Source organism: Mycobacterium sp. SMC-18 (assembly GCF_045310895.1).
Lineage (GTDB): Bacteria > Actinomycetota > Actinomycetes > Mycobacteriales > Mycobacteriaceae > Mycobacterium.
Map to the genome: position 1 here is coordinate 1 of NZ_JBJIAL010000045.1, position 45,321 is coordinate 45,321.

Genomic DNA, 45,321 nt, shown 5'->3' on the forward strand with positions numbered 1-45,321 from the left:
CACACCCAGCCAACCAGACACCCCAATCACAGGCCGACAGCAGCTGACCGTTCTACACCCTCAATCATGAAGAGCCAAATAACCCCAAGTGACGGGCGTACTAGGCCAGCGCTGAACCGTGCGACACCGTGTGTGTTCCAGTCCCGACATAGATTTCGAGTGGGCAGCTTGTGTCGACGCATAAGGATTTCAATCGAAATAGATAGGCCGTCAGGCTCGTCCTTGATGCTAAATGCCGCAGGTGTTGGCCGCTTTTCTCCTGTTACAGGATCGATCACCTTCAAATAATCGGGTTTGTCCGGCACTCTCCGATAAAGTCGCGCTTCGTCAGAGAATTGATCATCATCGTAGCCGCCAATTGGCCCTGTTTTTATCACAAGCGGTCAGCGAATGATGTCGCGCCAGCGCGGATTTCGGCGCTCCACTTCCTTCGAGAAATGGTTCAGGCGATTTCCAAGTTCGTTCAATGGCAGTTCGGACCCTTCGCCTGACAATGGATATCCCGAGATATTGCTTGCGCACCACCAATAGCCAGCAGATGGATAAATCTCGATTGTTAACGACATTTCCTGTGCTGCCCAGTAGAAGATCAACCCACCGTCTTCGGGCGCGATCGACGCATCGACAGTGTTTGCTTTGAAGAGAAACTTGATGAGTTGCTGTGCGCGTGCTGCGACTGACGCTTCGATCAGTCTGCCGGCCACCAGCTTACTAATTGCCGCGTAGGCACGTTGGGCTGCGTCGGTTGCTGAATTACGGGCCGAACAGTGTTCGGCCCATGTGTCAGCGCTGGTTTTGCAGGCAATTTGAGCAGTGCGGAATTTCACCCTCGGTGCATCAAGGGTTCTCGGACGCCAGCCGATGTCTACAACGGTCATTGTTGGCTCCTCCAATCCCGTTTCATCGCGTCGCTGAAACTAGCTTCAAATGTTTTGTTCTCTAGGCGGTGCGCCGAATCCATAAGATGTTGCGCAGCCGAGTTGGGATCGTCCGGGATTTGATGAGAATCGGACTTGGGCACTGCAACCACTGAGATCGTTACTTCGGAACGTTCAGCCTTTCGGCGGGTCATTTGCAACCACACGCGACGTTGCACGTCGTCTTCGTCGTCGACTCGATGTACACGGAAACCAACGTGCTCAGCGTCGTCCAAGTGATTGTTGTCGAGGTGAGTCGTTGTCGATCTCGTGAGGTAGTCGGTGAGCCAAGCTGCGCCGTCGATGTTGTCGAGGACGTTGGTGTAGTGGCACTGACAGCCTTGAACCTTCACGGAGTCGTCTGACATCTCGTCCACCGTGTCGACGAACTCAGCGAACCGATCGTTTAGCTCCGAAGCTAATGACAGGTAGCCGGGGTATTGGTTTCCATCGCCATCTGAATCGAATGTCCACGTCAATGAGAAGTGATCAAACTGGAACGCAATAGTTCGGGACAGCGAGCTGTTGGCTAGTTGCACTGCGGGCATCGGCCATGGCAGTGAAAACAGGTCGACCTCGGGAAGCAAGTCGCTGGGGCGCATCTGGGGTGACGACTGTGTGAAGCCGGGGTACTGCGTGGCCCACTTGCTCCTCAACTCAGTGAGGAGGTTGATGTCCAACTTGAGCGGGTCGATGTAGACGGTAAAGACTGCAGCTCGAACGGGAGGGCTTGTGTATTGCGCGTTGTCCACCGAGCCCACCATGCCGATCATAATTACATAAACGTGATACCTGGATGGTTTGTGCCCCCAAATCCGCTCATGCGTGTTTGTATTTTGCTTCGGTCAGAGCGCTGCGGTTGTTCGACTGACAGATCGAAGGTTGAGCCGGTGCGCTGTCCAGGCTCAGCCCTCTAGCCCGATTCGGTTGGCGACGACGTGTGACTCCAAGATCCTAGGCTGGTCACTATGGAGCGTGGAGCCGATGACGGGAATCGAACCCGCGTATTCAGCTTGGGAAGCTGATGTTCTGCCATTGAACTACATCGGCATGGTGCCGCTGCAGGATATCAACTCGGCCCGATAGGCTCCCCACGTGCTCCTCTCCGATCGCGATCTTCGTGCTGAAATCGCTGCTGGACGTCTCGGCATCGACCCGTTCGATGACTCGATGGTGCAGCCCTCCAGCGTCGACGTCCGGCTGGACAGCCTGTTCCGGGTCTTCAACAACACCCGCTACACGCACATCGACCCGGCGCAGCAGCAGGACGAGCTGACCACGCTGGTCGAGCCCGCCGAAGGCGAGCCCTTCGTCCTCCACCCGGGCGAGTTCGTGCTGGGCTCGACACTCGAAACCTGCACGCTGCCACACGATCTGGCGGGCCGTCTCGAGGGCAAGAGCTCACTGGGCCGGCTCGGCCTGCTGACGCACTCCACGGCGGGCTTCATCGACCCGGGCTTCTCCGGGCACATCACGCTCGAGCTCTCGAACGTCGCCAACCTGCCGATCACCCTGTGGCCCGGCATGAAAATCGGCCAGCTCTGCCTGCTCCGCCTGACCAGCCCGGCGGAGCACCCCTACGGCAGTGACAAGGTGGGCTCCAAGTACCAGGGACAGCGCGGCCCCACGCCCTCGCGGTCGTACCTGAACTTCGTCAAGCCCTAGCCCCGTTGACTGCGAACTGACGCAGAACTTCTGCGAGTCGCGGGCTACGTAGATTCGCAGTCAACGCCACCTGAGTGCTGAGTCCGCGGTGGAGGGGTGCGCTACTCGGCGTTTCTCGCCGTGGCCGCAGGATCAACGCACACGGGCTGCTCGCCGCCGTTGACCCTGTAACCAGGGCACCACTTACTCGACCTTTTGCGCCCTCGATACAGGGTCAACGCCTAGACCAAACTCAGCCACCCGGCATCGGGTTCACCGGCGCGACCGGGCTGGTGGGAATCGTCGTGCTCGTGGTCGGCACCGTCGTGGAAGTAGTGGTCGTGGTCGACGGAGTAGTAGATGTCGGGGAAGTGGACGTCGAAGTCGCGCTCGAAGACGTCACCGGCGGCGCCACCGGCACGCCCGTCGTCTCGGTGACCGTCGCGGTCGACGTCGAAGTAGACGGAGACGAAGACGAAGTAGAACCCGCAGGGGCGAGCACTGCACACGCCACCCGCCCACCGGCATCACCGGTCGCCAACGTCTCGGCGTCCGGCCCAGGTGTGCCGTTGTGGGTGTAGCGCGGCGGGATGTTGGCGAAGTTGTCCGGCCCCTGGTGGATGATCAGCGCACTGCCTTCGGGCCCCTTCAGACCCGCTTCGGTGAATGCGTCGGTCGTCGCGACGACCTTCCCGGTGCCATCGCCGCGGATGTTCAGCGGCGTCAGGTCACCGCTCGACGGATGCCCGGTGTGCCCAGCGACCTGCAGATGGCCGCCGGCTGAGGTGAAGTCGCCCTCGCACTTGCCGACGGAGTGAATGTGCATGCCGTGGCTACCCGGGGCGAGGATGCCGCCGCCAGTGGTCTCCACGGTCACGGTGGCGTAGCCGTCGGTGAAGTCGATCGAGGCATTGGCGACGGGCCTGCCGTCGGACGTCTTCAGCACGACGTTCAGCGCGGACGGATTGGCCTGGGTCCAGGTCGTGGGCGGCGCTGAGGTCGATGATTTCGACGTGTTCTGGTTGGAGGAGTTGCAGGCGGCCAGCACAAAAACGGGTGCAGTGAGCAGGGCGGCAGCTGCAGTTGTGCGCTTCAACATGAACACCCTGATACCCGGAACCACCGGCGTCTAACCGCCACTTGTTTCACGGGGAACCACGCCCCAAATACCCATGTGAGGCTGGTGTAACACGTCGGAAACGCAGTCGCCGCGCGCCGGAAACGCCGCCGATACATCCTCGTCAAGATTGTCGAAGGAGTCTCACGTGCAAGGCATCGATCCCGCCGCCACCGCTTGGCTGCTCGCCAGCACCGCTCTCGTCCTGCTGATGACGCCGGGCCTGGCCATCTTCTACGGCGGCATGGTCCGCACGACCGGCGTGCTCAACATGATCATGATGAGCTTCATCTCGATTCCGCTGGTCACGGTCGCGTGGCTGGTGCTCGGGTACACGCTGGCCTTCTCGGATGGTGACGGCTTCCTCGGCAACCTCGAACACTTCGGCATGCTCGGCATCGGCCCCAGTACCACGCACGGCGCCGTCCCCGAGCTGCTGTTCGCCACCTTCCAGCTGACGTTCGCCATCATCACCGCCGCCCTGATCAGCGGCGCCATCGCCGACCGCGCCAAGTTCTCGGCATGGATGGTCTTCGTGCCGATCTGGGCGATCGTCGTCTACAGCGTGATCGCGCACTGGGTCTGGGGTCCGGACGGCTGGCTCGCCAAGATGGGCGCGCTGGACTACGCGGGCGGCCTGGTCGTCGAGATCGCGTCGGGCGCCTCGGCGCTGGCGCTCGCCATCGTGCTGGGCCCGCGCATCGGCTTCAAGCAGGACGCCATGCGCCCGCACAACCTGCCGTTCGTTCTGCTCGGTGTCGGTCTGCTGTGGTTCGGCTGGTTCGGCTTCAACGCGGGCTCGGCGCTGGCCGCCAACGGCACGGCCGCCGCGATCTTCTTGAACACCTTGGTCGCGGGCTGTCTCGGCATGCTGGGCTGGCTCACCGTCGAGCAGGTGCGTGACGGTAAGCCGACGACGTTCGGCGCGGCGTCCGGCGTCGTCGCCGGCCTGGTCGCGATCACCCCGTCGTGCGGCACGGTCAACACGCTGGGCGCGCTCGTCGTCGGGCTGCTGGCCGGTGTCATCTGCTCGTTCGCGGTCGGTCTGAAGTTCAAGCTCAACTACGACGACTCGCTCGACGTCGTCGGCGTGCACTTCGTCGGCGGTGTCGTCGGCGTCGTGCTGATCGGCCTGCTCGCGACGGACGTCATGACGGGCGGCGCGCGCGGCCTGTTCTACGGCGGCGGATTCGCCCAGCTCGGCAAGCAGCTGCTGGCCATGGCCGTCGTCGCGGTGTACGCCTTCACCGCGACGTTCGTGCTCGGCAAGATCATCGACAAGGTGATGGGCTTCCGGCTCAGCGCCGAGGACGAGACTGCCGGCGTCGACTTCACGCAGCACGCCGAAACTGCCTACGCGGAGGGCGTGCACGGTCACCTGGGCACCCGCCGGCCGTCGGGTTCGACCTCACTGACCGACCTGTTGAAGCAGCCCCGCCCGGACGCCGAGGACGCCTGAAACTGCTTAGGTCATCTACGCCGAACGCGGGTAGGGTTGAACCACCGGCATTGGCGGGACTGTGTCAGCCAGCGCCGCGGCAAGAACTGCATCGCGGCTCGATGAGCTGGGGGAATCGGTAACGACTCCACCGTTCGCTGCGATGAAGTATCTGGTTGTGGCCTGCTCGGCAGGGGTTTCCCGGTGGCGGCCTAGATAGCGTAGCGAACACTATTGGAGGGTCAGTGGACATCGTTCTGGGTGTGTCTATGACGCCAACCACGGTGCGTATGGCGCTGGTTGAGGGTGACAAGGCCGACGGCGAAATCGTCGACCACGATATTTTCGAAACGCAGACGGCGGACGATTCAGCAACGCCGGTCGAGCAGGTCGTCAGCGCCATCCTGGGCACCCGGGAGAGCGCCGAGGAAGGCGGCCACCACCTGAAATCGGTGGGCGTCGCCTGGAGTGACCACGACGCTGCCGCGCGGTTGCGCGACGCGCTGGACGCCGCCGGCGTCAAAGACGTCATGATGGTCTCCGAGCTGCACGCCGCGGGATCGCTGGCGCAGGCCGCCGGCCAGGCGGTCGGCTACTCGAGCACCGGTCTGCTGTTCGTCGACCGCGACACCGCCACCATGTCCGTCGTCGATTCCGACGGCGCCATCTCGAAGGTCCTGAGCCGCAGCCTGCACAGCACCGACGCCATGGCCGTGCTCGGCGACATGGCTGCCGCCGTCGCCAGTGCCGACACGTCGCCGCAGGGCATGTTCGTCGTCGGCTCCGGTGTCGACGTCACGGCCGTGCAGGCCCACCTGGCCGAACTGCTCGACATCCCCGTGAACGCCCCGGGCGATGCCGAGCTGGCGCTGGCCCGTGGTGCCGCCCTCGCGTCCGCGACTGCACCGATGTTCGACGCCGCCACCGCCGGCCTGGCGTACTCGGCCGCGCCGGGTGGTGCCGTTGCCGCGGCGCCGCTGGCGGCCCCGCTGCTGACGGCCGACGAGTTCGGTTTCGACGAGCTGGGCGACGCCCCCGTGGTCGCCGATCAGGGCCGCAAGCCCTTCCTGCTGGTCGGTAGCGCGCTCACCTCGATCTTCGTCGTCGGTGTTGTGGCCCTTGCCATTTCGCTTGCCGTCAGCATCCGGCCGACGGTCGATCAACGGCCGGCGCCCGCGCAGGCCGCCATCGTGCCCAGCGCCCCGGTCGTCGCCCCCGCGCCGCCGCCGGCTGCCGTCCCGCCGCCCGCCGCACCGGCCGCCGCCCCGGAACCGGCGCCCGAAGCTGTCGCCCCGGCGCCGCGTCACGTCGAAGCGCCGCAGGTCGTCAAGGAATCCGCACCGCAGGTGCACGTTCCCGCGCCCGCCCCGGAGGCCCCCGCGCCGGCTCCGGCACCCGTCCCGGTATCGATGCCCGACGTGCCGGCCGCACCGGTCGAGCCCCCGCCCGCGGCGGTACCGGCCCCGGCGCCGGTGGTGCTGCCGCCGCCGGTCATCGCGATCCCCGGCCCGCAGCCGCCCGCCTGGAATCCCTGGGTGCCGCGTCCGCAGCAGCCGCAGTGGAACCCGGGCAACAACTACCCGGACTACCCGAGTCGCGGCGGCCGCGGTCACGACGACGATGGCTATCCGGGCAACTACCCCGGCAACGGCTACCCCGGAAACCAGTACCCCGGCAACGGATACCCGGGCAGCCAGTACCCGGGCGGCTCGAACGGGTACCCGGGCGACTACCCCGGTGACTCCGGCAAGAAGCCGAAGCAGCCCAAGCAGACCTGCTTCCTGATCTTCTGCCAGAAGAACTGACGCCCGTCAGGCCGGCGGCTGTTTGTCATCTGCCGTTGGCCTGACGCTCAGTGTCGCGTAGCACCGCGCTCATCGGGGCTGCCTATCAAGGCAGTATGAGATGCACCGTGTTTGGAACCGGCTATCTTGGGGCGACGCACGCCGCCGGTATGGCAGAGCTCGGCCACGAGGTGGTCGGCGTCGACATCGACCCCGGCAAGATCGCGAAGCTGGCATCCGGCGACATCCCGTTCTACGAGCCCGGGCTGCGAAAGATGCTGCGCGACAACATCGAGGCCGGGCGGCTGCACTTCACCACCGACTACGACGAGGCCGCCGAATTCGGCGACGTGCACTTCCTGGGTGTCGGTACCCCGCAGAAGAAGGGCGAATACGGCGCTGACCTGCGGCACGTGCATTCAGTCATCGACGCGCTGGTGCCGCGGCTGCGCCGGTCCGCGGTGATCATCGGCAAGTCCACGGTGCCCGTCGGCACGGCAGCCGAACTCGGCGCTCGGGCCCGTGAGCTGGCGCCGGCCGGCGTCGATGTCGAGGTGGCCTGGAACCCTGAATTTCTGCGCGAGGGTTTCGCGGTCAACGACACCCTGCACCCCGACCGCATCGTGCTTGGCGTGCAAGCGGATTCGCAGCGGGCCGAAGGTGCGGTCCGCGAACTGTACGCGCCGATCCTGAACGAGGGCGTACCGTTCCTGCTCACCGACCTGCAGACCGCGGAACTGGTCAAGGTCTCCGCGAATGCCTTTCTGGCCACCAAAATTTCGTTCATCAATGCGATCTCTGAGGTGTGCGAAGCGGCCAACGCCGACGTCACGCTGCTGGCTGATGCGCTGGGCTACGACCCGCGCATCGGTCGCCGATTCCTTAACGCCGGCTTGGGTTTTGGCGGCGGTTGCCTGCCCAAGGACATCCGGGCCTTCATGGCCCGCGCCGGCGAGCTGGGCGCCAACCCGGCGCTGACCTTCCTGCGTGAAGTCGACAGCATCAACATGCGCCGCCGGACCCGCATGGTCGAGCTGACCACCAAGGCGTGCGGCGGCTCACTGCTCGGCGTCAACATCGCGGTCCTGGGCGCGGCGTTCAAGCCCGAGTCCGACGACGTGCGTGACTCGCCGGCGCTGAACGTGGCCGGCCTGCTGCAGCTCAACGGCGCGGCCGTCAACGTCTACGACCCGAAGGCCATGGAGAACTCGCGCCGGCTCTTCCCGACGCTGAACTACTCCACGTCTGTCATCGAGGCCTGCGAGCGCGCCGACGCGGTGCTGGTCCTGACCGAATGGCAGGAGTTCCTGGACCTGGACCCCGACCAGCTGGCGGCCACCGTGCACGCGAAAGTGATTGTCGACGGCCGTAATTGCCTCGATGTCGACAAGTGGCAGGGTGCGGGCTGGCGGATGCACGCACTGGGCCGCAATCTGGCGGCGTGATTTCCGACTGCAGTATGTAGCCCGACACCGGCGAGCGTGCCTAAGCTCGGTTTCATGACGCTGAGGCAACGTCTCAACTGGTTTGCGCTGCATGCTGTCATCCGTCAGCTCGCCGGCTACGGCGCGCGGCACGGAGACCTCCAGGGGCGCATCATCGCCGACCCCTCGGTGCGCGCCGACCCGGGGGCGTTCGCCGACGAACTGCGCAGCCGCGGCCGGATGTACCGCGGCCGCGCGGCCTGGATCACCGCGGATCATGCTCTCGTGCACCAGATTCTGCGATCGGACGATTTCACCGTTACGCAGATCGGCGGCACCCTGCCCGGTGTCCTCGGCTGGCTGGAAGGCAAGACCACCGTCAAAGGCAGGTTGCACCCACTGTTGCCGCCGTCGCTGTTGTCGGTCGACGGGGAGCAGCACACCCGCTACCGCAAGACCGTGTCCGCGGTGTTCACGACGCGCGCGGTCGCGGCGTTGCGAGAACGCGTGCAGCAGGCCGCAACCGGACTCATCGATGACTTGGCTGCCGCACCGTCGGGCGCCGCAGTCGACGTCGTGGAGAGCTATTGCTCGCAGCTGCCAGTGACGGTCATCGCGGACATCCTGGGAGTGCCCGAGCACGAGCGGTCGCACATCCTCGAATTCGGCGAGCTGGCCGCGCCCAGCCTGGACATCGGCCTGTCGTGGCAGCAGTACCTCAGCGTCGAAGGCGGTTTGGACGGGTTCAACACCTGGCTCAGCGACCACCTCCGCGAGCTGCGGGCCAACCCCGGCGACAACCTCATGAGCCAGCTGATCGCCGCCAGTGAGGGTGGCGCCCGGCTCAACGACGAAGAGCTCCGCGCCACCGCCGGACTGGTCCTGGCAGCCGGCTTCGAAACCACGGTGAATTTGCTGGGCAACGGAATTCGCATGCTGCTGCAGCACCCCGACCAGCTGGCCCTGCTGATGGAGCAGCCCGACCTGTGGCCGGGCGCCGTCGAAGAGATTCTGCGGCTGGAGTCGCCCGTCCAGCTGTCGGCCCGCATCGCCAAGGTCAGCGTCAACATCGCCGGCTACTACGTGCTGGCCGGCGAGCCCGTCATCGTCTACCTGGCCGGCGCCAACCGCGACCCCGCCGTCTTCCCCGATCCGCACCGCTTTGACGTCACCCGCGCCAACGCCGGTAAGCACCATTCCTTCTCTGGCGGACGGCATTTCTGCCTCGGCGCGGCGCTGGCCCGGTCCGAAGGCGAAGTGGGACTTCGGACGTTCTTCGAGCGGTTCCCCGATGCGCAACTCGCCGGACCCGGCACCCGGCGGGACACCCGGGTGCTCCGCGGATGGGCGGCATTGCCGATCGCACTCGGGCAGGCGCGGGCAGCGGTACCGTCGTGAAATGGCCTTCCGCTCAGCCCTGATCGAGGAAACCGCCGCCTTCGGCGAAATCATTCGCACTGCCGACCTGGATACCGAGGTACCCACCTGTCCGGGGTGGACCATGAAGCAGTTGTTCAAACATGTCGGCCGCGGCAACCGCTGGTGCGCCCAGATCGTCGCCGACCACATGAAGGAACCACTCGATCCCCGCGAGGTACGTGACGGGAAACCGCCAGAGGATCTCGACGGCGCCATCGACTGGCTGAACGCCGGGGCGCAGGCGCTGATCGACGCCGTCGAGCACGTCGGATCGGACGCGAAGGTGTGGACGTTCATCGGGCCCAAACCCGCCGGGTGGTGGATTCGCCGCCGGCTCCATGAGCAGACCGTGCACCGCGCCGATGCCGTTCTGGCGCTGGGACTTCCGTTCGTGCTCGATCCCGAGCTTGCCGCCGACGGCGTCACCGAGACGCTGGAGCGCGTGGCCATGATGGCCCCCGCAGCGGACCCGCCGCTGGAGCGCGGGCGGTCGCTGCACCTGCATGCGTTTGAGTCCGAACTGGGCCCGACCGGCGAGTGGCTGGTGATCAACGACGAGGACGGCCTGGGCTGGTCGCACCAGCACGCCAAAGGTGATGTGGCAGTGCGTGGTCCGGCTTCCGGGCTGCTGCTGGCCGTCAACCGTCGGCAGACGGTCGAGGAGGCCGGCCTGGAGGTGATCGGCGACGCGGCCGTGTGGCAGCGCTGGGTTGATCACTCGGCTTTCTGAGTGGCGCCGGGGTAGCGTCTGCTCATGACGACATCCGAGATCGCGACGGTCCTGGCCTGGATCGACGCCCTCAACGACCGGGACCTGGACACCCTGGACAAGCTGTCCAGCGGCGACATCGAGATCGGTGACGCGAACGGGGCCACCCAGGGGCGGAATGCCTTGCGGGCCTGGGCAACCGACCTCGATGAGAGGGCCACGGTCGGCCGGCTGTTTGTGCACGACGGCGTGGTGGTCGCCGAGCAGACCATCACCGGCGGCGGCGCCGACCGTGAGGCGGCGACGGCGTTCCGCGTGGTCCACGACCACGTGACGTCGGCGTTCCGGCACGACGACCTGGCGTCGGCGCTGGCGGCGACCGAACTTATTGAGTCGGACGCGGTGTAGCCAGCACCGCCGCGATGGCGGTGGTTAGCGGCACCGATAGCGCCAGCGCGATACCACCGACCGCGGACCGGGCGATCTCGATGGCCACGCTCTCACTGGTCAGCACATCGCCCAGGGAGCGGTTGGCGACACTGAACAACAGCAACAGCGGCAGCGCGCTGCCGGCGTAGGCCAGCACCAGCGTGTAGACGGTGCTGGCGATATGGTCGCGTCCCACCCGCATGGCGCCCGTGAAGATGGCCCGCCGGGCTGCGCCGTGCTCGGCCAGTTCGAAGGCCGTCGACGCCTGCGTGACAGTGACGTCATTGAGCACGCCCAGCGAGCCGATGATGAACCCGGCGAGCAACAGTCCGGTGATCGACACCGATCCCATGTAGGCAGCGATCTCGTTGTTCTGGTCTTCGGACAGACCGGTGAGATGCGCCAATTCGATTGCGCCCCAGGACAACACCGCTGACAGCAGCAGTGCACTCAGGGTGCCGAGCAGGGCGGCGCTGGTCCGCAGGCTGACGCCGTGCGCCAGGTAGATCACCGCGTAGAGGATCACTGACGACGCGACCAGGGCAACCGGGATGGCCGGGCCGCCGTCGCGCAGTGCGGGTAGTAGGAACACCGTCAGCACCACGAACGCGACGGCAATGCCGACGAGGGCACGCAGTCCACGCCAGCGGGCCACCGCGACGACCACCACCGCGAAGACGGCCGCCAGCGCGGTGAGCGGCCAGGTGCGCTCGAAGTCGAAGAAGGCATAGGTGGTGGTGCCGGAGTCGTCGACCTGGCGGGTCACCCGGATGTGATCGCCGGCCGCCAGGTGCGGTTGGCCGGGGCCGGTGCTGAACTCCAGCAGGGTGTTGGCGCCGGAGTTCGGCCCGGAGTCGATACCGATCACCGACTGCACGCAGCTGCCCGCGCCGGGAGGTGCGGTGACCGGCGCCGACGTCAGCACTGCTCCGACCGACGGGCTGCCGCAGTTGTTCATGCCGGTCGAAACCACGTGCCCGGCCTCGGTGCTGACGGCGCCGCCGTGGGCGTTCTGGAACGGCAACGGGATGTCGACGGCCTTGCCGTGCGGCCACAGGATCACGGCGCCGACTACGGTGGCCAGCCCGATCACCGCCAGGAGTCCGACGACGATCTTCGCGGCCAGCGGGCTCAACGGAGCCGGGCCGGAACTGTGCGAGTGGGTATGCGAATGCGCCACCCGGGTCAGCGTAAGGGGTCACGCTGAGGGCGGGTACAGGGTGCGCTGCGGCTATCCCAGATCGACCGGAACCGCGCCGGTGATGCGCTGCAGATCATGCGGGGCTAGTTCGACTTCAACGCGGGTGGCGCCTCCGCCGACCAGAACGGTGTCGTAGGTGAACGACTGTCGGGCGATGGCCACCGTGATGCTGTCGTCGAGGCCCAGCGGGGACACGCCCAGCCGGGGGTATCCGGTGGCCGTCTCCAATTGTTCGGTGCTGGCGACTTCTATTCTGCCGCAATCCAGTTCACTGGCCACGCGCTTGAAGTCCACCCTGATGTCCACCGGGCAGGTCACCGCGACCAGCTCGCCGGTCGAGCGCACGCGGCAGATCAGGGTCTTCATGATTCGATCCACCGGATAGCCCAGCATCGCCGCGAAGTCGGCGGGTGACGACACGGGTGCCGGCAGTGCGGCGTGATCGTGCGCCGTGTACACGACCGCTGCGGTCTCGAGGTGACGGCGCACCCGCTCATGTAGTTCGTTCATCGGTGTCCTGTCTATGCGCCGCCGGCTTCAGTCGCTGATCAGCAACCCGTTGAGCTGCCGATAGGTTTCTAACAGGACGTCATGGTTGTCTGCGACCCCGCCTGCCATCAGCAGGTAGCCATACGAACCGTCGCGCGGGCCGGCTTCCGCCGTGGTCGACCGCAACGAGGCGTCAGCGATGCCGGGGATGGTGCGCAACCGCGCCGACCAATCCGGCCGCAGGCGCACGCGCTGCCCCAGCGGTGGTTGCAGCGCGAGCCGATGGTGGACACCGGCAGTGTGGCTCGGCGTGCGAGAGACCGGCTGCCCCGCCGCGGAGCGCAGCGCGCACTCGAAGAGGTCGATGCCGACCTGTGCGGCGACCAAGTCGGCGATGCCGCCTCCCGGGATGCGCCCGTTGACCTCGATGATCAAGGGCCCGGCCGTTGTCAGCTTGATCTCGATGTGCAGGCAGCCCCACTGCACGTCGAGTGCCTGGATGGCCTGCACTGCTGCCTCTGCCACTTCGGCGCGTTCAACGGGGCGGAGTGTGGACGGAAGGAATGCGCCGGTTTCCCGAAAAGGTTCGGCCAGCGGCATGCGTCCCGTTACCGTCAGGACCGAGGCCACTCCGTCCTCGACCACGACTTCGACGGAGACGTAGTCGCCGAACCCACCACGGTCGGTGGCCGGGTAATCGCCGAGGAGCTCCTCTACGATGACCGGCCGCCACGGGTCGGCTCGGCAACGGTGGGCCAGTTCCGCGGCCGCCGCCTGGAAATCGGGGAGGCAGACGGTGTCGCGACCACCCCAACCGAATGCCGGTTTGACGACGACGGGATAGGCCAGCCGTTGGAGCAGCCCTTGGGCGGTAGGGACGTCAGCCGGGCTTTCGATGCCGACGAACCCGGGGCAGGGTAGTCCGGCATCCGCGAGAGCCTGCCGTTGCGCGATCTTGTCAACTAATTGCCGAGATGCATGAGGCGGGTTTGTTGGCAAACCTAGCTTTGCGGCGATCGCGGCTGTCTGTTCGATCCTCGAATCGCAGAATGTGGTGACGCCGACGACGTCGAATTGTTCGAGTTGTGCGGCGATGTCGTCGGCCGACAGCCCGTCGGCCACGACAACGGTGCCGAGCCGTCCCAGTACCCGCTCGTCGGCGCGGCCAGCCACCCAGATGAGGTGGAACCCGTTTCTCGCGGCTGACGTCGCGAGCTTGAGCAGCGGAACCGATTCGGGCTCATATACGATCGCGATTCCACGCTCGGTGGTGAAGGACATGGGCTTTTCACCTTCCGGTGGATGTTGCGACGGAAGCACTGGCGACCTGAGGGGAGGGAGGCGTACAGCATGGCGGACACCTTGGTTCAGGGTCTCTGGAAATTATCGGACAACCACAGTTCGAGTGGCGAAACATCAGGAATTGCTCAATTGCTTGGCAGTTGGATCCGCGAGTACTTGACGGAACCGCACCCCGAACTGGGGCGCGCCGGGCCGGTGTGTCCGTTTGCGCGACCGGCACTGGACCGCGACATGTTGTGGATCGCCACGGTTTCTGGCGAACAACCGGAGTTCACCAAACTTGTTGCTGAATTGCGTACCTTCCGCGACACCTTCTTGGCGCTGGCATCGGCGGATGGCCCAGACGGCCTGCTCAAGGCGGTCTTCATCGCATTTCCGGACCTGGTGGACTTCGCCTTCATCGATGCGCTGCAGCAAGAACTGAAACCCGACTTCGTCGACGTCGGCCTCATGGTGGGACAGTTCTACGATGGCTGCGCCGAGCGCGGGCTGTGGAACGCCGACTTTCGTCCCTTGCAATCACCTGTCCCGCTCCTCGCGATACGGCACATGGTGGGCAGCGACTTCGCGTTTCTCAATACCTCAGCCCCGTGGATCGAGGCCTACCTACGCCGCTTCGCGCCCACGGTGCCGTCGCCGGTGCGGGCCGCGCTGGCAGACAAGTTCGGCAACACCAGTCGACCCGACTAGCCGCTCGCCGTGCCGATCAGGCCCGGCTCATCGTGTCTCGCCGCTCGCCTTCGATCACCAACTTGGCGGACAACGTCGTCAAGACGTGTTTCACCACCGCCCGATAGCCCAGACCGGTAACACGCCAACGGCTTTCGATGGTTCCGTGCCAGTCGATCCGGGTGCCGTCCTGCTCGGGGGTGAAACTCACCTGCGCGTGGTAGTCCTGTACCGGGGTCCACGAGAGGATGGTGTACCCGTGCCGCTGCCCTGGCTCGTGGATGGTGGTCTGCTCGCGGGCGGGGAACTGGCGTGCGCCGACCGCACGGATGGCCCCGACGCCACCGTCGTCGGCGGGCCCGCGCGTCTCCCACGCTGAGTAGTTGATCAGTGGTTTCGCCCACTCGGACCAGCGGGACCCGTCCGCCACTACATCGAACAGCGTGCTCGGCGTGGCACGGGCATGCCGGGTGACCAGGACTTCGTAGCGGTGTGTCATGTTGACCAAGTTAACGGAACAGTGTTCCATTAAGCAATGGATTTGCCCGATTCCCCAGCGGCGCTGTCTTTTGCGCGGGCCCGCAGCCCCGAGCAACGGGAGGATCGCGTGCGTCATCTGACCGAGGTGACCCGCGCGCTGCTGGACGACACCCGGGCCAGTGAGTTGACGCTGGGGGAGATCGCCGCCGCGGCGGGCCTGGCCAAATCGGGCGTGCTGCGGTACGCCGGTTCGCGCGAGGCCCTGCTTCTCCTGGTGATGTACCACGAACACCTGGGCTGGCTGGCGGACCTGCGGACCCAGCTGCACGACGAACGGCGCACGCCGGCAAAGGCTTTGGCGCACACCCTCGCACAGCGCCCGGTGCTCTGCGACCTGATCAGTGCCGCGCCGGTGCTGATGAATCGGCTGACCCCCGAAGCCGCCGAGACTGTGCGTACTCAGGCACGCGACGTCGAGGACCGGCTACGCGAGACCCTCAAACCCCGGCTGGCGCTGGACCGTCAGCACCTGGTGCTGCTGACCGCCGCGATCCACGCCTTCGCCGGCGCGGTATGGGGTTGGGCGGCAATCGATTCCGCCAAGCAGCCCGAACCCGGCACCGAGCTCGAGAACACCCTCGCCGCGCTGCTGCGGACCTTCATCGCGGGCCTGAAAGAGTGATTCGTGCACGATTTTCCGCGGTAGCCGCGGAAAATCGTGCACAAATCCCGAGGGATTACTGGCGGTAACTCGCCAGGAAGTTACCGAGGCGCTCGATGGCGGCGGCCAGGTCGCGGGCCCACGGCAGCGTCACGATGCGCAGGTGATCCGGTGTGGGCCAATTGAATCCGGTGCCCTGCGTGAGCAGGATCTTCTCCTGCAGCAGCAGGTCGAGCACCAGCTGTTCGTCGTCCCGGATTTCGTGCACCTCGGGGTCCAGCCGCGGGAACGCGTACAGCGCACCCTCGGGCTTGACGCAGGAGACACCGGGAATCTCGTTGAGCTTGTTCCACGCGACGTCGCGCTGCTCGAGCAGGCGGCCGCCGGGCAGGATCAGGTCCTCGATGCTCTGGTGTCCGCCGAGCGCCACCTGAATGGCATGCTGCGCAGGCACATTCGGGCACAGGCGCATGTTCGACAGCAGGCTGATGCCCTCCAGGAAGCTGGACGCGTGCTCCTTGGGACCGGTGATGGCGAGCCAGCCGGACCGGTAGCCCGCCACGCGGTACGCCTTGGACAGGCCGTTGAACGTCAGGCACAGCATGTCCGGCGCCACCGAGGCCATCGGGATGTGCTTGGCCTCGTCGTAGAGGATCTTGTCGTAGATCTCGTCGGCCAGCAGCAGCAGCTGGTGCTTGCGCGCCAGGTTCGCGATGGACTCCAGCGTCTCGCGGCTGTACACCGCGCCGGTGGGGTTGTTCGGGTTGATCACGACGATCGCCTTGGTGCGGTCGGTGATCTTCGACTCGAGGTCGGCGATATCAGGGTTCCAGCCCTGCGTCTCGTCGCACAGGTAGTGCACCGGGGTACCGCCGGCCAGCGCCGTCGACGCCGTCCACAGCGGGTAGTCCGGGGCCGGGATCAGCACCTGGTCGCCGTTGTCGAGCAGCGCCTGCAGGGTCATGGTGATGAGCTCGGAGACGCCGTTGCCGAGGAAGACATCGTCGACGTCGAACCGGGGGAAGCCCTCGACCAGCTCGTAGCGCGTGACCACCGCGCGGCGCGCGGACACGATGCCCTTGGAATCGGAGTAGCCCTGGGCGTGGGGGAGAGCGGCGATCATGTCGCGCATGATCACGTCGGGCGCCTCGAAGCCGAACGGCGCGGGGTTGCCGATGTTCAGCTTGAGGATGCGGTGGCCCTCGGCCTCGAGCCGGGAGGCCTGCTCGTGTACCGGGCCACGGATCTCGTACAGGACGTCCTGCAGCTTGGTCGACTGCGCAAACGTCCGCTGGTTACGAGGGTGGCCGCTATGCCATGTGCGGTCAGCGGGTACCTGGTGGGTGGTCACGGGTTCCATGCTCTCATCGGTGTCGAATTCTTTTGCCGATCTGCGATCGGCGCCACATATAGCAATGGCCAGCTACGACGCTCCTGGCGGTGGGTCGTAGCTGGCCATTGCGGTGTCCTTCGGGTTACCGCTTACCGGGGCGCCGTGCGCCTGGCTTCATGCCCAGTCCGACGACCGGTGGTTCGGGCTTGGCCTCTTCCGCCGGAGCCGCAGGAGCGGCCGGGGCGGCAGGAGCCTCTGCGGCGGGTGCCTCGGCGGCCGGCTCAGCAGCTTCAGCAGCGGGGGCCGGGGCAGCTGCTGCCGGAGCAGCGGCCTTCTTGGCGCCCGGGCGACGCGCGCCCGCAGCCATCCCGAGCCCGACGACCGGAGCCGCGGGAGCGGCCGGTGCGGCGGGAGCCTCAGCGGCAGGAGCAGCTTCAGCAGCCGGAGCCGGTGCAGCGGCGGCGGCCTTCTTGGCACCCGGACGCTTGGCGCCCGCGGCCAGACCCAGACCCTTCGCCGGTGCGGCCGGAGCAGCATCGGCAGGTGCCTCGGCTGCAGGAGCGGCAGCGGCGGCCGGCGCGGCGGCCTTCTTGGCACCCGGACGCTTGGCGCCCGCGGCCAGGCCCAGGCCTGCGGCAGGTGCCGCGGCCGCAGCCGGCGCTTCGGCTGCCGGAGCGGCAGCCTTCTTCGCGCCCGGACGCTTGGCGGCCATGCCCAGACCGGTGACCGGCTTGGCGGCCGCGCCACCGGCGGCCGGGGCCGCGGGTGCCTCGGCCGCGGGAGCGGCTTCAGCGACAGGTTCCGGTGCCGGAGCAGGCTTCGGTGCTTCCTTGGCCTTCTTCTCTGCCAGTGCCGCCGATGCCTTTGCCGCCGTGCCCTTTTCGGGCAGCGTGATCTTGCTGCTGTCCAGCGAGTTCAGCAGCAGCTGAGCGACGTCCAAGACCTCGGTCTTCTCGATGCTGCGGGTCGCGGCGACGTCGTCGACGCCGTCGCTCATCATCACGCGGCAGAACGGGCAGCCGGTCGCGATCGCCGAGGCGCCGGTGTCGACGGCCTCTTCGGCGCGCTCGGTGTTGATGCGTTTGCCGATGTGCTCTTCCATCCACATGCGGGCACCACCGGCACCACAGCACAGGCCGCGGTCGGCGTGGCGCGGCATCTCGGTGAGCTTCGCGCCGGCAGCGCCGACCAGCTCACGCGGGGCCTCGTACTCCTTGTTGTGGCGGCCGAGGAAGCAGGGGTCGTGGTAGGTGACCTCTTGGCTCGTCGACGACACGGGGATCAGCTTCTTGTCCCGCACCAGGCGGTTCAGCAGCTGCGTGTGGTGCACGACGGTGTAGTTGGCGCCCAGCTGCGGGTACTCGCGACCGATGGTGTTGAAGCAGTGCGGGCAGGTGACGACGATCTTGCGCTTGGCCGGGTCGACGCCCTCGAACAGCTCGTTGATGGTCTCGACGTTCTGCGCGGCGAGCTGCTGGAACAGGAACTCGTTGCCGGCGCGGCGGGCCGAGTCACCGGTACAGGTCTCGCCGGTGCCCAGCACCAGGAACTTCACGCCGGCGGCGGCAAGCAGTTCGGCGACGGCCTTGGTGGTCTTCTTGGCGCGGTCCTCGTAGGCGCCGGCGCAGCCGACCCAGAACAGGTACTCGAAGCCGTCGAAGCTCTCCACGTCCTGGCCGTAGACCGGGATGTCGAAGTCCAGCTCGTCGATCCAGTTGGTGCGTTCCTTGGAGTTCTGGCCCCAGGGGTTGCCCTTGAGTTCCAGGTTCTTGAACAGCACGCCGAGCTCGCCGGGGAACTCGGACTCGACCATGACCTGGTAGCGGCGCATGTCGACGATGTGGTCGATGTGCTCGATGTCCACCGGGCACTGCTCGACGCAGGCGCCACAGTTGGTGCAGGACCACAGCACGTCGGGGTCGATGACGCCGCCCTGCTCAGCGGTGCCGACCAGCGGGCGCAGCGCCTGCTCGGGGCCGGAACCTTCGATGCGGGCGAAGCCGTCCTCGGGCACGCCGTGGCCGTGGAGGCTGTCGCCCAGCTTGGCGAAGTCGACCGAACCCTCTTCGGGCATCGGCTTGCCCTCGATGATGTAGGGCGCCTTGGCGAACAGGTGGTCGCGCAGGTTCATCATGACGAGCTTGGGGGACAACGGCTTTCCGGTGTTCCACGCCGGACACTGCGACTGGCACCGACCGCACTCGGTGCAGGTCGACATGTCGAGGTTGGCCTTCCAGGTGAAGTCCTCGATGCGGCCGCGGCCGAACACCGCGTCCTCGGCGGGGTCGTCGAAGTCGATCGGCTCGCCCTTGTATTCCATCGGCAGCAGCGGGCCGAGGCCGTCGGGCAGCCGCTTGAAGGTGACGTTGATGGGGGCCAGGCCGATGTGCAGGTGCTTGGAGTGCAGCACGATCAGCAGGAAGACCAGCATGATGCCGATGTGCGCCAGCAGCGCGATGGTCTCGATCCAGAGGTTGGCCTCGTAGGGCAGGTGGTTCAGCAGTGCGGCCATGCCGTCGGAGAAGAACGCGCCGTTCTGGTACGGGAAGGCGCCGCGACCGTCGTGGTTGAGGACGTTGACGGCGGCACCGCGGAAGACCGCGTAGGACGCGATGACCAGGAAGATCATGATGAGGATCTCCCACGCGCCACCGTTGTGCGAGCCGTAGAACCGGGACTCACGGCCGATGTTCTCGGGGTTCCGGACCAGACGGATGATCGCGAAGACGATGATGCCGGCCAGCACGGCCAGCGCGAAGAAGTCCTGCAGGAAGCCCAGGATGGCCCAGTGTCCGACGAACGGGATGGCGAACTCCGGGTCGAACAGGACGCCATAGGCTTCCAGGTAGACCGACGCGAGGACGAAGAAGCCCCACATGGTGAAGAAGTGCGCAATGCCGGGGATCGACCACTTCAGGAGCTTCGACTGAGCGAAGACTTCCTTGTTCTGGTTGAGGAAGCGGCGGACCAGATCGTCCTTGCGGCCGCGTTCGTCGCCCAGCTTCTGCCCGGAGCTGATCAGCTTGGTCAGCCACAGGACGCGCTTGGCGGCGAACCCCAGGACGATGACCGTTGCCAACAGCCCGATGACCAGTCTGGCCACGTCGAGCGTGTGTTCGAGATTCTCCACCGCGCCTCTCCCAGTTATGTAGCTACCGGCTGGTAACTTATTGAGGTTACCAACGGGTAACTTAAGCTAGATGCCTGCTCATAGTCGCATCCTGGGCAGAACGCACGCTAGCAAGGCTGTCCTAACTTGAGCTGCGACTACGCGCTCGCTTCCGTACCCGGAATCGGCCTGGTTCAAGCACCGGCCACGCGCTTCCTTATATAAGGACGGCGTCAGGCTTTCTCGACGAGCAGCGCCCGCAGCATCGACAACATCTCCGACCGGGATTCGGCCCCCAACCTGCGGCGAATGCGGGCGACGTGGTGTTCGACGGTCTTCGCTGAGATGAGCAGCCGGGCCCCGATATCGCGGTACGGCATGCCCTGCAGCACCAGTTCGGCGACCTCGCGTTCGCGGTCGGACAGCCGCGTCCAGGCGGGCGTTGCGGCAGCTGTGGTCCGAGCGTCACCCGAGGCAGGAGGGGGTGTGGTGTTGCGCACATCCGCGCCCGAAACGGGCTCACGCGGAATAGCTGGGGCCGCGGGCGCGATGGGATCGGCCGCGGCCTCGAGGGCCGCGTCCTGCTTGAGGTCGCGTGCCAGCTGCAGCATCGCACCCGAGATCCGGCCGTCCGCCGAATGCAACGCGGCCTGACTGGCCAGGCGCGTGGCATCCCACGTCAGCCCGAAGCGGGCCAGCCCGCGGGCGGCCGCCGTGACCTCCGCCGCGTCGACGCCGTCGGCCAGGACCCGCAACCAGGCGCGGCCGGCGGCGGCGAGTGCGGTGGCGTAGGCGCCGTGTGCGCCCTCGGCCCGGCTGGCGGCGGATAGGGCCTGCCCGTGCGGGGCGACGGCCTCGGGCGCGTTGGCCAGGATGCCGGCGTGCACGCCCGCCCAGTGCAGCGGCACCGCCCAGAGCGTCGGATTGCCTGCGGCCCGCAGCAGCCCGAACGCCTCGGCCAGCGGTTGGCGCAGCTGGTCGAGCTGCTGCAACCGCGCCGCCGCGACCCACAGCTCACCGAGCGGCAGCAGTGCGAACAGGTCCAGGGAGTATTCGGCCAGCACCTCCATGGCCGCGTACCAGTGTTTCTGCAGGGCGCCGGTGTCGCCGCTGCGCCGGGCGACCGCGGTCTGCAGCGCGGTGAACCACAGCGCGTCGCGCCGGTGCAGGTCGGCGACCTCCGGGGCGCCCAAAGCCGGCACCGCGGAATCGAGTTGGCCGTCGAGCATGCGGATCCAGCCGAGCAGCAGCCGGTGGCGCAGACCGGTGAAACCCGCGTCGCCGCCACCGGTGCGGATGGCCCGGCCGATGACACTGCGCGCGCGGACGGCGTCGCCGCCGTGCAGGGCGACGAGGCTCAGCAGGGCGGCGGGGCTGTCCGGTGCGACCGAGTGAACACCGTTGGTGGACCCGAGAGCCTGCGTGAGGCGTGCCATCGCGACGGCGAACGGCTGGTCGAGCGTCAGCAGCATGCCTTCTGACATACCGCGCGCCGCACGCGCGGAAGACGTTGGCGGCATGGATTTCTCGGCCTGCAGACAGGACCGGGCCAGGTCCGCGTCGGCGGTGGCGACACCGACCACGGCGCCCGCGGCGGCGACGAACGGATCGGCATCGGGGCCGAGCCACCGGAACAGGTCCGCGGCGTGCGCGGCGGCGCCGTCGTGCATGGCGACGCTGGCCGCGATACGCACGGCCTGCGCGCGGACGGCGGCGTCGTCGGCCGTGAGCAGTTCGTCGGCCAGGGTTCCGGCGGTGGTGCAGTCGCCGGTGACGGCGAGGGCGTCGGCGAGGTGGACGTCGGCCGGGGCGGTGCCGGCGCGGGCCGCGGCGCGGTACAGGCGCGCTGCCTGACGCGGCGCGGCGGAACCGGCCCGGCGGATCAGGTCGGCCGCCAGCAGATCGTCGACGGTGCCGTGCTCGGCCAGCTTCAGCGCCAATTCGGTTGACAGCGTGGCGGATTCGATCTGCGAGCGCAGCAGCCGGCATTCGGTCTCGCGGTGCCGCGCGGCCCCGACCAGTCGGGTGAGGCTGCGGTGCAGCGTGTCGATGAACCGCGGATGCAGTGAAGCGGACAGCAGGCCACTCGCGCGGGCCCGGTCCATCAGCACGGCGGCGTCGTCGCCGGGCAGTTGCAAGGCGGCGGCGATGTCGTCGGGCCCCAGTTCCGGGCTGAGCGAACACAGCAACAACGTGTCGAGCAGGTGCTCATCGAGCCGGCGGAGCCGTTCACTCAACGCGACGGACGCGGCCCGGACCGGATCGGCGCCCGACGCCAGGGCCGACAGCGCCGAGTACACCAGCAGTGGGATGCCGCCGGTGGCGGCGATCAGTGCGGGGACCTGCGTGCCGGGGACGCCGGCGCGGGCCAGCGCCTCGTTGATCTCGCGGGGCGTCATCGGCGCCAGCTGAATCGGCGGATGCTGCCGGCTCAGAGTGGTGGTGAGAGCATTGAGTGCGCGGTCGTGCGCCAACGGCTCGGCGCTGACCACCACGGTGCGGGCCGGGTCGCCGGCCAGCTCGGTCAGCGCGTCCAGCTCTGCCGGGGACAGCAGTTGGGCATCGTCGATGACGATGGCCGCGTCCGGTGCCTCACCGGGCTTCGGTACCCGCGCGAGCATCGTCGTGCCGTTGGCCCGCAACGTCTTTCGCACCGCTTCCAGCGCGGTGGTCTTGCCGCTGCCGATTCCGCCGAGCACCAGCGACGTGCCGGCCGCTGCGGTCATTGGCTGGTCGATGCCGAGGGTTGCGCGGTGATGGGCGCCGACGCGGTGGCCACCGATGCCGATGGTGCGGACGCGGTTTCCGCCGACACCGACGCCGTCTTGGGGGGCTGCTCCACCGTGGGCTGCGAACTGGGCGCCTGGGTCGACGGCGCAGCCGTCGGAGTCTGCGTGCTGGGCGGCTGCGTCGTCGGCGGCTTCGTCGTGGTCGGCGGCGGCTGCGTGGTGGTGGGCGGTTGCGTCGTCGTCGGCGGTTGCGTCGTCGTCGTGGGCGGCTGCGTGGTGGTCGTGGTGGGCGGTGGCGTCGTGGTCGTGGTGGTCGTCGTCGACGGGGTCGTCGTCGTGGTGGTCGTGGAGGTGGTGGTCGTGGTGGTCGTCGTCGAGCTGGTGGTCGACGGATCGGTGGTGGTCGTGGTGACCGGCGCGTCGGTGGTGGTGACCGGGTTGGTCACCGTCGAGGTCTCCACCTGCCCGTTCGGATTCGTCTGTGTCACAACGGACTTGGTGGCCTTGTAGGTGCTTGTGGTGATGGAGCCGTCGGGGCCGGTGATGGTGGTGGTGACGTCGACGGTCACCGGGCCGGACGGGGTGTCGTTGCTGGTGAGCCCGACCGCGGCCCAGCTGCCGCCGGCAACCAGGAACGCCGCGGCGGCCGCGCCGAAGATCAGCGGTGGGCGCCGGTACCAGGGGACCGGCGCCACGTCGGGCAGGTTGTCCTCTTCTTCGTGGGCGAAGTCCATCGCCGGCCGGGCGGTGGTCTCGCCGAAGGGCGCTGCCTCGGCGTAGCCGGTGGAGAAGTCGGTGGGATAGTCGCCGCCGACCGCCGCGCCGGGTTCCTCGTCGTCAGACCAGGCCAGCGACGGCCCGACGGTCGAAGACGGGTTCGCGTCCACGGGCGGCACCGGAGCCGCCATGGTCTCGGGGCCGCCTGCCCAGCCTGCCGGGCCGGCGGCCCAGCCCATGGTGGGGGCCATGCCTGTCGGGGCGTCGGCGCTCATGGTGCGTTGATCGACCAGCGGGGCGCCGCCGGCTGCGGTGAGCGCCGGCTGCGGCGAGGTCACCACCGGAACCCGGAAGTGCTCCGAAAGGCGTTGGGTGACAATCGGAATCGACGCGCCGCCGCCGGCGGTGGCCACAGCGGTCAGGACGCCGGCCGGAATCTGGTTGCGCTGCAAAGTTTCCTGCAGGACGGCGAGCAGCCCGGCCAGGGCCGGCTCGAGCAGCCGTTCCAGCTCGGGCCGCGTGATGCGCAGCGCCGACGCGAAGCCGGGCAGGTTGGCGTTCACCGACGTCGCCGTCTCCGATGAGAGGCGCTCCTTGGCCTGCCGGCACTGGTCGCGCAGCTGCGACAGCGAGCCGACGGCCGCGGTGCCGGCCGGATCGGCATCGGACGACTCGGTGATGCCGGCGACGACGTGGTTGAGCAGCGCCTGGTCCACGAGGTCGCCGGAGAACTCCGGGTAGCGCACCGTCTCGCCGATCTGGCTCAGCGTCGCGGCGTCGGCGATGGTCACGCTGGTGCCGCTGCCACCGAAATCGCACAGCGCCACGACGCCGTGATCCGGCAGCCCGGACCCGGCCTTGAGGCCGGCCAGGGCCGCGGCCGCGTCGGAGACCACCGGTGCGGCGGCCAGACCCGGCTTGCCGCGCAGCGCCGCGGAGAGCGCGCCGATGGTGGACATGCCCCAGTGCGCCGGCGCGGCGATGACGATCGGGGCGCCGCCGCCCGCGGTGCGGGCCATGGAGTCGAGGGCCTCGGCCAGGACGGCTTCACCACGATGCGCCGAGCCGTCGGGAGCGATCAGGGGAATCGGGTCGCCGACCCGCTCGACGAACCCGGTCAGGACCAGGCCGCCCGGTTGTGTGGGGATGCCGACTTCGGCGGGCCGGTCGGGGTACAGGGCCAGGATGGCGCGACGGCTCAGCGGCGGTCGCCCGGCCGGCACGGCCACCAGATTGGTCTGGCCGATCGACAAACCGAGGCTCATAAACGTCCACTCCTTTGATGCGCTACCGGGCTCAGGCCACCCTATGCGCTGGCAGCCCGGGGTTGGGACACAATCCCCTAACGATTGGTGAATCCCTAACGGGAGTGCCCCTAACGGAAGGTGTCGGGTGCTGGGGTCAGCACCGATCTCTGGGAGCTATATCGGCGATAGCATCGAAATAGTTATCAAGCGGACCCCAGGAAGGAGTAGGTGCCGTGGCTAATCCGCTACTGGATTTCGTCATGTCGGTGGTACGTGACCCCGACGTGGCTGCGCACTACGCCGCCGACCCTGCCGGTGCCATCGCCGACGCCAATCTCACCGGCGTCACCACGGCGGACGTCGCGCACCTGATCCCGGTGGTGTCCGAGTCCCTCGGCACAGTGTCCTCCGTGGCGGGTGGTGTGCCGACCGCCGGATTCGACGATCCCGGCGTCAACGTCTGGACCAGTGGCGCCGCCACCGCGGCGTTCGATGCGTTCGACGCCTTCGACACACATGTGCCGACGGTGGTGTCTCCGCAGGTGATTTCCGACCCTGACCTCGGCGGATTCGACAGCGGACCGGCCTTGCCGGCGCATGCCGCCGTGCCGGACCTGGCGGTGTCCGACGATCTGGGCCTGCACAGCGACGTCCCGGTCGTCGATGCCGGGCAGCTCTCGGATCCGGGTGCGCTCGACTGGCACCCCGTCGATACCGCAGACCCGTCGGCCGGTGTCGAGCATCATCAGGACTTCGACTTCTTCAGCTGACCAGCTCATCCCCGAAACGCCGGTGGCCGCCATGGCCACCGGCGTTTTGTGTTCTCGCACCGCATATTCAGCAAACGCCCTAGCCATCCCCTAATCCCCTAATAGGGGGAGCGTGGATACCCCACTACGTTTCGTTGGGGGTAGGGGTGGTTGCCCCGTTTGCACGGCTCTCGACGGCCCCTAACGTTGTTCTCAGTTCGCCGGACAGCGGCGAGAGAACTTCCCCAGAGCAACACCCAACGAAAGGGACTCCAATGACCAGCCTGATCGAATTCATCATCGACCTGTTCCGCTTCCCGACCGTCGCGAGCTCGTTCGTCGCGAACCCCGAGCAGACCATGCGCGACGCCGGCCTCGCCGGTGTCACCTCCGCGCAGCTCGCCTCGGTCGCCGCGAGTGCCGTCCCCGCCGGCGTCGTGCTCGGTGGCGGCGACCCGGTCGTCGGCCTGCAGAACGCGGTCTCGGACTACTACAGCATGTCCTCGCCGTTCTCCCCGCAGACCGCCTTCGCCCCGAACACCGAGTTCGCCAGCCGCAACCAGACCGACTTCGCCAGCCACAACAACGTGCCGATCGCCAGCGGCAACGACATCCCGGTGCTGAGCCCCGACCAGCACGCCGGCGCCAACGCCCAGCAGGGTGCCTTCAACCTGGGCTTCGGTGACATCACCCTCGGTGGCAGCCACGTCCAGCAGGGCGACGGCGGCGTCAACATCGCGGGCAACAACCACGGTGACATCGCCAGCGGCAAGGGCGCCGTGCAGGGTGACGGCAACACCGTCACCAACGGCGACATCCTGACCGGCAGCCACTCCCCGGTGATCGTCGGGACCGGCAACCACGCGACCGACAACTCGCAGACCGCGGGCGGCCACATCATCCAGGGCAACTCGGGTCCGGTGGTCAACGACGTCAACACCGGTGGCGGCAACGGCGGCGGCGCCAGCGCCGGCGGCGGCCTGATCGGTGGCGGCCACGCCAGCGGCGGCAGCGGTGGCAGTGGCGGCAACATCGTCATCAACGACGGCAACACCTCGTCGACGCACGTCGGTGGCAACCAGACCACCGTCGGTGGCGACCTGGGCAGCGGCAACAAGAGCGTCATCGACGACTCGTCGCACTCCTCGACGGTGAACACCAGCCTGAACAGCGGGAACACGGCCAACACCAGCATCGGTAGCGGCAACAGCACCCACACCAACATCGGCAGCGGGAACACCACCCACACCGACCTGAGCGCCGACAACTCGGTGCACAGCACGGTTGCCGACAGCTCGGTGCACGAGGCCAGCATGAACACCTACGCACCGACCGAAACCCACACCACCACCGACATGAGCCACACCACCCACATCGATCCGCACATGCACTGATCGATCGCGACAAACTCCTCCGGCGGGGCCACCTACAGGCCCCGCCGGATGTTTGCGCATACCGTTAGACAGTGACAATGCAGTCGAGGAGAGCCCAGTGACGCAGCCGAACGAGGCGAACCCGCGCCCGGTCGCGGTGATCGTCGAGTTGATCGACCACACCAGCCGGATCGCAGGCCTCAACGACCGCGAAGACCTGGCGCAGCGGTTGCTGGCGGCCAAGAACCGGATCAGCGATCCGCAGATCCGGGTGGTGATCGCCGGGCAGCTCAAGCAGGGCAAGAGTCAGTTGCTGAACTCGTTGCTGAACATGCCGGTCGCGCGCGTCGGCGATGACGAGAGCACGGTGCTCACCACCGTCGTCCACTACGGCGACGCGGCGGCTGCCGAGCTCGTGCTGGCTCCCGATCAGGAAGGGGCCGATCCGTCCGTCGTCGCCATTCCGCCCAACCAGCTGTCGACCGATCTGCGCCACGCCCCGCAGGCCCAGGGTCGTCAGGTGCTGCGTGTCGAGGTGGCGGCGCCGAGCCCGATGCTCAAAGGCGGCCTCACCTTTGTCGATACCCCCGGGGTGGGTGGGCTGGGGCAGCCGCACCTGTCGGCCACCCTCGGCCTGCTGCCCGACGCCGACGCCCTCCTGATGATCAGTGACACCAGCCAGGAGTTCACCGAGCCGGAGCTCACGTTCATCCGGCAGGCCCTCGAAATCTGCCCGGTGGCAACGATTGTCGCCACCAAGACCGACCTGTATCCGCACTGGCGCGAGATCGTCGCGGCCAATGGCGCGCATCTGCAGCGCGCCCGGCTGAACGTCCCCGTGGTTCCGGTCTCTTCGGCACTGCGGACCCATGCGCTGGCGCTGAACGACAAGGAACTGAACGACGAGTCGAACTTCCCGGCGATCATCAAGTTCCTCACCGACAAGGTGCTCAGTCGCGAGAACGACCGCATCAAGGATCAGGTGGTCACCGAGATCCACGCGGCCGCAGAACATCTCACCCTGGCGGTGTCCACCGAACTGGCCGCGATCAACGACCCCGCCAAGATCGAGCGCATCAAGGCCGAGTTGGAGCAGAAGAAGGAAGACGCCCAGAATGCGTTGCAGCAGACCGCATTGTGGCAACAGGTGCTCAACGACGGCATCGCCGACCTGACCGCCGACGTCGACCACGACCTGCGTAACCGGTTCCGCAACATCACCGCACACACCGAGCGCGTCATCGACGGCTGCGATCCCACGCAGCACTGGGCCGAGATCGGCGCCGAGTTGGAGAACGTCGTCGCGACCGCGGTGGGCGACAACTTCGTCTGGGCGCATCAGCGCGCCGAGGCGCTCGCCGCGGAGGTGGCCCGTACGTTCGTCGAGGCCGGGCTGGATTCGGTCGAACTGGCCGAGGTCAGGGCCCGCGACATGGGTGCGGGCCTGGGCGAGTTCAACCCTGTGGCGCGACTGGAGTCCGAGCCGATCCGGGCCGGGCACAAGGTGATCACCGGGATGCGCGGGTCCTACGGCGGTGTGCTGATGTTCGGCATGCTGACCTCGTTCGCCGGGCTCGGCATGTTCAACCCGCTGTCGCTGGGCGCCGGACTTGTGCTGGGCCGCAAGGCCTACAAGGAAGACATGGAGAACCGCATGCTGCGGGTGCGCGGCGAGGCGAAGATGAACGTCCGCCGGTTCGTCGACGACGTGTCGTTCGCCGTCGGCAAGGAATCGCGTGACCGGCTGCGAAACATCCAGCGCCACTTGCGCGATCACTACCGGGGCATCGCCAACCAGACCACCCGCTCGCTCAACGAGTCGCTGCAGGCCACCCTCGCCGCAGCGCAGATCGAAGCGGGCGAGCGCGACAACCGCGTGCGGGAACTGGAGCGGCAGTTGAACATCCTGCGCCAGGTCATCGACAACGCGGTGAAACTCACTCCGGCCCTGGCGCAGTGAGCACAAGCGCACGCGTCCGCGCCATCCTGGGCGGCGTCATCTCGGCCTACCGGTCAGACCCCGTTTACCAGCACCGGCCGCAGGCCCTGGCCGAACTGGACTGGATCGGCCGCCGGCTCGATCAGCCGATCCGCATCGCCCTGGCCGGCACCCTCAAGGCCGGCAAGTCGACGCTCGTGAATGCGCTTGTGGGCGAAGAGATTGCGCCCACCGACGCCACAGAGGCCACCCGGCTGGTCACCTGGTTCCGGCATGGCATGACGCCCCGCGTCACCGCCAACCATCGGGACGGTCGCCGCACCGACGTGCCGATCACCCGCGGTGACGGCCTCACCTTCGACCTCGCACGATATTCCGGGGCGCAGGGTGCCGCCAACATCGGAGACATCGTCGACCTCGACGTGCAGTGGCCCGCAGCGGAATTGGAACAGACGACCATCATCGACACCCCGGGCACGTCGTCGCTGTCACGTGACGTCTCCGACCGCACGCTGCAACTGCTGGTGCCGCGCGACGGCGTACCGCGGGTGGACGCCGTCGTTTTCCTGCTGCGCACCCTCAACGCGCCAGACATCGCGCTGCTCAAGCAGATCGGGGAACTCGTCGGCAGCGGCTCGGGCGCTCTCGGTGTCATCGGGGTCGCGTCGCGCGCCGACGAGATCGGGGCGGGGCGCATCGACGCCATGATGTCGGCCCGCGAGGTGGCCACCCGATTCACCGCGGAACTGGACCGCACCGGCGTGTGCCAGGCCGTCGTCCCGGTGTCGGGACTGCTGGCGCTGACCGCGCGCACATTGCAGCAGAGTGAGTTCACGGCGCTGCAGAAGCTGGCCGCCCTGGACGGCGACGGCGCGACGGCGCTGACCAAGGCCATGCTGTCGGCGGATCGCTTTGCCCGACACGATGATTCGCTGCCCGTGGACGCCATCACCCGGGCCGCGCTGCTGGACAGGTTCGGCATGTTCGGCATCCGGATCGCGATCGCGGTGCTGCGTGCCGGCGTCACCGACTCCCAGGGGCTGGCCGACGAACTGCTCGAGCGTAGCGGGCTGGTGGCCCTGCGGGACGTCATCGATCAGCAGTTCGCGCAACGCGCCGACATGCTCAAGGCACACACCGCGTTGCGTTCGCTGCGGCGCTTCGTGGAAGCCAATCCCATCTACGCGACGCCGTTCATCCTGGCGGACATCGATCCACTGCTGGCCGATACGCACGCCTTCGAAGAATTGCGACTGCTCGGTCAGTTACGCTCCCGGCCAACCACTTTGAACGACGACGAGATGGCCTCACTGCGCCGCATCATCGGTGGCTCGGGGACCGATGCGGCGAGCCGGCTCGGGCTGAGCAACGACGCGCCGTACGACGGCCCGCGGGCGGCGTTCGCGGCGGTGCAGCGGTGGCGCCGCCGGGCCGATCACCCGCTCAACGACCCCTTCACCGCACGCGCCTGCCGGGCCGCCGTGCGCAGCGCCGAGGCCCTGGTCGCCGACTATGCGGCGCAGGGAAGGTGAGATATTCGAGATCGTTGGCAATTTGGTACCCCGCGCGGCTACCGTTTGCGGGTGGCTCAATCGTTTGATCCCTTCGGCCTGGTAGGACGCGCGGTGGACGCCGCTCGACTCGGTCTGGACGTCTACAGCTGGACCGAGCAGCAGATCGTCGGCGCGCTGCGCAAAGGCCTCAACGAACTGGAACCGGAAGACGATGCCGACGACGTCGTCGCGGCGGCCGATACGGCCAAATCGGCGCCCGCCGAAGAGTCGCTCAACTCCAAGATGAGCCAGCTGCTCAACAGGGCGCTCGACCAGAACACCGCCGGCAGCCAGACCGAGCTCTACCACCATCTCCTCGATCAGCTGGTCGCCGACGAGGCCCGCATCGTCGGCGCCCTGTCCGACGGCTCCGTATCCCCCTTGGTCAACGTCTACGACCGCACCCGCAAGCCCGTGCTGGAGAACGCGGCACTCGTCGGCCGGACCGCGAACGTCGCCCTCCCACAGATGACGCCGCAGTACGTCGGGCATTTGCTGGCGCTGCGCCTCGTGGAGATCGGTCCGGAGGATTCTGCGCTGAAAACCGAGTACGAGGTGTTGATGGCTGAGACCATCGTCCTCAACGCGATCAAGGCCGCGTCGAAGGGTCCGCTGCCCGCCAAGGTGGAGAAGCTGACGCTGACGCTGTCGCCGCTGGGCCGATCGCTGTGGGCCGCCGCCACCGCGGAGGACGACCAGAACGGGTGGCGCTGATGTCCCTGACCGAGATCCTCCTCGACTTCCGCGAGCACTGGATCATCTACTTCTCGATGCCATTGGTGGCCGCCTTCGTCGGGTGGAGCACCAAGATCGTCGCGATGGAGATGATCTACCGGCCGCTGGAGTTCAAGGGCATCGGTCCCATCGGCTGGCAGGGCATCATCCCGCGGCGGGCCGGCAAGGTCGGCTCGACCACGATCGAGCTGCTCACCGCGAATCTGCTCAAACCCGAGGAACTGCTGTCGCGGATCGACGCCAAAGAGGCAGTCGAGGTGCTGCGCGAACCGCTGTCGGCATCGATCAACGACATCGCCCGCGACGTCGCCGAGGAGATCCGTCCGGGGCTGTGGGATTCCCTGCCCGAGGCGGGCCGCCAGGCGATCCTCAACCGCATCCACGCCCAGGCGCCGCGCATCACCGAGAAGATGCTGAACGAGATGCAGTCGGACCTCAGCCGGTTCGTCGACCTGCAGTTCCTCGCGGTCACCACGCTGGTGCGCAACAAGGAGAAGCTCAACAAGCTGATGCGCGGCCTGTCCGACGACGCCATGGCGTTCGTCCGGCGCAGCGGCATCTACTTCGGCCTGATCATCGGTACCGCGCAGATGTTCGTCTGGGCCATCTTCAAGCTGCCGTGGATCATGCCGGCCTTCGGCTTCGGTATCGGTCTGATCAGCGACTACATCGCGCTCAACATGCTGTTCCGGCCCATCAAGCCGACCAAGTACCTGGGCTTCATCAAGTTCCAGGGACTGCTGCACGCCCAGCGCGAGAAGATCACCGCCGACTACGCGCGCATCCTCTCCGAGGACCTGTTCGCGCCCGACATCCTCTTCGACGGCATCCTCAAAGGTCCCGGCGCCGACAAGCTGTTCGCCATGATCGCGCGGGAGGTCGAGGCCGCCATCGACAACGAGATCGGCGGGTGGACCGGCACCGTCGTGAAGTTCGCCGTGGGCACGTCGAAGTACAACGCGCTGAAAGACCGCGTCGTCGATCTCGTCGTCGAGAGGCTGCCGGCCACGCTGCTGGACGCGCAGGACTACGCCATGAGCAAGATCGATCTGGAAAAGACGATCATCGAGAAGATGAATCAGCTCACCAACGAGGAGTACGAGTCGATTCTGCGGCCGGTGTTCAAGGACGACGAACCGTTGATGATCGCCATCGGCGCCATCCTCGGTGGCTGCGTCGGTGAACTCCAGGTGCTGATGATCGAGTTCTTCACGCACTAGTGCGGTCGCGGCCCCGGCGGGTGGGTGCGCCTCGACTGCGTGATCGACGTCGACGTCGGCGGGGTACGGCTGGTCGTCGTGCTGTCGCCCCGCGGGGTGGATGTCTCGGACGTGGTGTCCGTCGTCTGCGTCGGGGGCGACACGTCGATGTCGGTCGTCGACGGGGTCACCGACGTGTAGCTGGTCGACGTCGTGGTGGTCGTGACCGCCGTGGTCGACGAGTGGACCGGGTCATTCACGATGACGGGCACCGGCGGCGGCTGTGGCTGGTTGTAGTGCCGCACCAGCCAGGACCCCGCGAAATACAGCAGCGCGATCGCGGCGAGCGCGGCGAGGCTGGCGCCGACGACATGCGGGGTGCGCTCGTGCCACGGCCGCTCGGTCATGGCCGGTCAGCGTAGCTGGGGAATGACTTCCGTGCTGAAGAACTCGATGTGGTCGAGATCGGCCATGTCCAGCACCTGCAGGTAGATGCGCTCGACGCCGGCCGCGATGAACGGCGCCAGCTTGTCGACGATCTCGGCCGGGGTGCCGACGGTGGGGGAGTTGCCGCGCATCTCGTCGACCTCGCGGCCGATGGCGGCGGCCCGGCGCGCGATCTCCGCCTCGTCCCTGCCCGCACACAGCACGAAAGCCGCCGAGTACGTGATGCTTTCGGGCGCCCGGCCGGCCGCTTCGACAGCCGCCCGGACCCGGCCGAACTGGGTGGTCAGGGTGTCGATGTCGACGAACGGGATGTTGAACTCGGCGGCGAACTTGGCGGCCAGCGCCGGGGTCCGCTTGGCGCCGCCACCACCGATGATGACCGGCGGATGGGCCTGTGCCGGCTTGGGCAGCGCCGGGGAGTTCTTGACGGTGTAGTGCTTGCCGGTGAAGTCGAAGTGCTCGCCGACCGGGGTGTCCCAGAAGCCGGTGATGATCTGCAGCTGTTCTTCCAGCCGCTCGAAGCGTTCGCCCAGCCCCGGGAACGGGATGGCGTAGGCCTCGTGCTCTTCGGCGAACCACCCGGCGCCGAGGCCCAATTCGACACGGCCCCCGCTCATTTCGTCGACCTGCGCGACGGCGATGGCGAGCGGGCCCGGGTAGCGGAACGTGGCGGAGGTGACCATGGTGCCCAGCCGGATGGTGCTGGTCTCACGGGCGATGCCGCCGAGCGTCACCCAGGAGTCGGTGGGGCCGGGCAGCCCGTCGCCGGCCATGGCCAGGTAGTGGTCGGAGCGGAAAAACGCTGAGTAACCGAGCCTTTCGGCGGCCTGAGCGACGGCGAGCTGGTCGGCGTAGGTGGCACCCTGCTGTGGTTCGACGAATACCCGGAAGTCCATGCCGCCCAGCCTAATGAATCAGAACGACTTCACACCCGCCGTCGAGACGAACATCCCATGGCCCGTCGCCGCATTGGTGAAGCGGGTGCCTTCGGCTCCGGCGAGGATGGTCCAGCCCACCGCCGAGTAGGTCTGGTAATCCAGCGTCACGGTTGGAATGGCGCCGAGATTGCCCACCACCCAAGACAATTTGCCGTCGGCGGTGACCCGGACGCCATTGGCGCTCTCTCCGCTGACCTTGGGTGGGTTGGTGAAGGCCGACTCACAGTCGACTTCGGTCTTGCTGAGTTGGCACCGGGTCTGGCCGGATTTGGTCGCGATGAAGACATAGCCGTTCTGCGGAGCGAGCGCCTGGGCCGTCGGTGGCGCGGCGCTCGGTGCGGGGAGGGGGCTCACCGGCACCGGGCGGATCGCCTTCTCACTCGGGGTCGGCGTGCTGGTGGCAGACGTTTCTCCGCTGGGCAGCCCCGTCTTCGGGCTTCCGGGGGTGGTGCTGTCGCAGCCGGCAAGCAGCGCGGCCGTCAGCGCAGCGGTGGCAGACATGGTGAGCCGTGTGTGGTTCATCGGCCATCAGGCTACGGGAGATCTGATCGCGCTGATCCAGACCGCTGCCCCGGCGCGTCCTGCTGCCTAACGTCGATCTTCCGTAGTGAACAGAGGTGGCGATGAGCAGACAACACATATCCCCGCTCGGTGTGGTCGGCGTCGTCGCCATCGCGGTGGCCGGAGTTCTGATCGGGTTCAAGAACATTCACGGCTCGTCACCGGACGCGCTGCTGAACGTGTCGTACGACCCGACGCGTGAGCTGTACGCGGCGCTGGACCCGCAGTTCGTCGCGCAGTACCGCAAGCAGTCCGGCGTCACCGTCGACATCGCACAGTCGCACGGCGGATCCGGCCGGCAGGCGCGCAACGTCATCGACGGTACGTCGAAAGCCGGTGTGGTCTCACTGGCGTTGGTCAGTGACGTCGACAAACTGGCCAAGCGCGGGCTGATCGCCAAGGACTGGCAGCACCGGCTGCCCAACAACTCGGTCCCCTACACGTCGACCATCGTGTTCGTGGTCCGCAAGGACAACCCGAAGAACATCCATGACTGGCCCGATCTGGTCAAGGACGATGTCTCGGTGGTGACGCCGGACCCGCGCACCTCGGGCAACGGCAAGCTCAGCGTGCTCGCCGGGTGGGGGTCGGTGACGACCCGCGGCGGCTCCGAGGCGGCGGCCCACGACTACCTGGCGGCATTGTTCAAACACGTCGCCGTCGCCGACGAGGGCGCGCGCGGCGCGGCCACCAGCTTCGCCGTGCAGAAGATCGGCGATGTGCACCTGACATGGGAGAACGAAGCCATCCGCGAGGTGGCTGCGGCACCCTACGAGCTGCAGATCGTGTATCCACCGGTGAGTATCAAGGCCGAGCCCGCGGTGGCCTGGGTCGATGCGAACGTGGCAGGCAAGAAGACCGAGGCCTACGCCAAGGCCTACCTGAACTACCTGTTCACCGACCCGGCGCAGGACGTCATCGCGAAGTACGGGTACCGCTCCATCAACCCGCAGATCCAGGCCAAGTATCGCGCCCAGTTGCCGGACATCGCGCTGTTCCCGGTGACCGCGATCGCCAAGGACTGGGACGACGCCGCCGAAAAGTTCTTCGGCGACAACGGAATCATCGACACCATTCATATCCCTGCGCAGCGAACGGTGGTGGGATCGTGAGCCTGCTTTCCAACCTGAAACCCGTCTACGACCGCACCCTCGCCCGGCGCGATCTGATCGCAGGCCTGACGGTGGCCGCCATCGCGCTGCCGCAGGGCATGGCCTACGCCCTCATCGCGGGCGTCGACCCCAAATACGGTGTCTTCTCTGCGATCGTGGTGACGCTCATCGCGTCGATATTCGGCTCGTCGTCGCACCTGATCAACGGACCCACCAGCGCCATCTCGCTGTTGGTGTTCAGCTCGTTGGCGTTCATCGATCCAGAGAACCGCACCGAGCTGTTCGAGGCGCTGTTCGTGCTCGGGGTGCTGGTGGGCACCATTCAGATCCTGATCTCGGTGTTCAAACTGGGTGACCTGACCCGCTACATCTCCGAGTCCGTGATCGTCGGGTTCATGGCAGCAGCCGCGTTCCTACTTGCCTTGGGCCAGTTGGGAAATGCGCTCGGTGTCAAGGATCGGGGCAACGGCAACATGCAGGTGCTGTACCGCACCTACCTCACGCTGTTCCACGGCGACGCGATCAATTACCGAGCCGTGGTCCTGAGCGTCACAGCTGTCGTCGCGGCCGTCGTGCTCCGAAAGTTGGTGCAGCGCTACGGCTGGCCGCAGATCGACATGCTCGCCGTGTTGGTCATCGCGGCGCTGATCGCCTACTTCTCGGGCTGGTCGACGCCCGGCCACGGGGGTAAGACCGCCGTGTCGATCACCGGGAAGATTCCCGCCAGCCTGCCCGACTTCCACATTCCGGTGGTGCATTGGGAGTGGCTGCCGCATCTGTCAGAGGGCGCGTTGGCGGTCGCTTTCATCGGCTTGATCGAGGCGCTGTCGATCGCGAAAGCCATTGCGCACCAGACGCAGCAGAAGATCGACTACAACCGGCAGATCGTGGCCGAGGGGCTGGCCAACCTCACCGGCGGCTTCTTCCAGAGCCTGCCCGGTTCGGGTTCACTGTCGCGGTCGGCGATCAACTTCCAGGCGGGCGCGGCCACCCGGTTCTCCGGCGTCATCGCGTCGGCGGCGGTGGCCGGCGCACTGCTGTTGTTCGCGCCCCTGCTGAGCTACATCCCGAAGGCGGCGCTGGCCGGCTTGTTGCTCGTCACCGCAGTGCGTCTGGTCGATTTCCATCGACTGGTGCGCACGGTCAAAGCATCTCGCTACGACGCCGGTCTGGTGATCGTCACGGCGATCACCGGTGTGGTCATCGACCTGGACAAGGCAGTGCTGCTCGGCGTTGCGCTGTCGATCCTGCTGTTCGTGCCGCGGGCCTCGAAGCTCAAGATCGCCGAGTTGGTGGTCACGCCCGAACGCGTGGTCCGGGAGCGGGTCGGCGATGAGCCCGACAACCCGGCGGTGTTGATCTACGACATCGAAGGCGAGCTGTTCTTCGGTGCCGCACCGGAAATCGAGCACGCCCTGGACGCACTCACCGAACGGGTCAAGGCCGAAGGCACCCAGTTCGTCGTGCTCCGTCTCAAACGGGCCCGCAACCCCGACGCGGTCGGCATCGAGCGGGTCGAGCGGTTCCTGCATGACCTGGCGGAGCTGGGCGTCACCGTCCTGCTGGCCGGCGTCCGGCCCGACATCCTGGACCTCCTCAGCAATGTCGGGCTGCGTGAGTGGTTCCCGGACGAGCGCATCTTCCCGGAAGAGGAGAAGGAGTTCTCTGCCACGCTCAAGGCGGTCCGCTACGCGGAGTCGCGGCTGGTCCCCGCCCGCGTCGGCAGCGACGAGGAGCTGTACTACCTGGTCTGACCGGACCCGCTACTGCGGCAGCAGCGGCGGACGGCAGATGTTGTTGATCGGGTCCCACCACGCGCCGTCGCGGCAGTCGAGCGGCGTCGTCGAGACCGGCGGCCGGCAGCTGTTGATGTTCGGGTCCCACCAGCCGCCGGGACAGTTCTGCACCAGCGGGGCCTGGCACCGGTTCTGCACCGGGTCCCACCAGGTGCCGTTGTCGCAGTCCGCGTTGCTGACGGCCGGTGCGATCGCAGCGGTGATGGCCATGGGTGCCAAGGCGGCCGCGGCGATGACGGCGGCTCGCTGCAGAGTCTTGTGCATGCCGTCAGCCTAAATGGCCTCAGTTACAAGGCAAGTCACCCGGTGTGTAGTAGGGCACCCCGGCCGGGGTGTAGCACGGTGGCCGGCCGGCGGCGGCCTGGGCGGCCGCGTCCTCCGGAGCCGCCGCGGCCACCGCCGCGTCGCCGGCGACGTTCGTGCAGCCACCGGCACTGACGTGGCGACCGCCGACGCTGCCGCACACATCGGCGTGTGCGGCCGGTGCGCCGACGGCCGGCACGGCCGCAGACGCCAGCAGGAACAGCACTGCAGCAATGCTTTTCTTCATGTGTCAATTATTGACGACTTCGTCAGGCCGGTGTCAGCTTTCCTTGTAACTGCCGTCGTCGGTCCGGGTGAAGTAGCGGCCGGGCGGGGGCAGCGGGTCGCGACGCAGCGGCCCGGCGACCGGGCGGTGCCACGGCGTCATCGGCACCTCGTCGACGACGCGGACGAACGCGGGCCGCTGCTGGAGCGGCAGGGTCGCGAGCGCCTCGTCCAGGTCGGCCGCGGAGATGTCCTGCCCGTCCAGCAGGGACACTGCCGCGACCGCCACTTCGGCGTCGTCCGAGGCGACTCCATAGGTGTGCACCAGGTCGACGGCGGGCAGCTTGCCGAGGGCCGCGGTGATCGGCAGGGACGCCACCACTTCGTCGGCGGCGCGGATCTGGGTGTCGACGGAGTCGATCAGCCAGTAGTCGCCGTCGGCGTCCCGGCTGACCAGGCTGCCGCTGGAGAACCAGGCGTCGCCGGCCTCGAACAGATTGCGCAGCGGCGGCGCCGACGCGGTGGTGGCCGAACTGATCTTCACCAGCAGCAGACCGGTCTCGTCGTCGGCGCACCGGATGGCGTACCCGTCTGCGCCCGAAACGACTTGCTGCGCTTCGGGATCCCACCGCACGACCTCGACCGTCGCGCTACCCGGGAGCGGCCGGCCCAGCGATCCGGGCTTGGCCGGGTTGACGTTGGCCAGGATGGCCTCGCCCTCGCTCGTGGACCAGAAGTCAAGAACCCCGGCCGGCGCGAACCGGTCCAGCACGCGGCGCCACAGGCCGCGCGGCATGCCGGAGCCGACGAACAGGCGCACCGAGTGGTTGCGCTCGGCGGGCTGCGGCGCGGCGTTGACCAGTGGCCGCAACTGCGCCCACGTGTAGCAGACGATGGTCACGCCGTAGCGGCGCACTTCAGTCCAGAACGTGGTCGGGTCCAGGTCCTTGGCCATCGCCAGTCGGCTACCACCGGCGACCGCACCGCCGATGCCGGTCAGCAGACCGGAGGTGTGGTAGATCGGGTTGATGCAGTAGACGGTGTCGGAGTTGTTGAGCGTCGCCGACGTCGCAGTGCCGTACGCCGACAAACCGAAGCGGCCGTTGGTGACTCGGATGGGGCGGGGATCGTCGTCCGGGCCGCCGAAGAAGATGAACGCGAGCTCGCCGGCGCGGCCCGGGTTGGGGCGGTACCAGTCCGGGATGCGCACGGCGTTGGTCTCGCCGATCTCCAGGGCGGTCAGGGTGCGGTCCCGGTTGAGGTACGGGGTGTCCAACAGGAATGTGTGCAGCGGACGGCCGGCGAAGTCGGCCTCGGAGTGTTCGGGGTCGGCGATGACGCGGTTGACCCTGCCGAGTTCGACCTCACGCGCGGTATCGGCGCCGGGGCGGAGCATCACCGCCACCGCGCCGATGCGGTTGAGCGCCGTCACCACCGCCAGCGCCGACGGGCGCGTGCCCATCAACACGCCGACGTGCTCACCGGCGCGCACGCCCGCGGCGAGCAGGCCGCGTACCACCGCGTCGATACGGACCTTGTTCTCGCCGTAGGTGTAGCTGCGGTCCTCGTACATGAAGCTGACGTCGTTGGGTGCGTGCTGCGCCTGCTCATCGAACAAGAGCGCCAACGAGATTCGGGTGTTCGCGTCCAGTCTCCGGATGCGCGCCAACCGGGGCATCTGCCGCGACACGGTGCCGAACATGCCGCGCACGTCCCCGACCGAACGGGCGACGGAGCCGGCAACCATGCACCCGGCGTCGATCAACGCCTGGACACCCTCGGCCGGTCCGGTCGGCGCCGGTTCGGCGGCGGTGGTCGCGGTGTCGACCTTGGTGACGTGCTCCGGCTGCGGGCCGTTGCCCTCGGCATACCGCATCCAGTCGGCGACCAGCGGCCACGTGTGCGACGTCGCCGTGCTGCCGACGACCAACCCGAAATGCCCGGCGTGCAAGGTGCTTTCGTAGATGTCCGCGCGTGGCGCCGCACCGAGGATGCCGCGCACCGAGGCCGGCGGGGCGATCTCGTCGACATCGCCGACGAACGCCAGGATCGGCGAGGTGATGTCGGCGAGCGTCACCGGCCGTCCGGCGATGCTGAACCCGCCCGTCAGCATCCGGTTGTGCATCAGGAACTGCTGCAGGAACTCGGCGAGCGCCGGGCCGGGCCACGCCACCCAGCCGTCGTTCATCAGGTAGCGGCGCTGCCCTTCGCGCGGCAGCAGGGCGTCGCGGTCGTGCAGTGCGGCCAGGAACTGCAGCTGGCCCGTCACCGCTTTCACGGGGTCGAGCAGCTGGAACCCGAGCCGCGTCGCCCAGCCCGGTACGGACCGGCCGCGCAGCACGTTCTCCATCACAAACCCCATGCCGGGGATCGCGATTTCTGCCGGGACACCCATCGGGGCGGTTTTGCTGAGATCGACCGGGCTGCCGAAGGTGATGACGCTGGCGATGCCGGCGCTGCGCCGGTACGCGGAGGTCTGATAGCAGAACATGCCGCCCTGCGAGTAGCCGGCGAGGTGGACGTCGCCGCCGGTCAAGTTGACCATCTCATCGATGGCCGCGTCGACCGCCAGCACATGGTCGGCCAGGTTGCGCTCGAGACCGCCCGCTTCCTTCTCCGGCGAGCCGAAGTCGATGACCCACGGGTCGATGCCGTTGTCGATCAGAGTGCGGACGCCGCTGGCCTGCGGCGATACGTCGAATACGTCGGCGGTGAGCATCAGCGGTGGCACCAGCAGCACCTGGGGACGGCCTGCCTCGCCGGTGGTGCGGTAGCGCCGCAGCTTGTGGATGCGGCCCTGGGCGACGACGTCGTACGGCGCCGGCTCTTCGCCCGTCTCCAACCCGCCGTAGCGAGCAACTTCCAGCCAGTTGCGAGTCGTCGCCACAACCCTGTCGAACATTCAGTCCGCCCTTTCGCTCAACACTCGGTGCAGATCATGCCAAGCGGACGCGTTCACCACGGCAGTTTGACCGCCAGCCGCGGTGCCGGCGGGTTCGTCGACCGCAAATGCACGTCGGTCGAACGGATCGGATCGAGGACGCGGGTCAGGAAAGTTAGCTGATCAGCCAGCGCCGCCTCATGGCAGGGGCCGTCGTAGAAATCGAAATGCTCGGCGGGGTACTCGACCAGATGGGCCAGGTACCCGGCCTTCTTCGCGGCGCGGCGGGCGGCATCGGGCGGCGCGATGAGGTCGTTGGTGCCCACCTGCACCAGCAGCGGGCACTCCAGTTCACTGGCGTGGACGGTCGGGCGGTTGAACGCCATCTCGAGCACGGTGCGGGCGGCGAACTCGTTGCGCCAGGTGGGGCCGGCGAGGGCGGTGTAGGCCTCCTCGGACCCGGGCGTGGTGAGAGCCGCGGTGGCGCCGGGTTGTCCGACGACCGGCAGATAGTGCGGCCGGCGGCCCAACCGGGCTCCGGCGGCATCGAACAGCCCGTGCGCGAGCACGCGGGCTATCGGCCCGGCCCCGGCCGCCCGGAATGCCTGCAGCAAGGCGGCCATGCCGTCGGTCGCGGGACACATCGAAACCACGGCGGCCACGCGCTGGTCCTCGGCGGCGACGGCGATGACGTGCCCGCCCGAATACGACGTGCCCCACAGCGCGATGCGGTCGCGGTCGACACCCGGGAGGTTTCGGGCGGCGTCGACGGCGGCGTGATAGTCCTGCCGCTGCTTGTTCACCGAAATATCCTGGCGGGGTTCGCCTTCCGAATCGCCGAAGCCGCGGTAGTCGAACAGCACCACGTCCATCCCGGCGGCGGCGAAAGGCTCGGCGAACGGCATCAGGCCGGAGTCGCGGGTGCCGCCGAAGCCGTGGGCCATGACGACGCACGGCCGCCCGCTCTTTCCGGTCAGTGCGTCACTCCGGGCGGTCAGATGCGAAGCGGCACAACGCTCACCGTGACTGATGAATACGAAGTCGGTTGTCATGATCGCTCCTTCGGTCAGACCACGGACAGTGGTGCGGCGGCGGGCGTGAAGACGAGGGCGGGATCCTCGATGGGCCCGTTGCGCAGCCGCTCTTGGTCCATTTCGTAGGCATGCTTGAAAGCCCACGGGCCGTAGGTGCCGCCGCGCGGGAACTTCGCGACGGCCCGCTGGACATAGCCGGACGTCATGTCCAGCAAGGGAACTCGTTCCATGGTCCCGTCCTCGAGGATCGGGACCACCTTGGCGTAGCCGTGCTCGTCCATGTAGTCGAGCATTCGGCAGAAGTGCTCGCACACCAGATCGACCTTCAAGGTCCAGGCGATGTTGGTGTAGCCGACGGCGAACGCGAAATTCGGCACGCCGGACAGCATCATGGCCTTGTAGACCGTGAGGTCCGGGAGATGCAGCAGGTGTCCGTCGACGCTCAGCGCGATCTTCCCGAAGGGGACCATGTTCAGTCCGGTCGCCGAGATGATGATGTCGGCAGCCAGTTCCTGGCCGGACTTCAAGAGGATGCCGTGCTTGGTGAACCGCTCGATGTGGTCGGTGACGATCGACGCCTTGCCCGACGAGACCATCTTGAACAGGTCGCCGTCGGGCACCATGGCCAGGCGCTGCTGCCACGGGTTGTACCTGGGCGTGAAGTGCGTGTCGACGTCGAAATTCTTGGGCAGCTGTCGAGCCACGTTGGCGATCAACAGCTTTCGCATCAGCTTCGGGTGGCGCATACACATCTTGAACATTCCGCGGTTCAGCGAGATGTTCTTGCGCCGCACGATCTTGTACGCCCGCTCGTGGCCGAGCACCTTGTTGAGCACGTTGGCGATCGGGTCGGACGCCGGTATCGAGAACACGTAGCTCGGGGACCGCTGCAGCATGGTGACGTGCGCGGCCTTGTCGGCCATGTTCGGGATCAGCGTGACGGCCGTCGCGCCGCTGCCGATGACGACGACGTTCTTGCCGGTGTAGTCCAGGTCTTTCGGCCACAGTTGGGGGTGGATCACCGGGCCCTCGAAATCCTCGCGGCCGGGGAAGTCGGGGATGTACGGGTTCTCGTAGTCGTAGTACCCGGTGCCCAGGAACAGGAAGCGTGAGGTGAACGTCTCGGTGTGCCCGTCGTGGGTGGTCGAGACGGTCCAAAGCCCTTGCCGGGAATCGAAATTCGCCGAATCCACGTGGTAACCGAACCGGATGTGGCCGGCCAGGTCGTTCTCCTCGACGGTCTGCTGCAGGTAGTCGAGGATGATGTGCCCGTCCGCGATGGACTTGCGGTGCGTCCACGGTTTGAAGCCGAAGCCGAAGGTCGGCATATCCGAGTCGGACCGGATACCCGGGTACTGGTGCAGGCTCCAGGTGCCGCCGATCGCGTCTCGTCCCTCCAGGACCACGAACGACGTACCCGGGCGAAAATGCTTGAGGTGATACGCCATTCCGATGCCGGAAATCCCGGCGCCGATGACCAGGACGTCGATGGGAGCGGTGGTTGTCATGGGCACTCCTTTGCCGGTCCGGCGGGTGTACCTGACTCTAATTCCGCGGCGCGTCGTCCATGCCGGGTTTCGCAGGCCCAGCAATGCACCCTCGACGGTTAGGTGAGCTGGGTAAACCGCGGCCGGGTTTGTCGGTCCTACCTCTTCCCATGGTGGTGGCGGCGGGGGATCGTCGACGCTTAGGTGGCCTAGCTGTCCTTTGACGCTCATGCGGCACAGGTCGCTTCGGCGTCCGGAGCTCTCTCGACGGTCTGGGACCCTCGACGGTTAGGTCGACTCCGCAATCGTCCCGGCCGATCCCAGGGGGCGCCGGCGCCGGCTGGTCGATCCTCGACGGTTAGGGCGGCTAGCTGCCTTCGATGCGGCACGCGACTCGGACCCTGGACCCTCGACGGTTAGGTCGGCTAATCGCTGCTACTGCGCCGTGCCGTTGACTAGCTGTCCTAACCGTCGAGGATCGGCGCCTCTCGCCGGGTCGGGTGGCTAGTTGCCCTAACCGTTGACGATCCCCGCCCGGGCGCCAATCCTGCTGGGGCCCTTCTGTTTAGGTGTCCTAATCGTCGATGCCAGGGTGTCGCAACCGCCTGGACTTGTCGGTGGGCAGGTCTACATTCGAACGTATGAGCGAATCAATTGGTGGTCCCCACGCCGCGGCTGCGGCGGTCGACGCGATCACCCTCGCCTCTCGCGAGGAGAACGCCGCCGGCGCCCGGCGCCTGGCCGCGATCGGCGACCTGTGGGAGCTACGCGCCCCCGACGACGACATCGAAAAACGGTATTGGGCGATCGACGGCTACGCCGGGCTGATCGTGGAGGTCGCCGCCGCGCTGGGGATGTCCCGCAAACGGGCACAGGCCCAGGTGGACCGGGCGGTGATGCTGCGCACCCGTCTGCCCAACGTCGCGGCGGTGTATGCCAAAGGGCTGATCGACGCGGTGATGGTCGCGATGATCGTCGCCCGCACCGACCTGATCATCGACGACGACGTCGCCCAACGCGTCGACGCCGACCTCGCCGCCAAGATCGTGGCCTGGGGACGGTTGTCGAAACCGAAAATGGAACAACGCATCGACGCGATCATCGCCAACGCCGATAAGGCCGGTGTGCACCCGCCCAAAGCCCCGTCACAAGCCCGCTACCTCGACATCCGCGCCTGCGGCCCCGGCGCCGCCAGTATCTGCGGGACGGTGGACGCCGCGACCGCCGCGGTGCTCGACGCGGTCTTGGATGACTTGGCGAAAGGGGTGTGCCAGGCCGATCCGCGCAGCCACGATGAACGGCGGGCCGCGGCCATCGACGCTCTGGCCCGCGGCGGCCGGCTGCGCTGCGAATGCGGGCAAGATGATTGCCCCGCCGCCGCGGTCGCGGGCGAGTTGCCGGCGCCGACGGTCGGTACCCGGGCGGTCATCCATGTGATCACCGGCCCCGGCACTCCCGACGGCGGCGCTGAAGGGTTCCTGCCCGGGTACGGGCAGATCCCCGCCGAGCAGGTCGAAAGGCTGGCCGACGGCGCGACCATCCGCCAGGTGGACCTGCCACCGGATGCGGCCGAACCCCGATACCGGCCCTCGGCCAAACTCGCCGAATTCGTGCGCTGCCGGGACCTGACCTGCCGATTCCCCGGCTGCGACCGGCCCGCCGAAGCCTGCGACATCGACCACACCACCGCCTATCCCGCGGGGCCGACGCACCCGTCAAACCTCAAATGCCTGTGCCGGTTCCACCACCTGCTCAAAACCTTCCACCCTTGGCAGGACCAACAGTTCCCCGACGGCACCGTCGTGTGGACCGCCCCCACCGGGCACACCTACATCACCAAACCCGAAGGCGCCCACTGGTACCCACAACTGGCCCAACCCACCGGAACACCCGAGACCACCGAGGAACCACCACGCACACCCACCCGCGGTCACTGCATGCCCAAACGCAAACACACCCGCACCCAAGAACGCCGACAACTCATCAACCAAGCCCGCACAGCCAACCAAGAACGCATCGCCAACATGACCTCGACGACGGAAGCCTGCGATGAACCCGCACCGTTCTAAGGAGCACCTGCCATCGCGGCGTACCCTGAACCGTCCCGGGTTTCATGCACCCTCAGGTTTCTGTGATCCGGCCGGTCTACCGGTCACGAGTTGGGAATAGTA

The 45,321-nt window shown here is 67.3% G+C and carries 37 protein-coding genes and 1 tRNA gene; 18 read left to right on the plus strand and 20 right to left on the minus strand.

Translation table 11 applies throughout. The features are described 5' to 3' along the window. Positions 1-383: 383 nt before the first annotated feature. The 3 genes from ACJH6J_RS25845 to ACJH6J_RS25855 form a co-directional block, all read right to left on the minus strand. Positions 384-878, minus strand: coding sequence for a hypothetical protein (locus ACJH6J_RS25845; RefSeq protein WP_406775388.1), 495 nt, complete (start codon positions 876-878; stop codon positions 384-386). Next, positions 875-1,681 carry a TIGR04255 family protein gene (locus ACJH6J_RS25850; protein WP_406804749.1) on the minus strand — a complete coding sequence of 269 codons (807 nt, stop codon included), beginning with the start codon at positions 1,679-1,681 and terminating at the stop codon, positions 875-877. Before ACJH6J_RS25850 ends, ACJH6J_RS25845 begins: the two co-directional genes overlap by 4 nt. Before the next feature lie 212 nt (positions 1,682-1,893). Further along, positions 1,894-1,967, minus strand: a tRNA-Gly gene (locus tag ACJH6J_RS25855). A 45-nt stretch (positions 1,968-2,012) separates the two neighbouring features. Between ACJH6J_RS25855 and dcd the strand changes: the two genes are divergently transcribed. After that, positions 2,013-2,582, plus strand: coding sequence for a dCTP deaminase (dcd, locus tag ACJH6J_RS25860; RefSeq protein ID WP_133428252.1), 570 nt, complete (start codon positions 2,013-2,015; stop codon positions 2,580-2,582). 232 nt (positions 2,583-2,814) lie between these two features. Here dcd and ACJH6J_RS25865 read toward each other — a convergent pair whose 3' ends face one another. Continuing rightward, entirely contained in the window at positions 2,815-3,660 is an 846-nt protein-coding gene (locus ACJH6J_RS25865; RefSeq protein WP_406804750.1) for a superoxide dismutase family protein, read from the minus strand. Positions 3,661-3,826: 166 nt separating this feature from the next. On the opposite strand from ACJH6J_RS25865, the gene ACJH6J_RS25870 reads away from it, so the two are divergent. The 6 genes from ACJH6J_RS25870 (at position 3,827) to ACJH6J_RS25895 (ending at position 10,860) form a co-directional block, all read left to right on the plus strand. After that, positions 3,827-5,137 (plus strand): ammonium transporter, encoded by a 1,311-nt coding sequence (locus ACJH6J_RS25870; protein ID WP_406804751.1) that lies wholly within the window; start codon positions 3,827-3,829, stop codon positions 5,135-5,137. A gap of 248 nt (positions 5,138-5,385) precedes the next feature. Then, a complete protein-coding gene (locus ACJH6J_RS25875) occupies positions 5,386-6,921 on the plus strand; it encodes a hypothetical protein (protein WP_166428190.1) in 1,536 nt (511 codons plus the stop codon). A 95-nt stretch (positions 6,922-7,016) separates the two neighbouring features. Continuing rightward, a complete protein-coding gene (locus ACJH6J_RS25880; RefSeq protein WP_267324553.1) occupies positions 7,017-8,345 on the plus strand; it encodes a UDP-glucose/GDP-mannose dehydrogenase family protein in 1,329 nt (442 codons plus the stop codon). Positions 8,346-8,399: 54 nt separating this feature from the next. Next, positions 8,400-9,722 carry a cytochrome P450 gene (locus tag ACJH6J_RS25885; protein ID WP_406804752.1) on the plus strand — a complete coding sequence of 441 codons (1,323 nt, stop codon included), beginning with the start codon at positions 8,400-8,402 and terminating at the stop codon, positions 9,720-9,722. A 1-nt stretch (position 9,723) separates the two neighbouring features. Further along, positions 9,724-10,473 (plus strand): maleylpyruvate isomerase family mycothiol-dependent enzyme, encoded by a 750-nt coding sequence (locus ACJH6J_RS25890; protein ID WP_406804753.1) that lies wholly within the window; start codon positions 9,724-9,726, stop codon positions 10,471-10,473. A gap of 24 nt (positions 10,474-10,497) precedes the next feature. Next, a complete protein-coding gene (locus tag ACJH6J_RS25895) occupies positions 10,498-10,860 on the plus strand; it encodes a nuclear transport factor 2 family protein (protein ID WP_138247776.1) in 363 nt (120 codons plus the stop codon). On the opposite strand, the gene ACJH6J_RS25900 is transcribed toward ACJH6J_RS25895, so the two are convergent. Genes ACJH6J_RS25900 through ACJH6J_RS25910 form a run of 3 tightly spaced genes read right to left on the minus strand, consistent with a single transcriptional unit; the run spans position 10,838 to position 13,852 of the window. Continuing rightward, complete coding sequence (locus ACJH6J_RS25900; protein ID WP_138247777.1) at positions 10,838-12,061, minus strand: YibE/F family protein; 1,224 nt, start codon at positions 12,059-12,061, stop codon at positions 10,838-10,840. The genes ACJH6J_RS25895 and ACJH6J_RS25900 overlap by 23 nt on opposite strands. A gap of 51 nt (positions 12,062-12,112) precedes the next feature. Further along, the gene (locus ACJH6J_RS25905; RefSeq protein WP_267324554.1) at positions 12,113-12,592 is read right to left on the minus strand and encodes an aminoacyl-tRNA deacylase; all 480 of its coding nucleotides are present in this window, start codon (positions 12,590-12,592) and stop codon (positions 12,113-12,115) included. Between the two features lie 27 nt (positions 12,593-12,619). Then, a complete protein-coding gene (locus ACJH6J_RS25910; RefSeq protein WP_138247779.1) occupies positions 12,620-13,852 on the minus strand; it encodes an acetyl-CoA carboxylase biotin carboxylase subunit family protein in 1,233 nt (410 codons plus the stop codon). Between the two features lie 69 nt (positions 13,853-13,921). Between ACJH6J_RS25910 and ACJH6J_RS25915 the strand changes: the two genes are divergently transcribed. Next, the gene (locus tag ACJH6J_RS25915; protein ID WP_138247780.1) at positions 13,922-14,563 is read left to right on the plus strand and encodes a DUF6875 domain-containing protein; all 642 of its coding nucleotides are present in this window, start codon (positions 13,922-13,924) and stop codon (positions 14,561-14,563) included. Between the two features lie 16 nt (positions 14,564-14,579). On the opposite strand, the gene ACJH6J_RS25920 is transcribed toward ACJH6J_RS25915, so the two are convergent. Then, positions 14,580-15,041, minus strand: coding sequence for an SRPBCC family protein (locus ACJH6J_RS25920; protein ID WP_267324555.1), 462 nt, complete (start codon positions 15,039-15,041; stop codon positions 14,580-14,582). A 36-nt stretch (positions 15,042-15,077) separates the two neighbouring features. Between ACJH6J_RS25920 and ACJH6J_RS25925 the strand changes: the two genes are divergently transcribed. Further along, the gene (locus tag ACJH6J_RS25925; RefSeq protein WP_267324556.1) at positions 15,078-15,704 is read left to right on the plus strand and encodes a TetR family transcriptional regulator; all 627 of its coding nucleotides are present in this window, start codon (positions 15,078-15,080) and stop codon (positions 15,702-15,704) included. Positions 15,705-15,759: 55 nt separating this feature from the next. On the opposite strand, the gene ACJH6J_RS25930 is transcribed toward ACJH6J_RS25925, so the two are convergent. The 4 genes from ACJH6J_RS25930 to ACJH6J_RS25945 form a co-directional block, all read right to left on the minus strand. Next, positions 15,760-17,043, minus strand: coding sequence for a pyridoxal phosphate-dependent aminotransferase (locus ACJH6J_RS25930; protein ID WP_133428259.1), 1,284 nt, complete (start codon positions 17,041-17,043; stop codon positions 15,760-15,762). A gap of 115 nt (positions 17,044-17,158) precedes the next feature. Then, positions 17,159-20,146: a heterodisulfide reductase-related iron-sulfur binding cluster gene (locus tag ACJH6J_RS25935; protein ID WP_406804754.1), complete on the minus strand. Its 2,988-nt coding sequence runs from the start codon at positions 20,144-20,146 to the stop codon at positions 17,159-17,161. A gap of 212 nt (positions 20,147-20,358) precedes the next feature. Beyond that, complete coding sequence (gene iniR / locus ACJH6J_RS25940) at positions 20,359-22,851, minus strand: isoniazid response ATPase/transcriptional regulator IniR (RefSeq protein WP_406804755.1); 2,493 nt, start codon at positions 22,849-22,851, stop codon at positions 20,359-20,361. Continuing rightward, positions 22,848-24,836 (minus strand): Hsp70 family protein, encoded by a 1,989-nt coding sequence (locus ACJH6J_RS25945; RefSeq protein ID WP_406804756.1) that lies wholly within the window; start codon positions 24,834-24,836, stop codon positions 22,848-22,850. Before ACJH6J_RS25945 ends, iniR begins: the two co-directional genes overlap by 4 nt. A 215-nt stretch (positions 24,837-25,051) precedes the next feature. Between ACJH6J_RS25945 and ACJH6J_RS25950 the strand changes: the two genes are divergently transcribed. From ACJH6J_RS25950 to ACJH6J_RS25975, 6 genes are all read left to right on the plus strand, one after another. After that, entirely contained in the window at positions 25,052-25,588 is a 537-nt protein-coding gene (locus ACJH6J_RS25950) for an Rv0340 family IniB-related protein (protein ID WP_205848930.1), read from the plus strand. Positions 25,589-25,842: 254 nt separating this feature from the next. Next, positions 25,843-26,961, plus strand: coding sequence for an IniB N-terminal domain-containing protein (locus ACJH6J_RS25955; protein ID WP_406802260.1), 1,119 nt, complete (start codon positions 25,843-25,845; stop codon positions 26,959-26,961). 97 nt (positions 26,962-27,058) lie between these two features. After that, complete coding sequence (locus ACJH6J_RS25960; protein WP_406804757.1) at positions 27,059-28,900, plus strand: dynamin family protein; 1,842 nt, start codon at positions 27,059-27,061, stop codon at positions 28,898-28,900. Continuing rightward, positions 28,897-30,411, plus strand: coding sequence for a dynamin family protein (locus ACJH6J_RS25965; protein WP_406804758.1), 1,515 nt, complete (start codon positions 28,897-28,899; stop codon positions 30,409-30,411). The genes ACJH6J_RS25960 and ACJH6J_RS25965 overlap by 4 nt, the downstream gene beginning before the upstream one ends. A 51-nt stretch (positions 30,412-30,462) precedes the next feature. Continuing rightward, positions 30,463-31,146, plus strand: coding sequence for an Abi-alpha family protein (locus tag ACJH6J_RS25970; RefSeq protein WP_212808120.1), 684 nt, complete (start codon positions 30,463-30,465; stop codon positions 31,144-31,146). After that, on the plus strand, positions 31,146-32,387 hold the full coding sequence (locus ACJH6J_RS25975; RefSeq protein WP_406804759.1) for a DUF445 domain-containing protein: 1,242 nt from the start codon (positions 31,146-31,148) through the stop codon (positions 32,385-32,387). The genes ACJH6J_RS25970 and ACJH6J_RS25975 overlap by 1 nt, the downstream gene beginning before the upstream one ends. On the opposite strand, the gene ACJH6J_RS25980 is transcribed toward ACJH6J_RS25975, so the two are convergent. Genes ACJH6J_RS25980 through ACJH6J_RS25990 form a run of 3 tightly spaced genes read right to left on the minus strand, consistent with a single transcriptional unit; the run spans position 32,384 to position 34,273 of the window. After that, positions 32,384-32,773, minus strand: coding sequence for a hypothetical protein (locus ACJH6J_RS25980; protein ID WP_406804760.1), 390 nt, complete (start codon positions 32,771-32,773; stop codon positions 32,384-32,386). The two genes, ACJH6J_RS25975 and ACJH6J_RS25980, sit on opposite strands and share 4 nt — an antisense overlap. 6 nt (positions 32,774-32,779) lie before the next feature. Beyond that, the gene (locus ACJH6J_RS25985; RefSeq protein WP_406804761.1) at positions 32,780-33,709 is read right to left on the minus strand and encodes an LLM class F420-dependent oxidoreductase; all 930 of its coding nucleotides are present in this window, start codon (positions 33,707-33,709) and stop codon (positions 32,780-32,782) included. 18 nt (positions 33,710-33,727) lie between these two features. After that, positions 33,728-34,273, minus strand: coding sequence for a hypothetical protein (locus ACJH6J_RS25990; protein ID WP_406775151.1), 546 nt, complete (start codon positions 34,271-34,273; stop codon positions 33,728-33,730). A 101-nt stretch (positions 34,274-34,374) separates the two neighbouring features. Between ACJH6J_RS25990 and ACJH6J_RS25995 the strand changes: the two genes are divergently transcribed. Together ACJH6J_RS25995 and ACJH6J_RS26000 are read left to right on the plus strand one after the other, a co-directional pair. Then, positions 34,375-35,424: a sulfate ABC transporter substrate-binding protein gene (locus ACJH6J_RS25995; RefSeq protein WP_406775150.1), complete on the plus strand. Its 1,050-nt coding sequence runs from the start codon at positions 34,375-34,377 to the stop codon at positions 35,422-35,424. After that, the gene (locus ACJH6J_RS26000; protein ID WP_406804762.1) at positions 35,421-37,178 is read left to right on the plus strand and encodes a SulP family inorganic anion transporter; all 1,758 of its coding nucleotides are present in this window, start codon (positions 35,421-35,423) and stop codon (positions 37,176-37,178) included. Before ACJH6J_RS25995 ends, ACJH6J_RS26000 begins: the two co-directional genes overlap by 4 nt. Positions 37,179-37,187: 9 nt before the next feature. On the opposite strand, the gene ACJH6J_RS26005 is transcribed toward ACJH6J_RS26000, so the two are convergent. From ACJH6J_RS26005 to ACJH6J_RS26025, 5 genes are read right to left on the minus strand one after another with little or no spacing between them, the layout of a single operon-like run. Then, positions 37,188-37,484 (minus strand): hypothetical protein, encoded by a 297-nt coding sequence (locus ACJH6J_RS26005; protein WP_212808126.1) that lies wholly within the window; start codon positions 37,482-37,484, stop codon positions 37,188-37,190. A gap of 19 nt (positions 37,485-37,503) precedes the next feature. Beyond that, positions 37,504-37,770 carry a hypothetical protein gene (locus ACJH6J_RS26010; protein WP_406775148.1) on the minus strand — a complete coding sequence of 89 codons (267 nt, stop codon included), beginning with the start codon at positions 37,768-37,770 and terminating at the stop codon, positions 37,504-37,506. A gap of 33 nt (positions 37,771-37,803) precedes the next feature. Continuing rightward, positions 37,804-40,650, minus strand: coding sequence for an AMP-binding protein (locus ACJH6J_RS26015; protein ID WP_406804763.1), 2,847 nt, complete (start codon positions 40,648-40,650; stop codon positions 37,804-37,806). A gap of 53 nt (positions 40,651-40,703) precedes the next feature. Continuing rightward, positions 40,704-41,681 carry an alpha/beta hydrolase gene (locus ACJH6J_RS26020; RefSeq protein ID WP_212808128.1) on the minus strand — a complete coding sequence of 326 codons (978 nt, stop codon included), beginning with the start codon at positions 41,679-41,681 and terminating at the stop codon, positions 40,704-40,706. 14 nt (positions 41,682-41,695) lie between these two features. Then, positions 41,696-43,171, minus strand: coding sequence for an NAD(P)/FAD-dependent oxidoreductase (locus ACJH6J_RS26025; protein WP_212808129.1), 1,476 nt, complete (start codon positions 43,169-43,171; stop codon positions 41,696-41,698). Positions 43,172-43,791: 620 nt separating this feature from the next. On the opposite strand from ACJH6J_RS26025, the gene ACJH6J_RS26030 reads away from it, so the two are divergent. Continuing rightward, complete coding sequence (locus ACJH6J_RS26030) at positions 43,792-45,219, plus strand: HNH endonuclease signature motif containing protein (protein ID WP_212808130.1); 1,428 nt, start codon at positions 43,792-43,794, stop codon at positions 45,217-45,219. Positions 45,220-45,321: the final 102 nt, after the last annotated feature.

Bases quoted from the DNA above. Each gene is read 5' to 3' on its own strand.
- ACJH6J_RS25845 (WP_406775388.1), bottom strand. From the start codon at position 878: ATGACCGTTGTAGACATCGGCTGGCGTCCGAGAACCCTTGATGCACCG.
- ACJH6J_RS25850 (WP_406804749.1), bottom strand. From the start codon at position 1,681: ATGGTGGGCTCGGTGGACAACGCGCAATACACAAGCCCTCCCGTTCGA.
- ACJH6J_RS25865 (WP_406804750.1), bottom strand. From the start codon at position 3,660: ATGTTGAAGCGCACAACTGCAGCTGCCGCCCTGCTCACTGCACCCGTT.
- ACJH6J_RS25875 (WP_166428190.1), top strand. From the start codon at position 5,386: ATGACGCCAACCACGGTGCGTATGGCGCTGGTTGAGGGTGACAAGGCC.
- ACJH6J_RS25880 (WP_267324553.1), top strand. From the start codon at position 7,017: ATGAGATGCACCGTGTTTGGAACCGGCTATCTTGGGGCGACGCACGCC.
- ACJH6J_RS25885 (WP_406804752.1), top strand. From the start codon at position 8,400: ATGACGCTGAGGCAACGTCTCAACTGGTTTGCGCTGCATGCTGTCATC.
- ACJH6J_RS25890 (WP_406804753.1), top strand. From the start codon at position 9,724: ATGGCCTTCCGCTCAGCCCTGATCGAGGAAACCGCCGCCTTCGGCGAA.
- ACJH6J_RS25895 (WP_138247776.1), top strand. From the start codon at position 10,498: ATGACGACATCCGAGATCGCGACGGTCCTGGCCTGGATCGACGCCCTC.
- ACJH6J_RS25905 (WP_267324554.1), bottom strand. From the start codon at position 12,592: ATGAACGAACTACATGAGCGGGTGCGCCGTCACCTCGAGACCGCAGCG.
- ACJH6J_RS25910 (WP_138247779.1), bottom strand. From the start codon at position 13,852: ATGTCCTTCACCACCGAGCGTGGAATCGCGATCGTATATGAGCCCGAA.
- ACJH6J_RS25915 (WP_138247780.1), top strand. From the start codon at position 13,922: ATGGCGGACACCTTGGTTCAGGGTCTCTGGAAATTATCGGACAACCAC.
- ACJH6J_RS25920 (WP_267324555.1), bottom strand. From the start codon at position 15,041: ATGACACACCGCTACGAAGTCCTGGTCACCCGGCATGCCCGTGCCACG.
- ACJH6J_RS25925 (WP_267324556.1), top strand. From the start codon at position 15,078: ATGGATTTGCCCGATTCCCCAGCGGCGCTGTCTTTTGCGCGGGCCCGC.
- ACJH6J_RS25930 (WP_133428259.1), bottom strand. From the start codon at position 17,043: ATGGAACCCGTGACCACCCACCAGGTACCCGCTGACCGCACATGGCAT.
- iniR (WP_406804755.1), bottom strand. From the start codon at position 22,851: ATGACCGCAGCGGCCGGCACGTCGCTGGTGCTCGGCGGAATCGGCAGC.
- ACJH6J_RS25945 (WP_406804756.1), bottom strand. From the start codon at position 24,836: ATGAGCCTCGGTTTGTCGATCGGCCAGACCAATCTGGTGGCCGTGCCG.
- ACJH6J_RS25955 (WP_406802260.1), top strand. From the start codon at position 25,843: ATGACCAGCCTGATCGAATTCATCATCGACCTGTTCCGCTTCCCGACC.
- ACJH6J_RS25975 (WP_406804759.1), top strand. From the start codon at position 31,146: ATGTCCCTGACCGAGATCCTCCTCGACTTCCGCGAGCACTGGATCATC.
- ACJH6J_RS25980 (WP_406804760.1), bottom strand. From the start codon at position 32,773: ATGACCGAGCGGCCGTGGCACGAGCGCACCCCGCATGTCGTCGGCGCC.
- ACJH6J_RS25985 (WP_406804761.1), bottom strand. From the start codon at position 33,709: ATGGACTTCCGGGTATTCGTCGAACCACAGCAGGGTGCCACCTACGCC.
- ACJH6J_RS25990 (WP_406775151.1), bottom strand. From the start codon at position 34,273: ATGAACCACACACGGCTCACCATGTCTGCCACCGCTGCGCTGACGGCC.
- ACJH6J_RS25995 (WP_406775150.1), top strand. From the start codon at position 34,375: ATGAGCAGACAACACATATCCCCGCTCGGTGTGGTCGGCGTCGTCGCC.
- ACJH6J_RS26005 (WP_212808126.1), bottom strand. From the start codon at position 37,484: ATGCACAAGACTCTGCAGCGAGCCGCCGTCATCGCCGCGGCCGCCTTG.
- ACJH6J_RS26010 (WP_406775148.1), bottom strand. From the start codon at position 37,770: ATGAAGAAAAGCATTGCTGCAGTGCTGTTCCTGCTGGCGTCTGCGGCC.
- ACJH6J_RS26015 (WP_406804763.1), bottom strand. From the start codon at position 40,650: ATGTTCGACAGGGTTGTGGCGACGACTCGCAACTGGCTGGAAGTTGCT.
- ACJH6J_RS26020 (WP_212808128.1), bottom strand. From the start codon at position 41,681: ATGACAACCGACTTCGTATTCATCAGTCACGGTGAGCGTTGTGCCGCT.
- ACJH6J_RS26025 (WP_212808129.1), bottom strand. From the start codon at position 43,171: ATGACAACCACCGCTCCCATCGACGTCCTGGTCATCGGCGCCGGGATT.
- ACJH6J_RS26030 (WP_212808130.1), top strand. From the start codon at position 43,792: ATGAGCGAATCAATTGGTGGTCCCCACGCCGCGGCTGCGGCGGTCGAC.